Source organism: Luteimonas yindakuii (genome assembly GCF_004803715.2).
Taxonomy (GTDB): domain Bacteria; phylum Pseudomonadota; class Gammaproteobacteria; order Xanthomonadales; family Xanthomonadaceae; genus Luteimonas; species Luteimonas yindakuii.
Map to the genome: position 1 here is coordinate 1,818,408 of NZ_CP039383.2, position 57,260 is coordinate 1,875,667.

General features: G+C 68.3%; 50 protein-coding genes and 2 pseudogenes (2 of these 52 cut by a window edge). 22 read left to right on the plus strand and 30 right to left on the minus strand.

Features of this window, described 5'->3' with window-relative positions:
- A protein-coding gene (locus E5843_RS08305) for a vWA domain-containing protein (protein ID WP_136412379.1) crosses the window boundary here: on the plus strand, window positions 1-328 show its final stretch. 1,385 nt of this gene lie to the left of the window's left edge; 328 of the gene's 1,713 nt are visible here — the last part of the coding sequence; its start codon lies off the left edge, out of view; the stop codon is at window positions 326-328.
- Here E5843_RS08305 and E5843_RS08310 read toward each other — a convergent pair.
- Entirely contained in the window at window positions 295-3,090 is a 2,796-nt protein-coding gene (locus E5843_RS08310) for a bifunctional diguanylate cyclase/phosphodiesterase (RefSeq protein WP_141066149.1), read from the minus strand. The genes E5843_RS08305 and E5843_RS08310 overlap by 34 nt on opposite strands.
- Before the next feature lie 258 nt (window positions 3,091-3,348).
- Here E5843_RS08310 and E5843_RS08315 point away from each other — a divergent pair, with 258 nt between their 5' ends.
- From E5843_RS08315 to E5843_RS08330, 4 genes are all read left to right on the plus strand, one after another.
- Window positions 3,349-3,942, plus strand: a complete 594-nt coding sequence (locus E5843_RS08315; RefSeq protein WP_136413073.1) for an RNA polymerase sigma factor — start codon at window positions 3,349-3,351, stop codon at window positions 3,940-3,942.
- The gene (locus E5843_RS08320) at window positions 3,939-4,886 is read left to right on the plus strand and encodes a hypothetical protein (RefSeq protein ID WP_136412380.1); all 948 of its coding nucleotides are present in this window, start codon (window positions 3,939-3,941) and stop codon (window positions 4,884-4,886) included. The genes E5843_RS08315 and E5843_RS08320 overlap by 4 nt, the downstream gene beginning before the upstream one ends.
- Window positions 4,883-5,473, plus strand: coding sequence for an IMPACT family protein (locus E5843_RS08325; RefSeq protein ID WP_208542745.1), 591 nt, complete (start codon window positions 4,883-4,885; stop codon window positions 5,471-5,473). Before E5843_RS08320 ends, E5843_RS08325 begins: the two co-directional genes overlap by 4 nt.
- Before the next feature lie 97 nt (window positions 5,474-5,570).
- Window positions 5,571-7,346, plus strand: a complete 1,776-nt coding sequence (locus E5843_RS08330) for an ABC transporter transmembrane domain-containing protein (RefSeq protein WP_141065894.1) — start codon at window positions 5,571-5,573, stop codon at window positions 7,344-7,346.
- Window positions 7,347-7,514: 168 nt separating this feature from the next.
- On the opposite strand, the gene E5843_RS08335 is transcribed toward E5843_RS08330, so the two are convergent.
- The 4 genes from E5843_RS08335 to E5843_RS08350 form a co-directional block, all read right to left on the minus strand.
- Window positions 7,515-8,336, minus strand: a complete 822-nt coding sequence (locus E5843_RS08335) for a hypothetical protein (RefSeq protein WP_136412381.1) — start codon at window positions 8,334-8,336, stop codon at window positions 7,515-7,517.
- 175 nt (window positions 8,337-8,511) lie between these two features.
- Window positions 8,512-9,063 carry a hypothetical protein gene (locus E5843_RS08340; RefSeq protein ID WP_136412382.1) on the minus strand — a complete coding sequence of 184 codons (552 nt, stop codon included), beginning with the start codon at window positions 9,061-9,063 and terminating at the stop codon, window positions 8,512-8,514.
- A 255-nt stretch (window positions 9,064-9,318) separates the two neighbouring features.
- The gene (locus tag E5843_RS08345; RefSeq protein WP_141066151.1) at window positions 9,319-10,851 is read right to left on the minus strand and encodes a fumarate hydratase; all 1,533 of its coding nucleotides are present in this window, start codon (window positions 10,849-10,851) and stop codon (window positions 9,319-9,321) included.
- A 195-nt stretch (window positions 10,852-11,046) separates the two neighbouring features.
- The gene (locus E5843_RS08350) at window positions 11,047-12,126 is read right to left on the minus strand and encodes an ABC transporter ATP-binding protein (protein WP_141065895.1); all 1,080 of its coding nucleotides are present in this window, start codon (window positions 12,124-12,126) and stop codon (window positions 11,047-11,049) included.
- A gap of 308 nt (window positions 12,127-12,434) precedes the next feature.
- On the opposite strand from E5843_RS08350, the gene zwf reads away from it, so the two are divergent.
- The 5 genes from zwf (at window position 12,435) to eda (ending at window position 18,272) form a co-directional block, all read left to right on the plus strand.
- Window positions 12,435-13,859 (plus strand): glucose-6-phosphate dehydrogenase, encoded by a 1,425-nt coding sequence (gene zwf, locus E5843_RS08355; protein WP_141065896.1) that lies wholly within the window; start codon window positions 12,435-12,437, stop codon window positions 13,857-13,859.
- The gene (gene glk, locus E5843_RS08360) at window positions 13,856-14,857 is read left to right on the plus strand and encodes a glucokinase (RefSeq protein WP_141065897.1); all 1,002 of its coding nucleotides are present in this window, start codon (window positions 13,856-13,858) and stop codon (window positions 14,855-14,857) included. The genes zwf and glk overlap by 4 nt, the downstream gene beginning before the upstream one ends.
- A gap of 5 nt (window positions 14,858-14,862) precedes the next feature.
- Window positions 14,863-15,594 carry a 6-phosphogluconolactonase gene (pgl, locus tag E5843_RS08365; RefSeq protein WP_141066152.1) on the plus strand — a complete coding sequence of 244 codons (732 nt, stop codon included), beginning with the start codon at window positions 14,863-14,865 and terminating at the stop codon, window positions 15,592-15,594.
- A gap of 73 nt (window positions 15,595-15,667) precedes the next feature.
- On the plus strand, window positions 15,668-17,584 hold the full coding sequence (gene edd, locus E5843_RS08370; RefSeq protein ID WP_141065898.1) for a phosphogluconate dehydratase: 1,917 nt from the start codon (window positions 15,668-15,670) through the stop codon (window positions 17,582-17,584).
- A 28-nt stretch (window positions 17,585-17,612) separates the two neighbouring features.
- Window positions 17,613-18,272 (plus strand): bifunctional 4-hydroxy-2-oxoglutarate aldolase/2-dehydro-3-deoxy-phosphogluconate aldolase, encoded by a 660-nt coding sequence (gene eda, locus E5843_RS08375; RefSeq protein WP_141065899.1) that lies wholly within the window; start codon window positions 17,613-17,615, stop codon window positions 18,270-18,272.
- Window positions 18,273-18,291: 19 nt separating this feature from the next.
- Here eda and E5843_RS08380 read toward each other — a convergent pair whose 3' ends face one another.
- The 9 genes and pseudogenes from E5843_RS08380 to E5843_RS08420 all read right to left on the minus strand — a co-directional run bounded on the left by E5843_RS08380 (window position 18,292) and on the right by E5843_RS08420 (window position 31,767).
- Entirely contained in the window at window positions 18,292-18,960 is a 669-nt protein-coding gene (locus E5843_RS08380; RefSeq protein WP_141065900.1) for a hypothetical protein, read from the minus strand.
- 84 nt (window positions 18,961-19,044) lie between these two features.
- Entirely contained in the window at window positions 19,045-22,170 is a 3,126-nt protein-coding gene (locus E5843_RS08385; RefSeq protein ID WP_141066153.1) for a discoidin domain-containing protein, read from the minus strand.
- A 184-nt stretch (window positions 22,171-22,354) separates the two neighbouring features.
- The gene (locus E5843_RS08390) at window positions 22,355-23,200 is read right to left on the minus strand and encodes a carbohydrate ABC transporter permease (protein WP_136412384.1); all 846 of its coding nucleotides are present in this window, start codon (window positions 23,198-23,200) and stop codon (window positions 22,355-22,357) included.
- On the minus strand, window positions 23,197-24,123 hold the full coding sequence (locus tag E5843_RS08395; RefSeq protein WP_141065901.1) for a carbohydrate ABC transporter permease: 927 nt from the start codon (window positions 24,121-24,123) through the stop codon (window positions 23,197-23,199). Before E5843_RS08395 ends, E5843_RS08390 begins: the two co-directional genes overlap by 4 nt.
- Before the next feature lie 83 nt (window positions 24,124-24,206).
- Entirely contained in the window at window positions 24,207-25,472 is a 1,266-nt protein-coding gene (locus E5843_RS08400; RefSeq protein WP_141065902.1) for a sugar ABC transporter substrate-binding protein, read from the minus strand.
- An 81-nt stretch (window positions 25,473-25,553) separates the two neighbouring features.
- Entirely contained in the window at window positions 25,554-27,122 is a 1,569-nt protein-coding gene (locus E5843_RS08405) for a glucoamylase family protein (RefSeq protein ID WP_425480743.1), read from the minus strand.
- Between the two features lie 135 nt (window positions 27,123-27,257).
- Window positions 27,258-30,233 (minus strand): TonB-dependent receptor, encoded by a 2,976-nt coding sequence (locus E5843_RS08410; protein WP_141065903.1) that lies wholly within the window; start codon window positions 30,231-30,233, stop codon window positions 27,258-27,260.
- A gap of 92 nt (window positions 30,234-30,325) precedes the next feature.
- Window positions 30,326-31,371, minus strand: a pseudogene (locus tag E5843_RS08415) (LacI family DNA-binding transcriptional regulator).
- A 96-nt stretch (window positions 31,372-31,467) separates the two neighbouring features.
- Window positions 31,468-31,767 (minus strand): YciI family protein, encoded by a 300-nt coding sequence (locus E5843_RS08420; protein ID WP_134674651.1) that lies wholly within the window; start codon window positions 31,765-31,767, stop codon window positions 31,468-31,470.
- Between the two features lie 408 nt (window positions 31,768-32,175).
- Between E5843_RS08420 and E5843_RS08425 the strand changes: the two genes are divergently transcribed.
- The 3 genes and pseudogenes from E5843_RS08425 to E5843_RS08435 all read left to right on the plus strand — a co-directional run bounded on the left by E5843_RS08425 (window position 32,176) and on the right by E5843_RS08435 (window position 35,691).
- Window positions 32,176-33,096, plus strand: coding sequence for a segregation and condensation protein A (locus E5843_RS08425; RefSeq protein WP_136412386.1), 921 nt, complete (start codon window positions 32,176-32,178; stop codon window positions 33,094-33,096).
- A gap of 75 nt (window positions 33,097-33,171) precedes the next feature.
- A pseudogene (scpB, locus tag E5843_RS08430) lies at window positions 33,172-33,759 on the plus strand (SMC-Scp complex subunit ScpB); the annotation flags it as partial.
- Between the two features lie 249 nt (window positions 33,760-34,008).
- Window positions 34,009-35,691: a pseudouridine synthase gene (locus tag E5843_RS08435; protein ID WP_136412388.1), complete on the plus strand. Its 1,683-nt coding sequence runs from the start codon at window positions 34,009-34,011 to the stop codon at window positions 35,689-35,691.
- Window positions 35,692-35,728: 37 nt separating this feature from the next.
- Here E5843_RS08435 and E5843_RS08440 read toward each other — a convergent pair whose 3' ends face one another.
- From E5843_RS08440 to E5843_RS08450, 3 genes are all read right to left on the minus strand, one after another.
- Window positions 35,729-36,043 (minus strand): DUF3247 family protein, encoded by a 315-nt coding sequence (locus E5843_RS08440; protein ID WP_136412389.1) that lies wholly within the window; start codon window positions 36,041-36,043, stop codon window positions 35,729-35,731.
- Between the two features lie 67 nt (window positions 36,044-36,110).
- On the minus strand, window positions 36,111-36,938 hold the full coding sequence (locus E5843_RS08445) for an amidohydrolase (protein WP_136412390.1): 828 nt from the start codon (window positions 36,936-36,938) through the stop codon (window positions 36,111-36,113).
- A 105-nt stretch (window positions 36,939-37,043) separates the two neighbouring features.
- On the minus strand, window positions 37,044-38,195 hold the full coding sequence (locus E5843_RS08450; RefSeq protein WP_136413074.1) for a pyridoxal phosphate-dependent aminotransferase: 1,152 nt from the start codon (window positions 38,193-38,195) through the stop codon (window positions 37,044-37,046).
- A 123-nt stretch (window positions 38,196-38,318) separates the two neighbouring features.
- On the opposite strand from E5843_RS08450, the gene ccmA reads away from it, so the two are divergent.
- Genes ccmA through E5843_RS08495 form a run of 9 tightly spaced genes read left to right on the plus strand, consistent with a single transcriptional unit; the run spans window position 38,319 to window position 45,176 of the window.
- The gene (gene ccmA / locus E5843_RS08455) at window positions 38,319-38,987 is read left to right on the plus strand and encodes a heme ABC exporter ATP-binding protein CcmA (protein WP_136412391.1); all 669 of its coding nucleotides are present in this window, start codon (window positions 38,319-38,321) and stop codon (window positions 38,985-38,987) included.
- Window positions 38,984-39,667, plus strand: a complete 684-nt coding sequence (gene ccmB, locus E5843_RS08460; protein ID WP_141065904.1) for a heme exporter protein CcmB — start codon at window positions 38,984-38,986, stop codon at window positions 39,665-39,667. The genes ccmA and ccmB overlap by 4 nt, the downstream gene beginning before the upstream one ends.
- A gap of 31 nt (window positions 39,668-39,698) precedes the next feature.
- Entirely contained in the window at window positions 39,699-40,466 is a 768-nt protein-coding gene (gene ccmC, locus E5843_RS08465) for a heme ABC transporter permease CcmC (protein WP_136412393.1), read from the plus strand.
- 43 nt (window positions 40,467-40,509) lie between these two features.
- Window positions 40,510-40,683 (plus strand): heme exporter protein CcmD, encoded by a 174-nt coding sequence (gene ccmD, locus E5843_RS08470; protein WP_244240752.1) that lies wholly within the window; start codon window positions 40,510-40,512, stop codon window positions 40,681-40,683.
- Window positions 40,680-41,171 carry a cytochrome c maturation protein CcmE gene (ccmE, locus tag E5843_RS08475; protein ID WP_141065905.1) on the plus strand — a complete coding sequence of 164 codons (492 nt, stop codon included), beginning with the start codon at window positions 40,680-40,682 and terminating at the stop codon, window positions 41,169-41,171. The genes ccmD and ccmE overlap by 4 nt, the downstream gene beginning before the upstream one ends.
- A 45-nt stretch (window positions 41,172-41,216) precedes the next feature.
- The gene (locus tag E5843_RS08480) at window positions 41,217-43,172 is read left to right on the plus strand and encodes a heme lyase CcmF/NrfE family subunit (RefSeq protein WP_141065906.1); all 1,956 of its coding nucleotides are present in this window, start codon (window positions 41,217-41,219) and stop codon (window positions 43,170-43,172) included.
- A complete protein-coding gene (locus tag E5843_RS08485) occupies window positions 43,169-43,708 on the plus strand; it encodes a DsbE family thiol:disulfide interchange protein (RefSeq protein ID WP_136412396.1) in 540 nt (179 codons plus the stop codon). Before E5843_RS08480 ends, E5843_RS08485 begins: the two co-directional genes overlap by 4 nt.
- The gene (locus E5843_RS08490; RefSeq protein ID WP_134673576.1) at window positions 43,705-44,157 is read left to right on the plus strand and encodes a cytochrome c-type biogenesis protein; all 453 of its coding nucleotides are present in this window, start codon (window positions 43,705-43,707) and stop codon (window positions 44,155-44,157) included. The genes E5843_RS08485 and E5843_RS08490 overlap by 4 nt, the downstream gene beginning before the upstream one ends.
- Window positions 44,157-45,176, plus strand: a complete 1,020-nt coding sequence (locus tag E5843_RS08495) for a tetratricopeptide repeat protein (protein ID WP_244240753.1) — start codon at window positions 44,157-44,159, stop codon at window positions 45,174-45,176. The genes E5843_RS08490 and E5843_RS08495 overlap by 1 nt, the downstream gene beginning before the upstream one ends.
- A 135-nt stretch (window positions 45,177-45,311) precedes the next feature.
- Here E5843_RS08495 and E5843_RS08500 read toward each other — a convergent pair whose 3' ends face one another.
- From E5843_RS08500 to E5843_RS08560, 13 genes are all read right to left on the minus strand, one after another.
- The gene (locus E5843_RS08500; protein ID WP_166815950.1) at window positions 45,312-45,773 is read right to left on the minus strand and encodes a DMT family transporter; all 462 of its coding nucleotides are present in this window, start codon (window positions 45,771-45,773) and stop codon (window positions 45,312-45,314) included.
- A gap of 118 nt (window positions 45,774-45,891) precedes the next feature.
- Complete coding sequence (locus E5843_RS08505) at window positions 45,892-46,881, minus strand: glutathione S-transferase family protein (RefSeq protein ID WP_141065907.1); 990 nt, start codon at window positions 46,879-46,881, stop codon at window positions 45,892-45,894.
- A 204-nt stretch (window positions 46,882-47,085) separates the two neighbouring features.
- A complete protein-coding gene (locus tag E5843_RS08510) occupies window positions 47,086-47,496 on the minus strand; it encodes a hypothetical protein (RefSeq protein WP_134673580.1) in 411 nt (136 codons plus the stop codon).
- Between the two features lie 123 nt (window positions 47,497-47,619).
- A complete protein-coding gene (locus E5843_RS08515; RefSeq protein ID WP_141065908.1) occupies window positions 47,620-48,663 on the minus strand; it encodes a DUF6708 domain-containing protein in 1,044 nt (347 codons plus the stop codon).
- 1 nt (window position 48,664) lies between these two features.
- On the minus strand, window positions 48,665-48,904 hold the full coding sequence (locus tag E5843_RS08520) for a hypothetical protein (RefSeq protein WP_136412400.1): 240 nt from the start codon (window positions 48,902-48,904) through the stop codon (window positions 48,665-48,667).
- Window positions 48,905-48,934: 30 nt separating this feature from the next.
- Window positions 48,935-50,650: a T6SS phospholipase effector Tle1-like catalytic domain-containing protein gene (locus E5843_RS08525; protein WP_208542747.1), complete on the minus strand. Its 1,716-nt coding sequence runs from the start codon at window positions 50,648-50,650 to the stop codon at window positions 48,935-48,937.
- 116 nt (window positions 50,651-50,766) lie between these two features.
- A complete protein-coding gene (locus tag E5843_RS08530; RefSeq protein ID WP_141065909.1) occupies window positions 50,767-51,543 on the minus strand; it encodes a DUF3304 domain-containing protein in 777 nt (258 codons plus the stop codon).
- Window positions 51,540-52,316 (minus strand): DUF3304 domain-containing protein, encoded by a 777-nt coding sequence (locus E5843_RS08535; RefSeq protein WP_141065910.1) that lies wholly within the window; start codon window positions 52,314-52,316, stop codon window positions 51,540-51,542. The genes E5843_RS08530 and E5843_RS08535 overlap by 4 nt, the downstream gene beginning before the upstream one ends.
- The gene (locus E5843_RS08540; RefSeq protein ID WP_166815952.1) at window positions 52,313-52,741 is read right to left on the minus strand and encodes a DUF3304 domain-containing protein; all 429 of its coding nucleotides are present in this window, start codon (window positions 52,739-52,741) and stop codon (window positions 52,313-52,315) included. The genes E5843_RS08535 and E5843_RS08540 overlap by 4 nt, the downstream gene beginning before the upstream one ends.
- Window positions 52,742-53,181: 440 nt before the next feature.
- On the minus strand, window positions 53,182-53,526 hold the full coding sequence (locus tag E5843_RS14585; protein ID WP_136412405.1) for a DUF3304 domain-containing protein: 345 nt from the start codon (window positions 53,524-53,526) through the stop codon (window positions 53,182-53,184).
- Entirely contained in the window at window positions 53,447-54,244 is a 798-nt protein-coding gene (locus E5843_RS08550) for a DUF4123 domain-containing protein (protein WP_136412406.1), read from the minus strand. Before E5843_RS08550 ends, E5843_RS14585 begins: the two co-directional genes overlap by 80 nt.
- On the minus strand, window positions 54,241-57,108 hold the full coding sequence (locus E5843_RS08555) for a type VI secretion system Vgr family protein (protein WP_141065911.1): 2,868 nt from the start codon (window positions 57,106-57,108) through the stop codon (window positions 54,241-54,243). The genes E5843_RS08550 and E5843_RS08555 overlap by 4 nt, the downstream gene beginning before the upstream one ends.
- A 53-nt stretch (window positions 57,109-57,161) precedes the next feature.
- Window positions 57,162-57,260, minus strand: partial view of a hypothetical protein gene (locus tag E5843_RS08560; protein WP_136412407.1) — the 3' end only. 249 nt of this gene lie beyond the right edge of the window; the window shows 99 of its 348 coding nt (coding positions 250-348); the start codon falls outside the window, past its right edge; its stop codon occupies window positions 57,162-57,164.

A 57,260-nucleotide genomic window follows, 5' to 3' on the forward strand; every position in this document is an offset into this window, starting at 1 on the left:
CCTTCGCTACAAACTGCCGGGCGAGACGCGCAGCAGGCTGGTGGAGACCACGGTGCGCAGCGCTGATCTGCGCATGCAACCCGGCGAATCACTGCGCTTCGCAGCGGCTGTCGCAGCCTACGCCGACGCGCTGCGCGGCGGCACCCGGCTGGGCGACTGGGGCTGGGACGACATCCGGCGCGAGGTTGCCGCCGCGCGCGGCGGTGATCCGTGGGGTCTGCGCGGCGAACTGCTGGGCCTGGTCGACCTCGCTCGCGCCCACGCCGACGCGCCCGCCGCGACCACCGTGCCTGGTCAGCCCTCCGGCGCCGGCCGGCCGAACAGGTAGCCCTGGCCGAAATCGCAGCCGAGCTGCGCCAGCAGCTCGCGCTGCTCGAGGCTCTCGATGCCCTCGCCGATGGTCTCGATGCCCAGCGTGCCGGCCAGTGCGAGGATCGCGCGCACCAGCGCCAGGCTCTCCGCATGCGAGGCACCCACCAGCCCGGCGACGAAGCTCTGGTCGATCTTGATCGACTGGATCGGGAACCGGTGCAGGTAGGACAGCGCCGAGAAACCGGTGCCGAAGTCGTCGAGCAGGGCCACCACGCCGCGGTCGCGCAACGCATTGAGCGTGCGCAGCGCGCGGGGTGAATCGTCGAGCAGCGCCACTTCGGTGATCTCGATGCGCAGCCGCCGCGGGTCGGCGCCGGCATCGTCGAGCAGCAGCAGCAGGCGCTCGGCGAAGTCATCGGAAACGAAGTGCCGCGGCGACACGTTGATCGACACATAGCCGTGCTGCTGCCGGCTCAGCCAGCGCACCACGTGGCGGTACATCAGCCAGTCGACCTGTGCGATCAGCCCGGTGTCCTCGCCCACGCCGATGAACTGCGGCGGCGCCAGCAGTCCGCGCTGCTCGTGGTGCCAGCGCAGCAGCGCCTCGTGGCCGACCACCTTGCCGTCGGACAGGCGCACGATCGGCTGGAAGTACGGTTCGAAATCATCCGAGAGGATGGCGCGTCGCAGGTCCGCCTCGAGGTCGAGCAGGCGCATCGCCTCGGCGCGCATCTCCTCGTCGAACAGTTCGCTGCGGTCGCGCCCGCGGGCCTTGGCGCGGTACATGGCCGCATCCGCGTCGCGCAGCATCTCCTCGCCATGGCGGTAGCGCGGCTGCCAGAACGCGATGCCGATGCTCGCCGACGGGAACAGCTCGCGGCCGGCCACCCACATCGGCCGGCCGAGTTCGGCCAGCAACCGCGATGCCACCCGTTGCGCCGTCTCCGCGGCAGGCACATCCTGCAGCAGCACCGCGAACTCGTCGCCACCGAGGCGGGCGACGGTGTCGGCGCTCGACAGCGCGCGGCGCACGCGGCGGCCGACTTCGACCAGCAGGTCGTCCCCGGCCGCGTGCCCGATGCTGTCGTTGACCAGCTTGAAGCGGTCGAGGTCGAAGAACAGCACCGCGAACGACCGCGCGTTGCCGGCCTGCACCGCGGCGATCGCGGCGTCCAGGCGTTCCAGCAGGTGTTCGCGGTTGGGCAGTCCGGTGAGCTGGTCATGCCGCGCCTGGTGGATCAGGCGCTGTTCGGCGCGGGTACGCTCACCGACCAGCGCCTGCAGTTCGCGGTTGGCGTCCTGCAGTTCGCGGGTGCGCGCCTGCACCCGCGATTCGAGCTCTGCATGCGCCGCCCTCAGCGATTCCTGCGCGCGCTTGCGCGACAGCGCACTGCCGATGTGGCGGGCAACGAAGGTCAGCAGTTCCTGGTCGCGCTCGTCGAACAGGATGTGCGGCGAGTAGCTCTGCACCGCGATCGCGCCGATCACCGTCTCGTCGCGCGACAACGGCACGCCCAGCCAGCAGTGCGCGCGCGTGCCCTGGCTGTGCACGTCGCCACTGGCCTGCAGGCGATCGATGGTGGCGCGGTCGGCGAGCATCGGCTGTCCGGCGCGGATCACGAACTCGGTCAGGCCATTGGAGAGCCGGCGCGGCGGGCGGACCGGGTCGCGTTCGTCCACCGAGTACGGGAACTCGATGCGCTCGCCATCACCCACCAGCATCGCGATGTAGAAGTTCTCCGCGTACACGAGGCCATTGACCACCTCGTGGACGTCGGCATAGAAGCGCAGCAGGCTGCCGGCGCTGACCGACATCTCGCTGATCCGGAACAGCGCCCGCTGCAACCGTTCGGCACGCTGGCGCTCGACGATCTCGTCCTGCAGCACGGTATTGGCCCGCTGCAGCTCGACGGTGCGCTGGCGCACGCGGCGCTCCAGTTCCCGCTGCGCGTGCTTGCGATCGAGCGCGGTCAGGATGTGCTGGGCGACATATTCCAGCAGCGCGCGGTCCTCGTGGCTGTAGCTGTCGGGCCGGTTGTAGCTCTGCACGACGATGGCGCCCGCCACGCGCGCGTCGCGCCGTACCGGCACGCCCAGCCAGTCGGCGCTCTCCGGCCCCTGGTTGCCGTCGCGCAACACGCCGAGCTGGGCGCGGACGGTCTCGGAGGGGCCCATCACCGGCTGGCCGTGGCGCAGCAGCGCGGCGGTGTAGCTGTTGGGCATGTCGGCCAGCGGGATGTCGTCGTCCGGATCCGGGTGCCAGGGATCGTTCTGGTCGGCGAAGTACAGGAAGCGCATCGTCGCGTGCACATCGTCGTAGAGCGCGATGTAGAAGTTCTCGGCCGACATCAGCGATGCCACCAGCACGTGGATGCGACTGAGCATGTCGCGCATTTCCAGCGTGGAACTGGCGAGGTCGGCGATCTCGTACAGCGCCTGCTGCAGGCGTTCGGACTTGCGCAGGCTGCGGATCTGCACGCTGGCGAGTTCCGCGCGCGTCACCAGCGCAAGCGCCGCGCGCGCCGGCGCGACCCACCGCTGCAGGGCCCCGGGCTCGACACGCCGCGGCGGATCCACCGTCACCGCCACCCGCGTCCCGGCGTCTTCCCAGAGAATGTCGAACGGATGGCGATCCGGGTCGGGGTGCACGCCCGCCAGCGCCACGGAGGCTCGCAGGTGCAGATGGTCGGCGGCGGACGGGGTCGCCACCTGCCCGCTTTCCAGGCGCGGATCGCACCAGTGCACGGCCAGGTCGGCGCCGGGCGGCAACAGGGCCATCAACAGCTCACGCAACAGCGCCGGACCACGGGCCGCGGGTGCGGTGGCGGCGACCGTGTGGAAGTTCTCGATGTCCTGCACGCGTGCACGTCCCCCTGATCGCCGACAGCATACCGGCCCGAGCCCACCGCAGACACGGCGACAAGGGCACGTGACCCCATCGGCCGCGGCCGCGCGTTCTGTAGCCACATGCTCATGCTCCACGCACCCACGGCGGCGGCATCGGCCGATGGCAGCGGCTTCACCTGCGACGCGCGAATGCTTAACCTGCGCGCGGTGAGCGATGCCGTGGCCCAGCCTGCCGGAACCACCGAACCCAGCGACGAAGCGCTGATGCTGGCCTATGGCACCGGCGAGGCCGCTGCGTTCGAGCGGCTCTACGCGCGCCACCGGCAACGGCTGTACCGCTTCCTGCTGCGCGAACTGCGCGACACGGCGCTTGCCGACGAGATCTACCAGGACATCTGGCAGCGGGTCATCGCCGCGCGCAGTGGCTGGCGCCCGGACGCGACATTCGCGACCTGGCTGTACCGGATCGCGCGCAACCGCCTTGCCGACCACTGGCGTGCCGCGCGCCACCGCCCGCCGGCACCGCTCGACGCCGATGCTCGGCTGGCACGTGTACCCGACGACGACACCCCCGAGCGTAGGCTTGCCGCCGAACAGCGCAACACGGGCCTGCAGCTGGCACTCGAGGCACTGCCCCCGGAACAGCGCGAAGTCGTGCTGCTGCGGCTGGAACAGGAACTCACGCTGGAGGAGATCGGTGCGATCACCGGTGCCGGCCGCGAGACGGTGAAATCCCGGTTGCGCTATGCGATGGACAAGCTGCGGGCTGCGATGACCCCATGAACACCCGCGACCCTTCCCCGCTCGACGCCGACGAGCGCGCGCTTGCCGCGCAGCTGGCTCGCCACGCGCCCGCAGGAGGGCCTGCGCCGGACCTGGATGCGCGAGTGCTGGCTGCCGCACGCGCGGCTACGGGCACCCACCCGGCATCGCCGCCAGCACGGCACGCGCACCACGCCACGCGTCCGCGTCGCCGGCGCTGGCCGGCGCTCACCGGGCTGGCGGCGTCGGTCGCGCTCGCGGCAGGCATCGCCTGGCAGCTGCGTCCGCAACCTGCACCGGCGCCGGTGCAGGACGAAGCCGCCGCATTGCCTGCCGCCGCATTCCGCGCACCGCCGGAAGCGCGTGCGCTGCCCGCCCCTGCAGCGGAAACCGCAGCCGCCGCTGCGGGCGTGGCGGCCGAGCGGGAGATTGCGGACGCGCCCGCGACGCCGGCTGTTGAGGCACCCGTCATGCAGCCGGTGGATGCCACGATCGATGCAACACCGCCGGGAGAGGCGGCCGTCGACGGCGCGTCCGAGCCCACCCCGGCGGCAGTGCTGCCACCGTCGGCACCCGCACCTGCACCGTTCGCCACCGCAGCCCCCGCACAGGATGAGGCGGCCACATTGTCCAGGCCCATGGCGAAGACGCCCAGTCCGACCGCGGTGGGTCGACAGGCGATGCGCGGCACTCCGGTGCCACTGCGCACCGCGGTCGCGGCTGCCGACGCGGACAGCGGGATGCACACCGAAATGCAGGGCTTCGGCGACGAGGAACTCGACGACTCGCCGCCGGCGACCGTGGATTCGCCCGAGGTGCACCGCGCCTGGCTTGCGCGCATCCGCGAGCTGCGCGACAGCGGACGCACCGATGACGCGCGCGAAAGCCTGGCGGAACTGCGACGGCGGTTCCCCGGGCTTCCCGTCCCCGACGACCTGGCCGCGCTTGCCGAACCTGCGCAGTGAGCCTGGACACTCTCGCCGGGGCCGTCGAGCACGCCCTCGAGGTCAAGTACAGCCGCTTCATCGCCCGCGCCGCCCCGGTCGATTCCGCGGAGGCTGCACAGGCGTGGATCCGCACGGTGTCGGTGGCCGATGCCACCCACAACTGCTGGGCATGGCGGGTCGGCGACGACTACCGCTCCAGCGATGACGGCGAACCGGCGGGCACGGCCGGGCGGCCGATCCTCGCCGCCATCGACGGCCAGGGCTACGACCGCATCGCGGTGGTGGTCACGCGCTGGTATGGCGGCGTCAAGCTGGGGGCCGGTGGCCTCGTACGTGCCTACGGCGGCGCCGCCGCGGAATGCCTGCGGGTGGCGCCGCGCGAGCCGCTGGTGGAGTACGCGGACGTGATCGTGCGCGCGGGTTTCGAGGATCTCGGTTGCGTGCACCAGGCGATCGAGACATTCGGCGCGGACAAGCAGGAAGAAACCTACGCCGCGGACGGTGTGCGCTTCATGCTGCGGTTGCCGGCGTCCGCGGTCCAGGCATTGCGTCGCCTGCTACGGGATGCCAGCCGCGACCGCGTGCAGGTCGAATCCTGCGATTAAGCCCGTACCGGCGGCCTGCCATGCGGGCCTCGCCGAGGCGGCTCGACGCGGGGCAGCGCTTACACTTGCCGGCCCGCAACGCGGACACCCCGCTTCGATGGCCGATCTTCCTTCCGATACCGCCACCGCCCCGAAGGGCCGCGCACCGCTCGGCATCCTGCGCACGCTGTGGCCGTTCCTTGCCCGCCAGCGCGGCCTGCTGGTGGCGTGGCTGCTGGCGCTGGCGGCATCGTCGGCCGCCACGCTGAGCCTGCCGCTGGCGGTGCGCTACATGATCGACCACGGCTTCGGCAGTGGCAGTGATATCGACGCCGCGTTCTCGCTGCTGTTCGCGGTGGCATTGGCGCTGGCCATCGCCACCGCGGCGCGCTTCTACCTGGTGTCGCTGTTGGGCGAGCGCGTCATCGCCGACTTGCGTACGCGCCTGTACTCGCACCTGATGGGGCTCGACCAGGCATTCTTCGAACGCAGCCGCAGCGGCGAACTGGTGTCCCGCCTGTCGGCCGACACCGAACTGCTGCGCGGCGTGGTGGGCTCCGGCATGTCGGTGGCGCTGCGCAGCGTGGTGATGGTCATCGGCAGCCTCACCATGCTGGTGGTCACCAGCCCGCGACTGGCGGCATGGACGCTGGTCGGCATCCCGCTGTTCGTGCTGCCGATCGTGCTGGGCGGTCGCCGGCTGCAGAAGATCTCGCGCCAGGCGCAGGACCGTGTGGCCGACGCCAACATGCTCGCGGCGGAAACGCTCGGTGCGATCCGCACCGTGCAGGCGCACGCGCGCGAGACCTTCGAACGCGGCCGCTTCAGCGAAGCGGTGGCGCTGTCGGTGGCCACCGCGCGCCGGCGCATCGGCACCCAGGCGGTGGTGACCGCGGTGGCGATCACCGCGATCTTCGGCGCCATCACCGTGGTGTTGTGGTCGGGCGCGCACGATGTTGCGGCCGGGCGTTTGAGTCCGGGCACGCTCGGCCAGTTCGTGCTGTACGCGCTGATGGGCGGTGGTTCCGTCGGTGCGCTCGCCGAAGTGTGGAACGAGCTGCAGCGCGCGGCCGGCGGCATGGGCCGCATCAACGACCTGCTGGTGGAGCAGCCGCTGCTGCGCGCACCGGCCGCGCCGCAGCCGCTGCCCGCGCAGGTGCAGGGCGACCTGCGGATCGACGACGTGACCTTCCACTACCCCGGCCGCGACGACCTGCCCGCGCTGCAGCACTTCAGCCTGCACGTGCGACCCGGCGAGACGGTGGCGCTGGTGGGCCCCTCCGGTGCCGGCAAGAGCACCGTGTTCGCGCTGCTGCTGCGCTTCCATGATCCACAGGCCGGCACCGTCCGCCTCGACGGGCACGACCTGCGCAGCCTCGATCCGGTCGACCTGCGCGAGCGCATGGCGCTGGTGCCGCAGCAGCCGACCATCTTCGCCACCTCCGCGCGCGACAACATCCGCTACGGGCGGCTGGAAGCCAGCGATGCGGACGTGGACGCGGCGGCGCGTTCGGCCGAGGCCGACGAGTTCATCCGCGCCCTGCCCGACGGCTACGACGAACAGCTCGGCGAACGCGGCGCGCGCCTGTCCGGCGGACAGCAGCAGCGCGTGGTCATCGCCCGTGCGCTGCTGCGTGACGCACCGGTGCTGCTGCTCGACGAGGCGACCTCCGCGCTCGACGCACAGAGCGAACGCGCGGTGCAGCAGGCGCTCGAGCACCTGATGGAGGGCCGCACCACGCTGGTGATCGCGCATCGCCTCGCCACCGTGCTCAAGGCCGACCGCATCGTGGTGATGGACCAGGGCCGCATCGTCGCCGAAGGCACCCATGCCGAACTGCTCGCGCAGAACGGCCTGTATGCGGAACTGGCACGCTTGCAGTTCCTGCATTGATTGATGGCGTCAGCGGATGCGCGTGGCTAGGGATCGCCCTGCCCACGTGCGCAACAACCGCCCTGCTGCAGCGAGAGGAGTCGACCTCCGTCCCAGGTACACACGGCGGATCGACCGACCGCAGCGGGCATGGCCACATCTGGCCCCCACTGCCGTGAACGTCATGCGCTAACGTCGAGGCTCGTCACTTTCACGCATTACGCGGACCGCGTCCACGAACTCGGGCACCCTGGATGCTGCAGGCCAACCTGAGATGGTCCGGAACGGTGTCCCATCTTTAATGAACACGATTGTGGGCAAGGTCCAGATGGCGATCTCTGGCCAGTCCGCTTGATTCATCACGACCGCGAATTCCGGCACGCCGTCTGTAGGATCCCGGCCTTGCAGGATGGTGTTTTTCGGTGCAAGAAAGACGGTATTGGTTTCGAGGACGGCAGCGGCCTCGGCATGCGCACCCAAATCGGATAGGGCATTACGTGTCCACCGGCAGAACGGATGCCCTACAAAATAGATTCCGTCTACGAGCGCATCCTCAACTCTCAAGTCGAACGAACGCCGGTCCTCGTTGATGGCGTGCACCACGCGACGCTGATCAGCGAGCGCGAAGGTGCGGGTCCGAACAGTGATTCGCGGAACCGTCACGTAATCCTCCACTTCGCGTGCTGCATCGAATTTCGCTGCGTAGATCATCGAAGTGTAGTACGCATTGACGTTTACCGTCCGCATGTTTCCGCGAGAAACCAGTTCCCGATAGCTACGAACAGCGTGCTCTTCGGCTTCGGGAAAGAAACTCAAGGCAAGGAGACTTTCCGCTGCAAGTTGCAGAAAATACAGGTCCCGGTCAGACAGACGCTTCAGTCCTCCAGAGGCGTAAAACCCAGGGAAAGTCGCCGCGTAATGCGTGGATGCCAGCCTGAACCGCTCGGAATGCCCCAACGTTGCCGACGAGTCCAGAATGGTAATAAAGTCATCATATACGTTCTCCACCACGGCGTCCGACTCCGTGTCGGACGCTGATGGGGACGGCTGAACTTCATCGTGGGCGTGAGTTGGCTGCCCACCCCAGCCCAGCGCTACGACAAGGACCATAGAAAAACAGCCTCTCGGCACACACATGTCCTAAACCTCGCTCAAAGAGCCCTGCCAAGCAGGGCTCTGAGAGCTGTCAACAGTTCGATGTGCACGCATTGCGCTTCGACTCTGCGCAATTGCCTGGATCCGAACAGCGATAGCCATCGAGGAAGCTGTCACACATTATGGCCTCCATCGTCCCTTGCGGTATCTCGCATGCTGACCTGATCGTTCCCGCCATAATCTCGCTATCCAGACCGCTCTCAACCCGAAGACCGCGTATTCTATGAGTGAATTGCTGCTGCCCAATCAACGACAACAACTCATACGCCTGAGTGGCGGTGAGCTCCCTCTCGATATCCTCGTAGCTGAAACCCGACACGCCGTTCTCCCCGAAACTCAGACTGGAAACGAAGCGTCGCAACCCAGCCTGCGAGAGGTAACGTAAAGGTGAAGCGTGCAAGCCGACCTGTAAGTGGGATCTCAGATCTTCAGGCGATGAGATCGGAGCAGTAAGCTGGTCAAGTTCATATTGAGCCGCGGCTCGATGCACAATGTCTTGATCAGTGGTCGCGTCATGGGCGGAGGCTGGGATGGAAACCAGCATCACAGACGCAATGCCGAGGACGACTTTCCAAACGTTCATATGATTTCACTCCTTGAAATCCAGGCCACAACGGCCAATCGCAACATGAACACCGCCCTGAAAAAGGGGCGTCTAGGTTCCCTAGAATTTTCGTTAAGCCACGTCGCCCCGCGGAGCCCTAGCGTCGCACGTGCTGGGAGAGATAACCAAGCGTCCGCTGGTACACGGGGCAACTCCGGAATGGCGACATGGTGCTCGCCGCCGCGAAGGATCCGTGTCGCCGCGCTCGACAGGCAATTCCCGCAGAAGCCGACCTCAGGCGATCTCCACCACCGGGATGCCGGCGATCCTGGCCTTCCACCTGCGCGGGCCGGTTTCGTGCACGGATTCGCCGGTGGAATCGACCGCCACCGTGACCGGCATGTCGCGCACCTCGAATTCGTAGATCGCCTCCATGCCGAGGTCCTCGAACGCGACCACGCGCGAGGCCTTGATCGCCTTCGACACCAGGTAGGCCGAGCCTCCGACGGCCATCAGGTACACCGCCCGGTTGTCGCGGATCGCCTCGATCGCGGCCGGGCCGCGCTCGGCCTTGCCGACCATGCCGACGAGGCCGGTCTGCTCGAGCATCTGCCGGGTGAACTTGTCCATACGGGTGGCGGTGGTCGGGCCGGCCGGGCCCACCGCCTCGTCGCGCACCGCATCGACCGGGCCGACGTAGTAGATGAAGCGGTTGGTGAAGTCGACCGGCAGCGTCTCGCCGCGGTTCAACATGTCGACCATGCGCTTGTGCGCGGCGTCGCGACCGGTGAGCAGGCGGCCGTTGAGCAGCAGCACCTCGCCGGGCCTGAACGTGGCGACCTCGTCGCGGGTGATGGTGTCCAGATCCACCCGGCGCGCGTTGGCCGGGTTGTAGGTCAGCTTCGGCCAGTCCTCCAGCGACGGCGGATCGAGCGCCACCGGGCCACTGCCATCCAAGGTGAAATGCGCATGGCGGGTGGCCGCGCAGTTCGGGATCATCGCCACCGGCAGGTTGGCGGCGTGGGTCGGGTAATCCCTGATCTTGATGTCGAGCACCGTGGTCAGCCCGCCCAGGCCCTGTGCACCGATGCCCAGCGCGTTGACCTTCTCGTACAGCTCCAGGCGCATTTCCTCCAGCCGGTTGGCCGGCCCGCGCGCCTTGAGGTCGACGATGTCGATCGGCTCCATCAGCGATTCCTTGGCCAGCAGCATCGCCTTCTCGGCAGTGCCGCCGATGCCGATGCCGAGCATGCCCGGCGGGCACCAGCCGGCGCCCATCGTCGGCACCGTCTTCAGCACCCAGTCGACCACCGAATCCGACGGGTTGAGCATCGCGAACTTGGTCTTCGCCTCCGAGCCGCCGCCCTTGGCGGCCACGATCACGTCCACCTTGTTGCCGGGGACGATCTTCACGTTGACCACGGCCGGCGTGTTGTCGCGGGTGTTGATGCGCTTGCCGGCCGGATCGGCCAGCACCGACGCACGCAGCTTGTTGTCCGGATGCGCGTAGGCGCGCCGCACGCCCTCGTTGACCATGTCCTCCACGCCCATGGTGGCGTCGTCCCAGCGCACCTGCATGCCGATCTCGAGAAACACGGTGACGATGCCGGTGTCCTGGCAGATCGGACGGTGGCCTTCGGCGCACATGCGCGAGTTGATCAGGATCTGCGCCATGGCGTCCTTGGCCGCGGGCGATTCCTCGCGCTCGTAGGCCGCCGCGAGGTTCCGGATGTAGTCGACCGGGTGGTAGTAGCTGATGTACTGCAGGGCGTCGGCGACGGACTGGATCAGGTCGTCCTGGCGGATCGAAACGGGCTGCGTGGAAATCGCGGTGTGTGTGATCACTGGGGCGTCGGCGGCTGGCGGAAAACCCGCCCATTCTACCGGCCGCGCGCCTGCCCTTTGCCGGTACGCAGCGTTCCGGCCTGTCCGGGGCACGGCCTCCGGGCGCTGCGCGGCGCGTATCCGCGCCTCCGGTACGGGAGCCGGCCCCGCAAACGCGGCCCGTCGCGAACCCGCCGATCAGGCCTCGATGCGCGCGCCGGATTCCGCATCGAACAGGTGCGCGTGACGGGCCTCGACACGCAGTGGCAGCGTGCTGCCGGGTGTCGGCAACTCGCCGGGCGGCAACCGCGCGATCAGCGGCAACGCGCCATGACGCAGGTTGACGAACACGTCGCTGCCGACCGGCTCCACCACCTCGACCACCGGCGCGAAGCCACTGCCCTCGGCGCGCTGCAGATGTTCGGGGCGGATACCAAGCGCGACCTCACGGCCATCCAGCCCGGCATCCAGCGCCGCCTCGCCGAGCGCCACGCGGCCGCCATCGTCGAGCAGCAGCGACCAGCCGTCCGCACGCAGCAGCCGTCCGCGCAGCACGTTCATTGCCGGACTGCCGAGAAACGTCGCCACGAACAGGTTGACCGGGCGCTCGTACAGCGCCATCGGCGTGTCGATCTGCTGGATCTCGCCGCGGTCGAGCACCACGATGCGCTGGCCCAGCGTCATCGCCTCGATCTGGTCGTGGGTGACGTAGACCATCGTCGCGCCGAGCTGGCGGTGCAGCCGCGCGATCTCGACGCGCATCGACATGCGCAGCTTGGCGTCGAGGTTGGAGAGCGGCTCGTCGAGCAGGAACACCTGCGGGTTGCGCACCAGCGCGCGCCCGAGCGCCACCCGCTGGCGCTGTCCGCCGGAGAGCTGGCCGGGCTTGCGATCGAGCAGCGCGTCGAGTTCCAGGGTCTTCGCCGCCTCGCGCACGCGGGCGTCCACGCTGGCGCGGTCATGGCCGCGCAGCTTCAGCCCGAAACCGAGGTTGTCGGCCACGCTCATGTGCGGATACAGCGCGTAGGACTGGAACACCATCGCGATATCGCGGTCGCGCGGTGCGACGTCGTTGACCACGCGGTCGCCGATGCGCAGCGTGCCGGCGGAGATCGTCTCCAGCCCGGCGATCATCCGCAGCAGGGTGGACTTGCCGCAGCCCGACGGTCCCACCAGCACCAGCAGTTCGCCGTCGGCGACCTCGAACGTGGCCCCGGCCACGCCGACATGGCCGTTCGGATAGACCTTGCGCACCCCGTCCAGCTCGACCCTGGCCATCCACGCTCCCGTATGTCTGCATGCGTTTCGCATGCGGCGATGTGCGGCGATTGTGGCGCATCCACGGCGGCGCCACGCGCTGGACATTCTGCCATGTAACCGCTTACATACGGCGCGTGGATCGTGGCAACGTGAGCAGCGGGATGGCCGTCACCGCGCGACACGCGACCCGCGCAGGTCGCGCGGCCATCGCGGCGGACGCATGGCCATCCACGGCCACCTGTTATGGTCGAACCCGATGCACGCCGCATGGAACAGTCACGTGCTGGCACCTGCGTCGGCCGGCCGGAGTCCCCTGCGGAGTAGCGATGCACGACACCCTGTTGCTGTTCGGTGCCACTGGCGACCTCGCCTCCCGCTACCTGTTCCCGTCGCTCGTCCACCTGCTGCGCGACCGGCTGCTACCGGAGGGTTTCCGCGTCGTCGCCGTGGGGCGCACGCCGCATGACGACGACGGTTTCCGCGGCTGGCTGCGCGAGCGCCTCAACGACGAGGACGGCCGCAACCACGACGCGCTGGAGGACCTGCTGTCCCGCGTCCGCTACCACGCGCTCGACCTGCAGGACGCCGACGCCATCGCCGCGGAGCTGGCGCGGTACGGCGACCGTCCGACGGTGAGTTATCTGTCCACGCCACCGAACCTGTTCGCGCCGGCGTGCCGCGGCCTGAAGGCGGCCGGCCTGCTGGAGGATCCGTCGCGGCTGGTGCTGGAGAAGCCGCTCGGCCACGACCTCGCCTCGGCACGCGAGATCAACGCCACCCTGCGCGGGAGCCTCGACGAATCGCGGATCTTCCGCATCGACCATTACCTCGGCAAGGCGCCGGTGCAGAACCTGCTGGCGCTGCGTTTCGGCAACACGCTGCTGGAAGCGGTGTGGGAGCGGCGCTGGATCGAGTCGGTCGACATCGTGGTCGCCGAGACCGCCGGGGTCGACGGCCGCGAGGGCTACTACGCCGACTACGGCGCGCTGCGCGACATGGTGCAGAACCACATGCTGCAGCTGCTGGCGCTGATCGCGATGGAGCCGCCGGCCTCGCTGGACGCCGACAGCGTGCGCGACGAGAAGCGCAAGGTGCGGCGCGCGCTGCGGCCGATGACCGCCGCCGACGCCGTGCGCGACAGCGTGCGCGGCCGTTATGGCGACGGCGTGGTCGACGGTCATGCCGTCAGGGGCTTCCGCCACGAGCGCGAGGTCGAGACTTTTGTCGCGCTGCGCGCCTACATCGACAACTGGCGCTGGGCCGGGGTGCCGTTCCGGCTGGTCACCGGCAAGCGCATGCCGGCGCGCGCCACCGAGATCGTGGTGTCGTTCCGTCCGGTGTCGCACTGGCTGTACGAGCGCCCGTCGCGCGAGCGCGCCCAGCCCAACCGCCTGCACGTGTGCCTGCAGCCCGAAGAGGCGATCGACCTCACCCTGATGGGCAGCCTGGCCGCCCCGGAATGGGGCGCCACCGAACTGCAGCCGCTGACGCTGGACCTGGAGATGTCGCCGGCGCCGAAACGCCGCATCGCCTACGAGCGCCTGCTGATCGATGCGCTCAAGGGCGACCAGACGCTGTTCGTGCGCGACGACGAGGTCGAGGCGGCGTGGCAGTGGATAGACAGCGTGAGTGCCGCGTGGCAGGCGGCCGGCACGCCGGTCGAGGAGTACCCGGCAGGCTCCTGGGGTCCGGCGTCCGCCGCGCCGTTCCTGCCCACCGTAACCGGCGCCAACGGGAAGCGACGCTCATGACCGATACCCGTCCCGTCCTGCTGGCGGACATCGGCGGCACCAATGCGCGCTTCGCGCTGGCGCAGCCCGACGCACCGATGCCGCTGCTGGCCGACACCGTCGAACGGTACCCGGTGGTCGAGTTCCCTTCGCTCGCCGATGCGGCGCTGCATTACCTCACGCAGGCCGGCGTCTCGGTGTCCAACGGCGTGTTCGCGGTGGCCGGCCGTGTCGATGGCGACCATGCGCGCATCACCAACCATCCGTGGGTGATCTCGCGTCCGCGCCTGTGCAGCCACCTCGGGCTCGACGACGCCATGCTCGCGAACGACTTCGCCGCACAGTCGATGGCGATCCCCCTGCTCGGCCCCGACGACGTCGCGACCGTGGGCGGCACCACCTGGCAACCCGATCCACCCGGCCTGCGCCGCGACCGCACCTACGCGGTGATCGGCCCCGGCACCGGGCTCGGCGTCGGCGGGCTGCTGGTGCGCGACGGGCACTGCCATCCGCTGGAAACCGAAGGCGGCCATGTCAGCTTCCCGCCCGGCACGCCGGAGGAACTGCGGATCCTGGACGTGCTGTCGCGACAGTTCGGCCGCGTGTCCAACGAGCGGCTGGTGTGCGGGCCGGGGCTGGTCAACATCCACCATGCGCTGGCGGAGATCGCCGGCGAGGATCCGGGCCCGGTGCAGCCGCGCGACGTCACCGCGCGCGCCGCCGAAGGCGACCGCCGCGCCACCCGTGCGGTGGACATCTTCTGCGCGGTGTTCGGCGCCATCGCCGGCGACGTGGTGCTCACGCTTGGTGCATGGGACGGCGTGTTCCTCACCGGCGGGCTGGTGCCGCACATGCTCGACGCGCTGCGCCACTCCGGGTTCCGCCAGCGTTTCGAACACAAGGGGCGGTTCTCCTCGAACATGGCGCAGGTGCCGTCGATGGCGGTGCTGCATCCGAATGCCGGGCTGCTCGGCGCCGCCGCGCTTGCGCGGCAACGTTACGGCGGGTCGACGCCATGATGGTGATGCCACCCGCCGCACCACTCACCGACGGCGATTCTCCGGTGCGCCTGTACACCTACGACTCGGTCACGCAGTGGGTCTGGGGCGCTGCGGTGACGCTGTCGGTCGCACTCACCCGCACGCTGGAAGAAAAGCCACGGGCGCGCCTGCTGCTGTCGGGCGGCAGCACGCCCGAGCCGGTGTACACGGCGCTGGCCAAGGCGCCGCTGGACTGGTCGCTGGTCGATGTCGCCCTGGTCGACGAACGCTGGCTGATGCCCGACGACCCCGACAGCAACGCGCGCCTGGTGCGGCAGACCCTGTTGCAGCGCAATGCCGCGGGTGCGCGTTTCGAGGCAATCACGCGCGCCGGCCGCCCGCTGGCCGAGGCAGTCGCCACCGCCAACATGCACGCGCGAAGTCCCGCCGACGTGGTGGTGCTGGGCATGGGCGAGGACGGCCATACCGCGTCGCTGTTTCCCGGCATGCGCGATCTCGGTGCCGCGCTGGCATCGCCGCATCCGTACGTGGCGGTCGACGCCAGCGGCTGCCCGGGCGCCGGCCCGTGGCCGACGCGGATCAGCCTGACGCCGGCCGGCCTCGCGACCGCACACACCCGCATACTGCTGATCCGCGGCCAGCGCAAGCGCGAGTTACTGGACCGCGTGATGGCCGGAGACGACCCGTTCGAGTACCCGGCGCGGATCGCATTCACCACGCCAGGTGCGCCGCTGCATGTGCACTGGTGTCCATGAGGCGCGCGCATCGGCGATGCATGCCCGCGATCGCGCCATGGTGCGATCGCGCCACGATCGATGGTGACCCGCAATGAGCCTGCACCCCGTACTCCACGACGTGACCGAACGCATCCGCGAGCGCAGCCGCGCCTCGCGCGCGGCCTACCTGGCCGGCATCGATGCGATGGGCGACGCCGGACCACTGCGTGGCCGCCTGAGCTGCGCCAACCTCGCCCACGGCTTCGCCGCCTGCGGCCCGGTCGACAAGGCGCGCCTGCGCGAAGGGCCCACGCCCAACCTCGGCATCGTCACCGCCTACAACGACATGCTGTCGGCGCACCATCCGTACGAGCACTACCCCGAGCGCATCCGCGAGGTCGCGCGGCGGCTGGGCGCCACTGCGCAGGTGGCCGGCGGCGTGCCGGCCATGTGCGACGGCGTCACCCAGGGCCGCGCCGGCATGGACCTGTCGCTGTTCTCGCGCGACGTCATCGCCCAGGCGACCGCCATCGCGCTGTCGCACGACATGTTCGACAGCACCGTGTACCTGGGCATCTGCGACAAGATCGTGCCGGGCCTGCTGATCGGCGCGCTCGCGTTCGGCCACCTGCCCGCGGTGTTCGTGCCCGGTGGACCGATGCCCAGCGGCATTCCCAACCGGCAGAAGGCCGAAGTGCGCGAGCGCTACGCCGCCGGCGAGGCGACGCGCGAAGAACTGCTCGAGGCCGAAGCCGCGTCCTACCACTCGCCCGGCACCTGCACGTTCTACGGCACCGCCAATTCCAACCAGGTCATGTTGGAAGCGATGGGCGTGCAACTGCCGGCGTCGTCGTTCGTCAATCCGGACACGCCGCTGCGCGGTGCACTCACCGACGCAGCGGTGGAGCGTGCGCTCGCGACCACCGCGCTCGGTAACGACTACCGCCCGCTCGGCCGGCTGATCGACGAGCGCGCCATCGTCAATGCGGTGGTGGCGCTGATGGCCACCGGCGGCTCGACCAACCACACCATCCACTGGATCGCGGTGGCGCGTGCCGCCGGCATCGTGCTGACCTGGGACGACTTCGATGTGATGTCGTCGATCGTGCCGCTGCTGGCGCGCGTGTATCCGAACGGCGAAGCCGACGTGAACCGCTTCCAGGCCGCCGGTGGCACCGCGTTCGTGTTCCGCGAGCTGCTCGATGCCGGCCTGATGCATGCCGATCCGCCGACCCTGCTCGACCGCGGCATGCGTGCCTGGTGCGAGGAGCCGCGTCTGGACGGCGGTGCGTTGCGCTGGTTCCCGACCGTGGCGGCCAGTGGCGACGACGGCGTGCTGCGTGAGGCCGCGCGGCCCTTCGAAGCCCAGGGCGGCCTGCGCCTGCTGCGCGGCAACCTCGGCCGTGCGCTGATCAAGACCTCGGCGGTCAAGCCCGAGTACCGGCGCATCGACGCACCCGCCGTGGTCATCGACACCCCGCAGGCACTCAACCGCCTGCACCGCTCCGGCGCGCTGCCACATGATTTCGTCGCCGTGGTGCGCTACCAGGGCCCGCGTGCCAACGGCATGCCGGAACTGCACTCGCTGGCGCCGCTGCTGGGCATGCTGCAGAACCAGGGCCGCCGCGTGGCGCTGGTCACCGATGGGCGGCTGTCGGGTGCATCGGGGAAATTCCCCGCCGCGATCCACGTCACCCCGGAAGCGGCGCGCGGAGGTCCGCTGGCCCGACTGCGCGACGGCGACCGCATCGTGCTCGACGGCGAAGCCGGCACGCTCGAGGCGATGGTCGACGCTGCCGAATGGGCCGCGCGCGCGGCCGCCGGCGACACCGCACCGGCGGGTGCCGACCTCGGCCGCAACCTGTTCGCCTTCAACCGCAGGATGGTGGGGCCGGCCGACCAGGGTGGGCTGTCGATCTCGTGCGGCCCACCGACCACCGACGGCAACCCCTGGAACTACGACGCCGAATACGACTTCGGCCTCGATCCGGCGGCGATCACCTCGCCGCATGCCTCCAAGGACGCCTGACGTCCGTCCCGCACAGGGCCATGAGCCGATGTCGATCGCCCAACACCAGGACACCGCCGAACGCCTCCTCTGCGAGGCCGGCCTGTTACCCGTCATCACCGTCGACAGCATCGACCAGGCGCTCCGCATCGCCGACGCGCTGCTGGAAGGCGGCCTGCGCACGCTGGAACTCACCCTGCGCACGCCGTGCGCACTCGATGCGCTGGCTGCGCTGAAGCGCGAGCTGCCGGATATCGTCATCGGTGCCGGCACCGTCACCTCGCCGGCGCATATCCGCCAGGCCATCGATGCGGGTGCCGATTTCCTGGTCACGCCCGGCACGCCCCCTGCCCTCGCCGCAGCGCTGGCAGCGGCACCGGTACCGGTGGTTCCCGGGGGGGCCACGCCGACCGAATTCATGGCGCTGATGGCGCATGGCTTCCGCGTCTGCAAGCTGTTCCCGGCGAACGCCGTCGGCGGGCTGGCCATGCTGAAAGGGCTGGCCGGCCCACTGGCCGACCTGCGCCTGTGCCCGACCGGGGGCATCACCGAGGCGAATGCCGCCGACTACCTCGCCCAGCCGAACGTGGTCTGCATCGGCGGCTCGTGGATGGTGGCCAGGGCATGGATCGACATCGGCGACTGGCATCGCGTACGCAACGCCGCGGCGCACGCCGCGGCCCTGGTCAGGAACGCACGTCGGCCCTGAGCATGCGCGGGCACCGCCGCTACACGGCGCGCAGGCGGTAACCCACGCGTCGCCAAAGTGATGCATGGGCAAGGAACCATGCGACGAGGCCGAGGCCCAGCCACCATTCCAGCGCGTTCTCGAACCGGTCCTGGAAGGCGCTGCCGCCGACCACTGCAAGCGCGATGACGTGCACCACCCCCAGCAGCAGCATCAGCGCGCAGATGCCCTGCAGCGCGCGGCGCGTGCGTGGTGTCGCATGCAGCCTGCCGTCGCACGCACGCAGGAACGCGACCTGGGCAAGGAAGCTCGCACCGAAGAACACCACCACGCCGTAGCGGCGCAGGAAGCGGTAGACCTCGCCGTCGCTGCCGAGGAAGGTCACGTACACCGCCAGCGCCACTGCCGCGACCACGCCGGCGCCAAGCACCGTGCGGCCACCTGCGCCGATGCCGGCCAGCCAGCGCGCCGCGAGCCACCAGTGCAGGCCGATCGCCAGCGCATTGGGCAGCATCAGCAACCGGAACACATGGTTGCCGTCACCCTCGCGCGCAGCGCGGCTGATCGACGTACAGCCTTCCAGGTAAGGCACGCAGCCCGGCACGATGCCGGCATGCACCGACAGTGCCCATGCCGCGTGGGTGCCGAGCAGGAACACCAGCGCGATCGCGAGCGGCAGCGGCCACAGCGGAATGTCTTGTCGGTCCATGCCGGCCTCGCTGCAGGCATTGGTGTCGTGCACGGATCCTGCGCCGCCGGCCGTGTAGGCATTGCGGCGCAATGTCGGATGACGTCAGTCCGGCGGGCGACCAACATCCGGAACCGCCACCCTCACCTTCGCGCCGGCGTGCGGCACGCGCAGCTCGTTGCCGTCCCATTGCGCCGGCGCACCGTCGATGGTCGTCCTGCCCGGCACGCTCGGGTACGGCCATTGCAGCACCAGGCCGCCCGCCGGCAGGCCGGCATCGGCGGCGACATCGAGCCGCAGCGTGTCGCCATCGCGTTGCAGGCGGTAGCCGAGCCGGCCGTGCGGCGTGCGCATGCCACGCAGGGCGACGCCCTCCTCCAGCCACTCCGCGGGCACGCCCGCCGCCAGCACGATGCTGTCGTCGATCTCGCGCACGTAGGCGAACATGTCCAGCGCCGAGCGCACGAAATCCGAGCCGACCCAGGCATGCGGCAGGTCGCCGAGGAAGAACGGCGTGCGCGGCGTCGGCGTGACCACCTCACCCCACTGGTTCCAGGCCTGCGGCACGCGATGGCCGAAGAACCACTCGCGCACCTCGTTCGCGCGCTCGCGCCAGCCCAGCCGCACGAACGCGGCGACGTTGCGCCATTCGTACGGGGTGTAGTCCTTCCACGGCTCGCGACCGTCGCGACGGTCGACGAACTTCTGCCAGTAGCGCTCGAAGGTGTTGGTCAGCAGCGGCTCGGGCAGCCGACCCTGCTCACCGCCCGGCGCCAGTGCGATGGTGGTGGAGGTGGCGTCGAAATCGCCCAGCTCCGCTGCGCCCGGCAGGTAGTCGATGCCGTGGATACGCGCGGCGGCGCGCAGCGAGGCGTCGAGATCTGCGCGGAACTCGTCGCGCGCGGCCGCCATGCGCTTCGCGTCGTCGGCCCTGCCCAACGCTTCGGCCACTTCGACCGCATCCTTGTAGCCGCGCAGCGCCCAGAAGTTGTCCCAGTACGAATGCATGGGCTTGGCCGAATAGCCCTCGTGGCTGATCGACGCCGGCATCATCCCGTAGAAGGCTTCGTTGACTTCGCGGTTCGCCGCGGTGCGTTCGCTGGCGCGCAACACCTCCATGTACCCGAAGGCGCCCTGCACATGCGGCCACATCGCCTCGAGGAAGGCGCGGTCGCCGGTGTAGCGCCAGTACTCGGCGATGTTGAAGATCAGCTCGCCATGGCTGTCGTTTTCCGGCACCGGGTCGCTGCCACGGTCGTCCACGCAGCACGGCACCATGCCGTTGTCGAACTGGTACGGGGCGTACCACTCGACATATTCCTTCACCACTTCCGGCCGGCCCATCCGCAGCAGGCCTTCGGAGATCATCGCGCCATCGCGGATCCAGCTGCGTGCGTACGAGCGCGTGCCGGGCTGCAGGCGCGGGCCGATGCGCGAGATCAGCATGTGTGCAAGCGAGGTGCGCAGCGTGTCGGCCAACGCCTTGCCGGCGGCGGGCACATCGAAACCCACCTCATCCAACTTGCTTCGCCATTCGCCTGCCACCGCATCACGCCAGGCCTGCGGTTCCCACGCGTCCGGACGCGACATGTCGCCATCCATCGGGACCAGCAGGTCCACCTCGCGCGACTCGCCCGGTGCAAGACGCATGCGCCAGACCAGCGCACCGGATGCGAGCGCCTGCGGGTCGTCGACCGCGGTGGTTCGCGGCAACGCGCCGGCGGCGATGTGTTCGATGGCCATCCCGGCATCGAAGGTGCTGGCGAACGCGGCATCCGCCGGCTGGCGTGCGTGTACGCGCGGCCTGCCATCCACGCTGACGCTGTCGGGCGACACCGCAAGCGCACGCAGCGGGCTCACGCCACCGGTGATGTTGAGGAACTGGGTCGGCGGGTTGACCTGCAGCGGGCGTACCGCCAGCGCAAGGGTGTAATCGCGTGTGCGATCGCCGGGATTGCGCAGCCGGTAACGGGCGACCAGCTGCGACTGCTTCGGCGTGCCGCGCGCGAACGCTTCCACGCGCAGCGATGCCTCGTCGTGCGTCCAGTCGACCGCCGGCATCGGCAGATAGTCATCCTGCAGTGACTGGCGGGTCTCCACGTCGGCCCAGGTCAGCAGCGCATCGTCGACACGCACGAACGGCTCGATCGAGAAGCCGCCCGCCGCCACCTCGATCGCGCCGTCCTCGCCGATCAGCCCCTGCTGGTAGCCGCCGTCGAGGCCGAGGATGGTCCAGTACGCCTGTTCGCCGCTGAAGCCGCGCGGGAACCAGCCGCGCGGGTGGTCGGCCGCGACCGCCTCGACGAAGTCGTTGGGGTGATTGCCGATGTCGACCGGTTGCAGCGTGGCCTCGGCGAGCGCGAACCCCTCGCCCGGGCCCTCCAGCAACCCGATCGCGACATGGCGCGCTTCGGATTCCGGCAGCCACAGCCAGTCGATGCCGCCGTTGCCGACGTCGACCGTGCGTGCCTCGCGCCAGGTCCGGCCGTCGTCGGAAATCGACACGGTGTAGCGCTTCGCATGCCGGCCAGGCAGCCAGTGCAGCCGCAGTGCACCGAACTCACGCGGCTTGCCAGGGTCCAGCAGCAGCCGCTGCGAGGAAGGCGCTGTCTCCCACGCGGTGACGTCTTCGCCGTCGACGGCATGGGCCGCGCCCTGCGGCGTCGTCGGCGAGCTGGCGGTGGCGACCAGCGGCGACGGATCATCGGCAGGCAGCGCTTCCAGCGTCAGTGAGTCGAAACAGACCGTGCCCTTGCCGCCGGCGTTGTTGTAGATGGTGAATTCGACGCGCGCGCTCGTGCGCAGCGTGCGCTCCGGATCCGGCCCCCAGGCCTTGTCGATATGCCGCTTGCGATAACGCACCGGCGTCCAGTCGGTTGGGAAGTCGTACTTCGGCCGGTTCACCCACCAGACGTTGTCGCCGCTGGCATCGATCAGCTTGAACTGCAGGTCGTTGGACGGCGAGTCGCCACGCAGCTGGAAGCCGAAGCGGTAGTTGTCGGGATACTCGAGCGGCAGGTCGCGCTGGATACCGACATAGCCCGATACGCCGTTGAAGTCGTAGTCCAGGCACAGCGCGCGACCATCAGCGCCGTCGACCGTCCGCAGCGCGCCGCTGACCTGGTTGGAGGTGACCACGCGCCAGGCCGAAGCATCCTCGAAATCGTCGAGGACGCGTGGCTGGGCGTGCAGCTGGGGGACGACGAAGACGCTGAGCACGCAGCAGGCCATGCAGTGGGCAAACCGCACGGACGCGCGCGTGCGCGCCGGCGCGGGCCGCCGGGCCGGGACACGCCGTGAACCCATCCATGGGGGCTCGATGGCGCCATCCATGGCGCCAACGGTCCCGGCCCGGCAGCCCGCACCGTCGCTGTGACGGTTCACTGCAGTCCGGAAGAGAAAGCTGTACATGCACTCACCCCTTGACGCTTCCAAGCAGCAACCCCTGGATGTAGTAACGCTGCAGCAGCAGGAACAGCAGCAGTACCGGCAGCACGGTGACCACCGCCCCGGCCATCATCATCTCCACTTCCTGCACGTGTTCGCGCGACAGCGCGGCGATCGCCACCGGCAGCGTGTAGTTGTCCTGGTCGGTCAGCACGATCAACGGCCACATGAAGTCGTTCCACGCCGCCATGAAGGTGAAGATGGCCAGCGTCACCAGCACGGGTTTCAGCATCGGCAGCACGATCTGGAAGAAGATCCGCAGCTCGCCCGCACCATCGATGCGCGCGGCTTCCAGCAGTTCCTCGGGGATCGAGCGCGCGTACTGGCGCACCAGGAAGATGCCGAACACCGTTGCCAGTGCCGGGATGATCACCGCGCCGAAGGTATTGACCAGCCCCAGCCCCTTCATCATCAGGAACAGCGGCAGCATCGCCACCTGCGCCGGGATCACCAGCGCCGCCAGCAGCACCTGGAACAGCCGGTCGCGGCCGCGGAAGCGCAGCTTGGCGAAGGCGTAGCCGGCCATGGTGTTGACCAGCAGCGCGCCGAAGGTGATCGCGATCGACACGATCAGGCTGTTGACGAAGTAGCGGCCCATGCCGGCGCGGGCGAACAGTTCGCGGTAGGCGTCCAGGCTCGGGGCCGCAGGCAGCAATGGTGGCGGGAAGGCGCTGGCCTCGCCCTTCTGCATGAACGACACCGCCACCATCCACAGCAGCGGCGCGAGCGCAATCAGTGCCAGCACCAGCAGGCCGGCATTCACCAGCACCGCGTGCAGGCGGCTGTCGCCGACATCGGACGCTGTGCGGCTCACAGCACGCCCTTGCGGCGGCCGATGCGCAGCAGCACCGTGGTCACCGCGAGGATGATCAGGAACAGCAGGAACGCCACCGCCGACGCGCGGCCGAGGTTCCACCACATGAAGCCTTCCTCGTACATGAAGTACAGCACGCTGACCGTGCTCTGCAGAGGGTCGCCACGGGTCATCACATAGGGCTCGGCGAACAGCTGGAAGTAGCCGGATACGGTGATCACCCCGACCACCAGCAGCACCGGGCCGAGCATCGGCAGGGTGATGTGCAGGAACTGCTGCCAGCGCGAGGCACCGTCGATGCGCGCGGCCTCGTAGAGGTCCTGAGGGATCGCCTGCAGGCCCGCCAGCAGGATCACCATGTTGTAGCCGAAGTTCTTCCACACCGCGAACAGGATGATCGTCGGCATCGCCCAGCGCGGGTCACCCAGCCAGTCCACCGGCGCGATGCCCACGTGCGCGAGCGCCCAGTTCACCAGGCCGTAGCTGGCGTGGAACAGGTAACGCCAGATCACCGCCACCGCCACCAGCGTGGTCACCACCGGCGCGAACAGCGCGGTGCGGAACAGCGGCTTGAAGCGCGCGACCTTGGCGTCCAGCAGCATCGCCGCGCCCAGCGACACCAGGATCGACAGTGGCACGCCGACGACGACGAAGTACGTGGTGTTGCCCAGCGCCTTCCAGAACAGTGGCGTGCGCAGCAACTCGAGGTAGTTGTCGAATGCGACGAAGCGCAGGTTGTCGGGATCGGCCAGCGCGTAGAGGTCGAAGTCGGTCAGGCTCAGCAGCAGCGCGGAGGCCACCGGCAGCACGAAGAACAGGCCGATCACCAGCAGCGCCGGTCCTGCGAACAGCCAGCCGGCAAGCCCGGGCAACCGCAGTCCCCTGCCCTTACGCCCGCCATTCCCGCGCAGGCGGGGATCCATGGACCCTGCTTCTTCCGCGGCAATGCGTCCATGGACTCCCGCCTTCCCGGGAGTGACGGCATCGGTTGCGGGGCGCCCGCGATTCATTCCGCCACTTCCCTGGCTTCCGCAGGTTCGCGCTCGCGCACCCAGCGCCGCTTGGCGAGGAGGTCGTCCACGCGCGCATCGAGCTGCACGACCGCGGCGTCCTGCGCCAGCCCGCCGCGCACCACGCGCTCGCTCATCAGTCGCATTTCCTGGGCGATGCGTTCCCACTCCAGCACCTGCGGCGTGGGCTTCACCCGTTCGAGCTGGTCGCGGAAGGCCTGCGCATGCGGGTCCGCCTGCAGTTGCGGCAGTTCCCAGGTGCTGCGCCGCGGCGGCAGGTTGCCGATCATCGCGTGGAAGCGCTGCTGGATGTCCGGTCGCGACAGGAATTCGACCAGCTTCCAGCTCGCGTCCTGCACCCCGGAGCCGCGGAACAGCACCAGGCTGGTGCCGCCCGCGATGCCGGCGCCAGGGCCGTCGGGCCCGGGTAGCGGCGCGGTCCCCCAGCTCTCCTGCAGGTCTGCGGGCAGACGGTTGCGGAACTCGCGGATGTTCCACGGACCCGAGATGTAGAAGCTGAAGAAACCGCGCCCGAACTCGTCCCAGACGTTGGAAATCTGCGACTCCGACATCGGCGGCGCCCAGCCGTTGTCGAACAGGCCTGTGTAGAACGCCAGCGCGCGACGGAAGCCGGGACTGGAGAAGTTGCCACGGGTGCCGCCGTCGCGCAGCAGCGGATCATCCTGCTGCAGCGCGAATGACAGCAGCTGCTCGAACTCGTTGAGCGGCACCATGATCGCGTAGCGATCGGGACCGACATGGGCCTTGATGTCCGCCATCGCCCGCGCCCAGTCGCGCCAGTTGTCCGGCGGTGCATCCCAGCCGGCCGCGGCGAGGATGTCGCGGCGGTAGAACAGCAGCCGCGTGTCCACGTACCACGGCACGCCCAGCAGCTGTCCGTCGATGACATTGGTTGCCCAGATGCCGGGGAAGTAGTCGTCGGCATCGATGACATCCGACCCCGCGACGCGTGCATCCAGCGACTCGAGCGCACCGAGGGTGGCGAATTCCGGCACCCAGGTGTTGCCCAGCTGGCAGAGGTCCGGAAGCGCGTCGGCGGCATACGCGGTCAGCAGCTTCTCGTGCGCCGAGGTCCAGGGGATCTGCTGGATGCGCACGCGGATGCCGGGATTGTCACGCTCGAATTCGCGCACCAGTTCGCCGACCACCTCCGCTTCGCGGCCCATCGCCCAGAAGCGGATGACGGTGTCATCGCCGCGCGGCTGGCAGCCGGCCAGCAGAACGAACAGACCCAGCAGCATCGCGGTACAGCCGGCGCGCGCGCGCCCGGACCGTGCCGGTCCCCACGCATGCACCAGGACCATGTGCCGCCGCATGCGGTGTTACTGCGCCGGCGCGGTACGCACGGGCGTGGCCGCAGCGGTCGTCCCGCCCTGGGCGGCAGGAACCTCCACCGCCTCCGCAGCGTCGTCCCCGATGGCGCCTTCCTGCCCCGCGAACTCGTCCAGCCAGCCCCCGGTAAAGCCGGCGCGTTTCAGGCCCTCCTGGATATACGGGCTCTTCCTCATCAGATTCCACACGAAGCCGTTGCGGTAGTTGGCGATCATCGCAAGGATCGGCCCCTGGTCGATGCCGATGTAGTCGCTGGCCACCCAGCCCAGCCCGGGCACGATGCGGCCGGTCTTGAGCGGTACGTCGTACTGGAAGCTCGCATTGAAGGAATCCAGAAAGCCGTAGCTGGAGTACAGGTGCTCGCCGAAGCGGCGGTGCAGTTCCTCGGTGGCGGGAATCACGATCTCCGGCGCGAACGCGATCGAAGCCACCGCCGCGGTCGGCGCGATGGTGCCGTCGTCGAACGCCACCGCAAGGCCCGCACCGCGTGCGCTGTAATGGCGGAACTCGCGCACCTGGCCCTGGTATTCCTGGTCGGTGCGCTGCGCGCCATCGCTCGCGGTCAGGCCCCACACGTTCTCGCCGTACTCGCGCCAGCCCATCGGGTTCTCGATCGCGTACTGGCGTTGCGCATAGGTGGCGCGACGGCTGTTCTCGAAGTAGTCGATCCCGCGGCCGCGCATGTACTCGTCGCGGATGCCGCGGAAATCCACCCAGGTGTGGGTGTACTGGTGGCCGAAATGTGGGGCGAAGCTCAGGTACTCCTGGCCCATGAAGGTGCCCCAGACCTCGGTGTCGTAGGTGCTGGTCCACGCCTGCCAGGCCTCGGGCCCGACCGGGTGGGTCGGCGAGCCCAGCGCGAGGATGTAGACCAGCATCGCCTCGTCGTAGCCGGTCCAGTCGTGCTCGATGAAACCGGTCTCCGGGTACCAGCCCATCGAGATCAACGGCGGGCGCACCTGCAGCCAGGTCCACTCGACGTTGCGATAGAGCTCGTCGGCGATGTCGCGGATCTCCTGCTCGCGCGGCTCGTCGCGGTCGTAGTACTGCTGCGCGAACAGCACCCCCATCATCAGCAGGCCGGTATCCACGCTCGACAGCTCGACCCACGGCTCGTAGCGGTGGCCGTTCTGCATGTCGATGAAGTGGTAGTAGAACCCCTTGTGGCCGATCGTCCCGGTTTCTTGCGGGCCCTGTTTCGCATCGCGGAAGAAACGCAGCGTGGTGAGCGTGCGGTCCACCGCCTGGGTGCGGCTGACCCAGCCATTCTCGATGCCGATCGGATACGCCGTCAGCGCGAAGCCCACCGAGGCGATGCTGGAGAACGGCCGTGACGGGTAGCGGTCCGGGGTGAGCCCGTTGACCTCGTTGGTGGTGTCCCAGAAGAACTGGAAGGTGCGCTTCTCGATGTCGCGGAACAGCGGCGGCAGCTCGGGCGGACCGGCCGGCTTGACGGGTTCGGGCTCTTCCACCACAGCCTCCGGGATGGGTCCGGGCCGAGGCGGCTCGACCTCCGGCCCTTCCCGCTTGCAGCCGGCAAGCAGGGCCGCCAGCAGCAACATGGGCAGCAGGAGCGTCGGCAGCAGGGATGGGGCACGGAACCGGCCTGTTCGCATCTCGGATGTCGCCTCTGTAACCGTTTACAGACCCAAGTATAAGAGAGGCCGCCCGCGGAACGGGCGGCCTCCCGGCTGTTACCAGTCGACGCCGAACGAAAGCTTGAAATAGCGCGTCGGCCCGCGGATCGCCAGGCCCGTCTGCTCGCCGGCGAAACTGTAGTCCTGCCAGTTGTCCCAGTTGAACACGTTGAACACGTCGCCGCGGATGCGGAAGCTCAGGTCGGTGCCGGTGTTCCAGACTTTCTGCAGCGCCAGGTCGAGCTGCTTGTACTCGATCGTGCGCTCGCCGTAGTAGCTGTCGAAATAGCCGCTGAGCGGGCCGGTGAACACGGTCACGTCGCGCGCGACCGGGCTCTCCAGCGTGAGCTTGCTCGACAGCGTCATCCCGCCCCAGAGATCCGCAACACCGGTGGCAACGATGCGATGGCGGGGAATGCCGACCGAGTCGATGAACGGCGCACCATTGAGATTGGGCAGGTCGAACAGGTAGTGCTCGTCGGCCTGCGCCGCGTTGCCGCGGTTCTCCTCGGCGTCGCTGTAGGTATAGGCGAACGTCATGCCCCAGCCGGATTCCTCGGTGTAGGACTTGTCCACCGACAGCAGCACGGAATTGAGCCGCGTCTCGATGCCGTTGTCGGCGATGATCAGCGTGCCGTAGCCGGGGATGCGGAAATCCCAGGGGGCGTTGCCGAAGTCGGCGCCCGGCGGGAAGAAGCTGCCGTCGGGGCGGCGGTTGCCGAGGGTGAACAGGATCCCGTCGTAGCTGCGCACATGCGACAGCGTCACCGAGGTCATCCATTCCTGTCCGCCCAGCGTCAACGCGTTGCGCATGCCCAGGCTGAACTGGTCGGAGTACGGCACCTCGAGGTCGTTGTTCATCAGGTTGACCTCGGCACCCAGGTTCGGGTTCGCCGCGACCAGCGCATAGAGGTTGTTGATGTCGCGGTAGGCTGGATCCCACGGGATGCAGGTGGCGCTGGGCGTGCAGTTGGCCCCGGGCACGCCGAAGAAGTCGAAGGAGTAGGTCGGGAACGTGCTCTTCGACTGCTCGAGCGCGATGTAGTCGAACAGGTTGCGGTCGTAGGCACGGCCTGCACCGCCGAAGATCACATGGCGTTCGTCGGCATTGAGGTCGTAGGAGAAGCCCAGTCGCGGCTGCCATGCACCCTTGAACGCGCTGCGGTTGTTGCCGCTGCTGATGTAGTCCTCGATGTCGTAGTCGGCGTTGTCGAGGTTGCTCCAGGTCCGCAGCGCATTGGCCAGCCCGGCCGGAGTGACGTAGTTCTCGTAGCCTTCGGTCTTCTCGTAGTCCCAGCGCAGGCCCAGGTTGAGGGTGAGGCGCTCGTTGACCTCCCAGTCGTCCTGGATGTAGATGCCGAACTGCTTGTTGGGCGAGTTGATGGTGCGATCGCCGATGCCCGGCAGTGGCGCGCCGAAGTTCACGCGGTTGGGGACGAACGCGGCCAGGGTGGTGTTGCCGGCGCCGAGGTTGGCCAGGTAGTCGATGTCGAACTGCTGGTTGTACGGCTGCTGCTCGAGGGAGTCGAGTTCGACGTCCTTGTACTTGATGCCCATCTTCAGGGTGTGGCCTTCCCAACCGAAGAAGGTCAGGTCGTTCTGGAACGACCACCCCTCCTGCCCCTTGTTCTGGAAGTCCGGACCGCCGCCGTAGTTCAGCAGCGTGCCGCGGCCGATGGCCTCGGGCAGGTGCAGGCGGTAGCCCGGTCCGATAGTGATGGCGCGCGGGTTCCAGTACGCGTCCTCGTAGGTGACGTGCGCATCGTTGAGCCAGTTCTCGGTACTGAACTGGTGGCGCAGGTCCACGCGCGTTTCCTCGTTGTTCTTCGCGCTGCCGAACGACGGCGTGTTGGGGCCGTCGCCGATGCCGGTGATCTCGGTCTCGTCACGACGCTTGGCGGTGAGTTCCAGCAGCTGCTGGTCGTTGACCTGCCAGCTCAGCTTGCCGAAGTACAGGTCGCTGTCGAACGGACGGTTGGTGGTGCCCAGCAGGTTCTGCACCTCCGGCACCAGCGGCACCGGGACGTTGGTGATCGTGCCCAGGCGGACTTCGCGCGGATCGACGATCTCCTTCGCCTCGTAGGTCAGGAAGAAGTGCAGGCGATCACGCAGGATGGGGCCACCAAGTGCCACGCCGTACTGCTCCGAGCGCGACGGAATCTTCTCACCGCGTTCCAGCTCGGACGGCGTGGACGCGCGCCATGCGTCACTGGTGCGGTCCCAGAAGAAGTTGCCTTCGAACTCGTTGGTGCCCGAGCGGGTCACCGCGGTCACCGCCGCGCTGCTGATCTGGTCGTACTCGGCCTTGTAGTTCGAAGTGATGACCTTGTACTCGCCGATGGCGAGCTGCGGGAACGGGTTGCCGCGGGTCGAATCCTGGCTGCTCACGCCCCCCTTGGTGACGTAGTTCTTCTGGCCGACGCCATCGATGTAGACGTTGACGCCGTTCGCCGACTGCGCGCCGCTGCGCAGCTGGGTCGAGCCGTCGGCGCGCTCGACGAAGGTCATGCCGGGAACGGTGTCGGCGAAGGCGAGGAAGTTGCGCGACCCCTGCGGCAGCATCTCGATCTGGCGTGGAGTGACATAGGTCGCGACCTCCGACGTGCGCGTCTCGGCCATCCGGGTGCCGGTGACCACCACGGTGTCCATGTCGGTGGCCTGCTGCGGCCCGGTTTCGGCGACGCCGCCGACGCCGAGGTTCAAGGTCGCGGTCTGGCCGACCTGCAGGGTCACCGTCTGCGACGTGGTCTGGCCGTTGGCGGTGACGTCCACGCGGTACACGCCGGGCGGCAGGCCGGCGAGGTTGTAGTTGCCGCCGGCGCCCGCCTGCACGCTGCGGGTCAGGCCCGTCGCGGTGTTGGTGGCGGTGACGCGGGCCTGCGCAGCGGGTGCGGAATCGACCGACACCTGGCCACGCAGGGTAGCCCCGGTGGATTGGGCCAGGACGGCCGGGGCCGCGATCATCAGAACGCCGCCAAGGGCGCAGCTGAGCAGGGTGCGTTGCAGGCGGGGCGAAGCGTGGCGCTTCTTCATGGGGGATTCCTCGTGACCATCAGTCGGATTGCTAAGGCACCGTGAAACGTTCAGCTCGGTGAAAGAGAACACCGGCGATGTGCAAGGCGCGTCTAGACGGGCGCAACGCCGCAGGACTGCCGCACGACCAGAGCGACTTCGAGCCGTTCGGCCGCGACCGGGGTGTCCGGATCGGCGAGCTGCGCCATCAGCGTGCGCAGTGCGCGCGCGCCGAGTGCGGCGATATCGACCCGCATCGTCGTCAGCCCGGGATGCACGTAGCGCGCCAGCGGGATGTCGTCGAAACCTGCGAGGGCGATCTCGTGCGGGACCCGCACGCCGGCCTGGTTGAACGCGAACAGGCAGCCCAGCGCCATCATGTCGTTGGCGGCAAACACCGCATCGGGGCGTTCGCCCGACTCCAGCAACTTGCGCCCGGCGGCGTGCCCGGACGCCTCGTCGAAATCGCCCGGCAGGACCCACGGCGCGCTGCCACTGTCGGCGAGCCCGTCGCGATAGCCGCGCAGGCGCTCGTGGGCATCGAAGTTGTCGGTGGGACCGGCAATGAAGGCGATGCGCGAGTGTCCCGCCGACAGCAGGTGCCGGGTCATTGTGCGGGCACCGTGGTAGCTGTCGACATTGAGCGCCGGCAGCCCGGCGCGCGCGCCGCTGTTGAGCAGCACCGCCGGCATGCCCAGCGCCTGCCCCGCAAGCGGATCGGCATCGGCCACGAACGGCGACATCAGCAGCAGTCCGTCGACGCGGCCACGCATCGCGCGCAGGGCCGCGCCCTGCTCGTCCGGATTGCCGTGGTAGCTCGACACCAGCAGGTGGCGGCCGGCCTCGCGGGCAACCGCGTCGATGCCGCGCATCAGTTCGGAGAAGAACTCGCCATACAGGTCCGGCAGCACCACCCCGATGGTCTGCGTGCGCCGGCTGCTGAGGCTGCGCGCGGCGTGGTGCGGGCTGTACTGCAACCGATCGGCGACTTCCAGCACGCGCTGGCGCACGTCCGGCGCCACGTTCTCGTGGCCGTTGAGCGCGCGCGACACGGTCGCCACCGATACGTTGGCCTCGCGCGCGACATCTTTGATGGTGATGCTCACCCGCCCTCCGAAGCTGGGTGCACTGGGCGCGGACTGTAAGCGCTTGCAGACATCACTGCAAAATTCCTGCAACACCGCCGTGCGACATGCGCGGCGTGCGCGTGCCGGCGGTGGTGCGCGCCGTCATCCGGCCCGCGAATGCGGTGACCTCAGGGCAGCACGCGCCGGAACGGCCGCACCTCGACACGGACATAGACGCCCGCGGCGACGTAGGGATCGGCATCCGCCCAGGCACGGGCGGCTTCGAGCGAATCGAACTCGGCCACCACCAGGCTGCCACTGAAACCGGCCGGACCCGGATCCTCGGCGTCGATCTTCGGGCAGGGCCCTGCCAGCAGCAGGCGGCCGGCGTCGCGCAGTGCGACCAGCCGTTCCACATGCGCCGGACGCGCTTCGAGCCGTTGCGCGAGCACGTCGTCACCGTCGTAACCTTCGATCGCGTACCACATGGCGCGGGGATCCTGGCTGTCGGGGCGCGGTAGTGTACGGATGCCGGTGGCAATCGCCATGGGGCGATGCGCGATCACGACCTCGGCGCCCTGCCCGCGCGCGGATAAACCCGCCGCGGCGACATGCTGGACAGCCGCGCAGGGAGCCCGTAGGCTAGCCGGGAGCTTCGAGACCTGACCGCAGCGGCCGTCGCAACTGGACGTCCGATCCGCTGCCCGTCGCGGTCCCGCCCGACGCCCTTTCCGCCATCGCACCGCCCACCCACCGGGCGATGTCACCAGCGGCGTCCGGCCGCCAAGTCCACGTCGTCGCCGGTCGCCTGCCACGCAGCGGCCAGCCGGCCGGGCGCGCAGGTTGGCAGCCGCACATTCGGACACCAGGCCGGCCCGGAGGGGGCCGCATCGCGAATGACACAACCCGGCTTTCCCGCCGCCGCTGCCGCGGAATCCATCCCGAATGCGCCTCCGCAACAGCAGGAGATGCCGCTTGCGGTGGTGCATGGACAGCCGGTGCTGCAGATTCCGCAGGACCTGTACATCCCGCCGGACGCACTCGAGGTCATCCTCGACGCGTTCGAAGGGCCACTGGACCTGCTGCTGTACCTGATCCGCCGGCAGAACCTGGATATCCTCGATATTCCGGTCGCCGAGATCACCCGGCAGTACGTCGCCTACATCAACGTCATGCAGGACCTGCGGTTCGAGCTGGCCGCCGAATACCTGGTGATGGCCGCCATCCTCGCCGAGATCAAGTCGCGCATGCTGTTGCCGCGGCCGCCCAGCGAGGAAGGCGAGGAAGACGACCCGCGCGCGGAGCTGGTACGGCGCCTGCAGGAGTACGAGCGTTTCAAGCAGGCAGCCGAGGACATCGACCGCCTGCCGCGCATGGAGCGCGACACCGCGCCGGTGTCGGCCGATATCCCGGACCGCGCCTCGGTGCGGTTGCCGCCGCCGGTGGAATTGCGCGAGCTGCTGCTGGCCCTGCACGACGTGCTCAAGCGCGCCGAGCTGTTCACCGGCCATGCCATCCGGCGCGATGCGCTGAGCGTCCGCCAGCGCATGGCCGACGTACTGAGCCGGCTGGAGGATGGCGCGTTCCACCGCTTCGAATCGTTGTTCGACGCGCACGAAGGCAAGCTGGGCGTGGTCGTCACCCTGCTCTCGCTGCTCGAGCTGACCAAGGAGCGCCTGCTCGACATCGTGCAGGACGCGCCGCTGGCGCCGATCTACGTGAAGTCGCTGGCGACGCGCGATGGCAGCCCGATCCACACGCGGCTGGTCAGCGAGTTCGACGAGGACATCGAGGACGAACCCGGTTCCGGCGCGTGACGTGTCCGGCCCCGATGGCGCCGGACCATTGCGCGACACCACCACGCGGCACGTTGCCGCATCACGATCGATGACATGGACCAGACACTGATCAACCGCATCGTCGAGGCCGCCCTGCTGGCCGCGAACCAGCCGTTGGGCGTGGCCCAGCTGCGGAGCCTGTTCACCGTCGACGAGCCGGCACCCGAAGGCGCCGTCGAGCAGGCGCTGCACGAACTGCAGGCCGCGTGCGCCGACCGCGGCGTGGCGCTGGTGGAAGTCGCCTCGGGCTGGCGTTACCAGGTCAAGGCGGACGTGCATGCCTGGGTCGCGCGGCTGTGGACCGAACGCCAGACCCGCTACACCCGCGCCACCCTGGAGACGCTGGCACTGATCGCCTATCGCCAGCCGATCACCCGCGGCGAGATCGAGCAGGTCCGCGGCGTGGCCACCAGCAGCAACATGATCAAGGCACTGGAGGAGCGCGAGTGGATCCGCGTGGTGGGCCACCGCGACATCCCGGGCCGCCCCGAACTGCTCGGCACCACCCGGGCCTTCCTCGACTATTTCGGCCTCAAGCGCCTCGACGACCTGCCGCCATTGTCCGAACTCAAGGATTTCGGCGAACTCGAACCGCAACTCGATCTCGGCGACCGCAGTCCGCCGCTCGATGGCGCGATGCCGCTCGGCGATACCCCGCTGGGCGACGCCGCGAACGATACCGACGAACGCGATACCGACGACGACGTCAACGACACCACCCCGAAAGACGCGGACGCGTTGCCTGACGACACCACCGGCGCAACGTCCCCGACGCCTGCCGCCACTCCCGATCCCCGTGGAGGGAGCGCCGATACCGGCGCGTCCGACCCGGATACCACCGAAACGAATACCGCCCTCGCCGAAGACGGCGACAGCACCCGGAGTCAATAGATGAACGACAACACCCCCGCCCAGGACAAGGGCACCCGCAAGCTTTCCCTCAAGCGTGATACCGATACCGCGCCTGCGGTACGGCTGGAGGAGCGCCTGCACAAGGTGCTCGCACAGGCCGGACTCGGCTCGCGTCGTGCGCTCGAGCAGCGCATCGCCGAAGGCATGGTCAAGGTCAACGGCGAGCCCGCACAGACCGGCATGAGCGTCGGCAGTGGCGACCGCATCGAAATCGACGGCCGCAGCTTCGTCGCCAGCGCGCTGACCGAGCCCGCACGCGTGCTGATCTACAACAAGCCCGAAGGCGAGGTCACCACCCGCGAGGATCCTGAAGGGCGTCCCACGATCTTCGACGCGCTGCCGGTGCTGAAGGGCGCGCGCTGGATCGCCATTGGCCGCCTCGACATCAACACCACCGGCCTGCTGTTGCTCACCACCGACGGCGAGCTGGCCAACGCGATGATGCATCCCTCCTACGAGGTCGAACGCGAATACGTGTGTCGCGTGCGCGCGCCGGAAGGCGAGGACGTGGTGTCGGACAAGATCGTCGATCGCCTGAAGCGCGGCGTGGCACTGGACGACGGCCCCGCCAAGTTCGACGAGGTCGAGCGCATCGGGGGCACCGACTCGCACGACTGGTTCCGCGTGGTCGTCAAGGAAGGCCGCAACCGCGAAGTGCGCCGGCTGTGGGAATCGCAGGGCTGCCAGGTCAGCCGCCTCAAGCGCACCCGCTACGGGCGCATCGCCCTGCCGCAGCCGCTGCTGCGTGGGCAGTCGCAGGAAGTCGCGGCGGCCCAGGTCGAGGAGCTGCGTCGCGAACTGAAGCTCGAGGAAGGCCCGCCGCCCGCGCTGACCCTGCAGCAGGTGATCGGCCAGCGCCGCGCCAGCAAGGCCACGGTGCACGTGCCGCGCGAAGCGCGCGGCACCGGCAATGCCTATGTCAACGGCCACACCACCGCCGACGAAGGACGTGAGCTGCGCCGCTTTGACAACGTGCGCGAGGACCGTGGCCGCGGCGGCCATCGCAAGCCGCATGGCGGCCTCACGGTCAGCGGCGAAGCCGCCGCCAAGCAGTCGCAGAAGCCGTTCAAGCAGCGCGCCGACAAGCACAACCGCGCGCTGCCGGACGGCAACCCGGCCGCCTTCCGCACCTGGTACGTGCCGGACGGTGTGGACACCGGCCCTTCCGGTCACCGCAACGCCGATGGCCGCGGTCCGAAGAAGCCCTACGGCAACAAGAAGCGTCCTGGCGGCGGCGGTGGTGGCGGCGGCTACGGTGCGGCGCAGGGCGCCGGCCAGAAGCGCGCGCCGCGTGCACCGCGTCCGTACGGTCACCCGGACAGTGCGCCGGTATTTCCCTCGGACCATGGCAACCCCGGCGGACACGCCGGTGACCGCGCCCGCAGCCCGTATCCGCGCGCCGGTGCAGGCCCCGGCCGCGGCCCGGCAGGCGGCAACCGTGGTCCGGGCGGCGGTGGCAGGGGCCCGGCCGGCAAGGCCGCGCCGGGTGGCGGCAACCGCGGACCGGCGTCGGCCAACCGCGGGCCGGGTGGCAACCGTGGCCCGTCAGCTGGCGCCCGTGGTCCGGGTGGTGGCGGTCGCGGTCCCGCAGGCGGCGGTCGTGGCCCGGGCGGCGGTGCGCCGCGTGGCGCTCCACGCGGACCGCGCGGCGGCAGCCGCTAAGGCACCGTCGGCACCGCGGGCATGGTCCTGCGGTGCCTCAGTCCTCGCGGCGGAGGATGGTGTGCTGGTCGGGTTCCAGCCGGCGCACCCGGCGGATACTCGCCAGCGCGATGAAATGCGGCTTCTCAGGCTCCAGGGCATCGTCAAGGCGCAGCACGGCGTTGGTGCCCTCGTTGCCCTGCGGATCGATGAACATCTGCAGGGTGGGCTTGATCGCGACCGCGCCGGTCAGGACACGCCCGTCGTCCAGCTCGACTTCCACCCGCGCTTCCTCGTCGAGCACGAGGATCATCGCCTTGAGCCGTTCGATCTCCGCCTGATCGGTCACCACATGCTCGGCGAACTGGGCCATGACGGTCTCCTCCCGGAAAAGGACGCCACTACACCCCGCCCGCCGTCAATGCAGCGGCAACGTCGCCCTACTCCGCCCGCGAAGGCAGCCCGTCCATCTCGAAGCGGTCGGCGTCGAGCATCGCCGGGAAGTGCTCGCGATAGGCCCGCAGCGTCCCGGACTGCAGCGTGGTCGTGCTGACCACCTCGAAATCGGTGGCCTCGGCCAGCGGCGTTCCGGCGAAGTCCAGCACCGTGCTGTCACCGGCGTAGGCCAGGCCATTGCCGTCCTCGCCCACGCGGTTCACGCCGACCACGAAGCACAGGTTCTCGATCGCGCGGGCGCGCAGCAGCGTGCGCCATGCGTAGGCGCGCGTCGCCGGCCAGTTGGCGACGAAGATCTGCAGGTCGAAGTCGAGCTGGCCGGGGCGTTCGACGTCGTAGCGGTTGCGGCAGAACACCGGGAAGCGCAGGTCGTAGCAGACCTGCGGATTGATCCGCCAGCCGCGCCAATCCACGGTCAGGCGTTCGCGACCGGCCGCGTAGCGCTGGTGCTCACCGGCGTAGCGGAACAGATGGCGCTTGTCGTAGTGCGCGAGGGCACCGTCCGGCGTGGCCCACAGCATGCGGTTGAACACACCGCTGTCGGTACGCAGCTGCACGCTGCCGGTCACCGCCGCATCCAGCATCTGCGCCTGCTCGCGCAGCCAGGCGACCGTCGGGCCGTCCATGTCCTCGGCGCGGTCCATCGCGTCGTTGCTGAAGCCGCTGGTGAAGGTTTCGGGCAGCACCACCACGTCGGTGATGCCGCGCAGCGAGCGCATGAAGTCGCCGTAGTACTCGCGGTTGGCGGCCGGGTCATGCCAGCGGGTCTCGCCCTGGACGATGGAAACGCGCAGATCGTTGTTCGGACTCACGGGATTTCACCTGTGCATGATGGGGACACGCCGCGGGGGCGCGGCGACATGGATCGGACCGCACCGCCGTGTCCGCGTCATCCGCGGAACTCGTGGCGACAGCCGCTACAGCGTGCGCAGCCGCTCGATGGCCGCGTCGAGCGTGGCGTCGTTCTTGGCGAAGCACAGCCGCGCCAGCCGCTGGCCTGGGGGTGGCTGTGCATAGAACGGCGACAGCGGGATCGCCGCCACACCGTGCTCGGCCGTGAGCCAGCGGCAGAACGCCGCATCGTCGAGATCGCTCACCGCGGAGTAGTCGACCAGCTGGAAATAGCCGCCGGCCACCGGCAACGGCTGCAGTCGGGTGCCCGAGAGCTGCTCGCGGAAGCGGTCGCGCTTGGCCTCGTAGAACGCGCCCAGCTGCTCGTAGTGCTCCGGCTCGGCGTCGAGCATTGCCGCGAACGCATGCTGCGCCGGCGCGAAGGTGCAGAACACGTTGTACTGGTGGACCTTGCGGAACTCCGCCGACAGCGCCGGCGGTGCGATGCAGTAGCCGAGCTTCCAGCCGGTGCAGTGGTAGGTCTTGCCGAAACTCGACACCACGAACGCGCGTTCGCGCAACGCCGGATGCCGCAGCGCCGATTCATGCCGCGCGCCGTCGAACACGATGTGCTCGTAGACCTCGTCCGACAGCAGCCGGATCCCGGGGTGGTCGTCGAGCAGCGCCTGCAGCGCGTCGATGTCGCCGGCGGAGAACATCGCGCCTGACGGGTTATGCGGCGTGTTGACGATCAGCATGCGCGTGCGCGGCGTCACCGCGGCGCGCACCGCGGCCCAGTCGACCGCGAAGCTGCGCGGGTCGAGCGCGACATGCACCGCGCGCGCGCCCGCCAGCTCGATCGCGGGGTCGTAGCTGTCATAGGCGGGGTCGAGCACGATCACCTCGTCGCCGGCACGCACCACCGCGTGGATGGCGTTGAACAGCGCCTCGGTCGCGCCACTGGTGACGGTCACTTCACTGTCCGCATCCGGCCGGTGGCCGTAGACGCGCTCGGTCTTGTTGGCGATCGCCGTGCGCAGTGCCGGGATGCCGGTCATCGGCGCGTACTGGTTGTGGCCGGCGCGCATGGCACGCTCGAGCTCGTCGACCAGCCGCGCGGGCACCTCGAAATCGGGGAAGCCCTGGCCGAGGTTCACCGCACCGTACTCGGCCGCGAGCTGCGACATCGTGCTGAAGATGGTGGTGCCGACCTTCGGCAGCTTGCTGTCGGTTGCGATCGCCACGGTGCGCCTGTCGAAACAACGGGGGCACCGGAGTGTACCCGCCACCGCATGGGATGTCCGCGCGGCGCCGAGGCCCTAGAATGGCCGGTCACTCCCGACCTCTGCCGCGCGGCGCCGATGCCCGACTCCGCACCGCCCCTGCCGCTGCTCGCCGCGCAGGGCCTGACCTTCAGCCGCAACGATCGCCCGGTCTTCGGCCCGCTCGACTTCTCCGTCGACGCCGGCGAAGCCCTGCTCGTGCGCGGTGGCAATGGCGCCGGCAAGACGACGCTGCTGCGGGTGCTCGCCGGGCTGCTGCGTGCCGACGCCGGCCGGGTGGAGATCGATGGCCGACCGGCGCGGACCGCGCTGCGCGCGCAGGCGATCGCCTACCTCGGCCACCTGCCGGGCCTCAAGGCCGACCTCACCGCGCTGGAGAACCTGCGTTTCCTGGTCGGCCTGCACGGGCTGCGCCGCGGGCAACTGGTGGAACAGGCACTCGGCATCGTCGGCCTCGCCGGCTATGAGGACGCCGCGTTGCGCGAACTGTCGGCCGGGCAGAAGAAGCGGCTGTCGCTGGCACGCCTGTGGCTGTCGCCGGCAGCGCTCTGGCTGCTCGACGAGCCCTACGCGAACCTTGATCTCGATGGCATCGAGCTGGTCAACCGCATGGTGCAGGCGCAACTGCGTTCCGGCGGCGCAGCCCTGGTCACCACCCATGGCGCCTACGCCGCACCTCCGGTGCGAACGCGCGAGCTGGTGCTCGCCGGCGGCAACGGCGACGACGTGGCGGAGGCGACCGCATGAGGCAGCCGACGTTGCGCGGCGCCGCGTCCGCCCTGGTTGCCCGTGACCTGCGCCTGCTGTGGCGCCGCCGCGGCGATGCCCTGCAGCCGGCGCTGTTCGCGCTGATGGTGGTGGTGCTGTTCGGCCTTGCCCTGGGTGGCGACGCCGCGACCCTCGCCGGCGTGGCCGCTGGCGTGCTGTGGGTGGCGGTGCTGCTGGCCGGGCTGCTGGCGCTCGACACCCTGTTCCGTGGCGATGCCGAGGACGGATCGTTGGAGCAGTGGATGCTTTCGCCGCTGCCCCTGGCCTGGCTGGTGCTGGTGCGCACCGCGCTGCACTGGGCCACCACCGCCCTGCCGCTGCTGGCCGCGGCACCGTTGCTGGCCGAACTGATGCAACTGCCGCGCGCCCAGCTGCCGGTGCTGCTGGCCGGCCTCGCGCTGGGTACGCCGCTGCTCAGCCTGATCGGTGCAGTGGTCGCTGCGCTGACGGTCGGGATGCGTCGCTCAGGTATCCTGTTGTCGCTGCTGGCGTTGCCGTTGTACGTCCCGGTGCTGGTGTTCGGGGTGGGCTGCGTCACCCAGGCGGGCCAGGGACAGGATCCCACCGGCGGCCTGCTGTTGCTGGCGGCGGGCCTCGTGCTGGCCCTGGTGCTGGCACCGGTCGCCGCGGCAGCTGCCATCCGCATCGCCCTCAACTGACCATCGCCACTGCGGTGGCCGCTGGAAACGAATGAACCCCGTCGTCCGCTGGTTCCATCAACTCGGTTCGCCCCCCACCTTCAACCGCTTCGCCGCGCGCTGGGCGCCGTGGTGCTATGGCCTCGCCGTGCTGCTGATGGGCTACGGCATCTACGGCGCGCTGTTCCAGGTGCCGGCCGACTACCAGCAGGGCGACAGCTTCCGCATCCTCTACATCCACGTGCCCAGCGCGTGGATGAGCCTGGCGGTGTACGGCCTGATGGCGATCTACGCGGCCATCGCGCTGGTCTGGCGGATCAAGCTGTGCGAGATCCTGGCAATGGCCTGCGCGCCCATCGGTGCCGCGTTCACCGTGATCACCCTGGCCACCGGCAGCATCTGGGGCCGGCCGATGTGGGGCACGTGGTGGGACTGGGACCCGCGCCTCACCAGCGAACTGATCCTGCTGTTCATGTACCTGGGCGTGATCGGCCTGTACCACGCCATCGACGACCGCCGCGCCGCCGCGCGCGCCGCCTCGCTACTGGCGATCGTCGGCGTCGCCCTGCTGCCGGTGATCCGCTACTCGGTGGTGTGGTGGAACTCGCTGCACCAGGGGCAGACGATCCGCGTGTTCGGCGAATCGTCGATGGATCCCAGCATGCTGCCGCCGCTGGTCTGGCTGGTGGTCGGCACCAAGTTCTGGTTCGCCGGCTCGCTGCTGGCGCGCGCGCGCGCCGACAACCTCTACCGCGAAGGCGGCAAGGACTGGGTGCGCCGGCTGGCCGAACGCACCCCATCGCGGGCGAACCCGACATGATCCGGATCAAGTCGGTGCGCGGCGCCTGCTGCCAGACTGGGACATGGCTGAAATGACCTACGCCGGTTACGTACTCGCCGCCTACATGGTGTTCGTCGCGGTGCTGCTGTGGGACTTCGTGGTCCCGCATATCCGTATCCGCCGGCTGCTGCGTGGCGTCCGGCTGCTGGCCGCGCGTCGCGCCGCCAACCCCCGACGGGGAGACCTCGATCGATGAATCCGACCCGACGCCGCCGCCTCTGGTTCGTACTCGCGCTTGTGGTGGCGGCTGGCGTGGCGACTTCGCTGGTCGCCATGGCGCTCCAGCGCAACATCGCCTACCTGTACACGCCCGCCGAGATCCTCGACGGGCGCGCCGGCGCGCCCGTCGCCTCCGGCGACACCCGGTTCCGTCTCGGCGGAATGGTGGCCGAAGGCTCGTTCGAGCGGCCGCCGGGCTCGCTCGAATCGCGCTTCCTGGTCTCCGACGGCGACGCCGTGCTGCCGGTGCTCTACACCGGCCTGCTGCCCGACCTGTTCCGCGAGAACCAGGCGGTGGTGGCGACCGGGCGCATGCGCGATGGCGTGTTCATGGCCGAGGAGGTGCTGGCCAAGCACGACGAGACCTACATGCCGAAGGAGCTCGCCGACAAGATGGGCACCGCCCACCAGAAGCACGGTGTCGACGATGCCGCCGAGGTCACTGGCCAGGACATGGCGCGTTGATGCACCCGAGCCGCACACCGCGTTGGACCGCCACCGGATCGCACGATGCTGCCTGAACTCGGCCAGGTCGCCCTGCTGCTGGCACTGATCGCATCGCTGATGCAGGCGACGCTGCCGCTGCTCGGTGCGCAGCGCGGCATTCCGTCGTGGATGCGGACCGCACGTCCCGCCGCCCATGTGCAGCTGGCGCTGGTCTTCATCGCCTATCTGATCCTGACCTGGGCGTTCGTGGCGCAGGACTTCTCGGTGCGATACGTCGCCGAGAACTCCAACACGCTGTTGCCGCTGGTCTACCGGATCACCGCGGTGTGGGGCAACCACGAAGGTTCGCTGCTGTTCTGGGTGCTGATCATCGCGCTGTGGAACGGCGCGGTCGCGCTGTGGTCGCGCAACCTGCCGCCGGTGGTGATCGCACGGGTGCTGGCGGTGATGGGCGCGGTGTCGTTCGGCTTCATCGCCTTCCTGGTGTTCACCAGCAATCCGTTCGAGCGGCTGTTGCCGGCGGCGATGGAAGGCCGCGACCTCAACCCGCTGCTGCAGGACCCGGGGATGATCGTGCATCCGCCGCTGCTGTACGTGGGCTATGCCGGCTTCGTGGTGCCGTTCGCATTCGCCATCGCCGCGCTGCTGGATGGCCGGGTGGATGCGCGCTGGCTGCGCTGGACGCGACCGTGGACCAACGTGGCCTGGGCCTTCCTCACCGTCGGCATCGCGCTCGGCAGCTGGTGGGCGTACTACGAACTCGGCTGGGGTGGCTGGTGGTTCTGGGATCCGGTCGAGAACGCCAGCTTCATGCCGTGGCTGGCCGGTGCCGCGTTGATCCATTCGCAGGCCGCGACGGAGAAGCGCGGCAGCTTCCGCGGCTGGACGCTGCTGCTGGCGATCGCCACGTTCTCGCTGTCGCTGCTGGGCGCGTTCCTGGTGCGTTCGGGCGTGCTGACCAGCGTGCACAGCTTCGCCGCCGACCCGGCGCGCGGTCTGTTCATCCTGGTCTTCCTCGGCATCGTGGTCGGCGGCTCGCTGCTGCTGTACGCCCTGCGCGCGCCGGATGTCGAAAACGGCAAACCGTTCACGGGCACCTCGCGCGAGACGCTGCTGCTGCTCAACAACCTGCTGCTGGTCGCCGCCTGCGCGATGGTGCTGCTGGGCACGCTATACCCGCTGCTGGCCGACGCGCTCGACCTCGGCAAGATCTCGGTCGGCCCGCCCTACTTCGGCCTGCTGTTCCTGCTGCTGATGGCACCGCTGGTGCTGCTGCTGCCCTTCGGCCCGCTCACCCGCTGGCAACGCGACGAGGCCCCGCGCCTGCTGCGCATCGCGCGGCCGTGGCTGGTGCTGGCGCTGGTGGCCGGCGCGTTCGGCTATTTCATGGCGCCGCAGGGTGCGTGGAAGGTCGCCCTGGGCGTGGCGGGTGCGCTGTGGGTCGGCGTCGGCACGGTGTATTTCACCTGGACGCGGATCCGTGGCAGGGGGCGTTTCACCCCGGAGCTGGTCGGCATGCTGCTGGCCCACGCCGGCATCGCGGTGTTCGTGGTCGGCGCCCTGCTGGTGGAGGCGATGAACATGCAGCGCGAAGTGGCGCTGCGTCCCGGGCAGACGCTGGAAATGGGTCGCGACGCATTCCGCTTCGAAGGCGTCGAGCGCGTGCCCGGCCCCAACTACATGGCCGACCGCGGCCGCGTGGTGATGTCGCGCGACGATCGTGAGATCGCGGTGATGCATCCGGAGAAGCGCCACTACGCCAGCGGCGGCCAGGTCATGACCGAGGCAGCGATTCGCCCGGGTGTCCTTGGCGATGTCTACGTGGCGCTGGGTGAACCGTTGGGCGACGAGGCCTGGGCGGTGCGCGTGCACGTCAAACCGTTCGTGCGCTGGATCTGGACCGGCGCGGCGTTGATGGCACTGGGCGGGCTGGTCACCGCCTTCGACCGTCGCTTCCGCGTCGCCCCGCGCCGTCCCGCGACTACCGGCGCTGCCACGCCGGAACGGGGCACGCCATGAAGCTGCAGCGCTGGTTGCCACTCGCGGTGTTCGGCCTGGTAGCCGCCCTGCTCGCCGCCGGCGTGTGGCTGAGCCGCAATCCCGATCGCGACGCCCTGCCCTCGCCACTGATCGGCAAACCGGCGCCCGCGTTCCGCCTGCCGGTCCTGCATGAGGCCGGACGGCTGGTCACCGACGCCGACCTGCGCGGTTCGCCCTACCTGCTCAATGTGTGGGGCAGCTGGTGCCCCGGCTGCCGCGAGGAGCACGGCGTGCTGACCCGCTTCGCCGAAACGCGCCGCGTGCGCGTGGTGGGCTACAACTGGAAGGACGAACGTGCCGACGCACTGCGCTGGCTGGAGCAGTTCGGCAACCCGTACTGGGTGGTGCTGGTGGATTACGAAGGCCATAGCGCCATCGAGTGGGGCATCTACGGCGCGCCCGAGACCTTCCTGGTCGATGCCGACGGCATCGTGCGCTGGAAGCACGTGGGCCCGATGACCGACGACACCGTGCGCGAGCAACTGCTGCCGGCGCTGGACGCGGTCGGCGGATGAGGACGTTCGTGCTCGCGCTGCTGTGGACCGTGCTGTTTGCGGCGATCCCGCTGCCCTCCGCGCATGCGCAGGCGGCACAGGATCCGACGCCGCTGGAATTCGTCGATCCGGTCGAGGAAAAGCGCTTCCGCGGCCTGATCGCCGAGCTGCGTTGCGTGATGTGCCAGAACCAGTCGCTGGCCGATTCCAATGCGCAGATCGCCCATGACCTCCGCCGCGAAGTGCTCGTGCTGATGCGTCGCGGGCTCGGCGATGCCGAGATCCGCCAGCACCTGGTCGACCGCTATGGCGAGTTCGTGCTGTACCGGCCGCGGGTGGGTGCCGCCACCTTCGTGCTGTGGTTCGGCCCCGCGCTGCTGCTGCTGGGTGGTGGCGTGGTGGTCTGGCGCATCGTGCGCAGCCGCAGCCGCGACGGCGTGGTTCCGCACGACGACACGCAGGAGTGGTGATGGGTCCGTATCTCGTGCTCGCCACCCTGCTGGCGCTGGTTGCCACGGTGGTGCTGGCGTGGCCGCTGCGCGGCTCGCGGGCGCTGTTTGCGGGCCTCGTCGTCGCCATCCCGGTGATGGCGCTGAGCCTGTACCAGCTGGTCGGCACGCCGGCAGGGCTGGACCCGGCACAGCGCCGCGCCCCGGAAACGCTCGAGGAGGCGATCACCCAGTTGCAGGCCGATCTCGAGCGTGATCCGCGCCAGGTCGAGGGCTGGCGCCTGCTCGGCCGCGCGTTGCAGCAGCAGGAACGCATGGTCGAGGCACGCGATGCCTTTGCGCGCGCGGCACGCCTGGATCCGGAGGACCTCGGCCTGCAGACCGAATATGCCGAATCGCGTTCCCGCGCGGATGCACAGCGGCGTTTCGACGATGAGGCGGTCGAGGTCCTGGAGCACGTCCTCGGGCTCGACCCGACACAGCAACGCGCCCGCCTGTTCCTCGGCATCGCCTATCGCCAGGCCGGCCGCAACGCCGAGGCCGCGTCCACCTGGGAGCCGCTGCTCGCCACGCTCGGTGGCGACGCCGCGGCCGGGCTGAGGGCGCAGGTCGATGACGCGCGTGCCAGCGCCGGCCTCGACCCGTTGCCGCCCATGGCGCAGCGCGAAGATCCAACGGCCGCTGATGATGGTCTGCACGTTCGCGTCGCACTGGACCCCGAATTCGCGGCCCGCGTACGCCTTGACCCCGCTGCCGTGGTGTTCGTCATCGCCCGCTCACCGGGCGTGCCGATGCCGGTTGCCGCACAACGCCATACGGTCGCCGACCTGCCACTCGACATCGTGCTCGGCGACGCCGACAGCCCGATGCCGACCCAGCCGCTGTCGGCGCTGCCGGAGGTGGAGGTACTCGCACGGATCTCGTCGAGTGGTTCGGCCACGCCGCAGGAGGCTGACCTGTCGAGTGCACCGGTACGCGTGCGGCTGCCCGCGACGGATGCCGTGGAACTCGTGCTCGGTGCAGCGCCCCGGGGCCGCTAGCGCGAGGGAGCGGCGAGCTGTAGCCCGGATAAGCGCAGCGCATCCGAAGTGGAGCCGGAACAAGCCACGGATGCACCTCCCTGCAGCGCTCACGCGTAGCCCGGAACGGAGCCCGTAGCTGGGCGCCAAGCGGACCTACGCCGCCGCCCAGGGCCGGACGACAAGCACGGCTCCCACGGCCACCAGCACCGCGCCGACCACCCGCATCGTATCGATCGGCCGCACGTCGGACAGCACGCCGTAATGGTCCATCAGCAGCGATCCGACCAGCTGGCCGAGGACGATCAGGCAGATCAGCGACGCCGCTCCGATCCGCGGCACGAGGACGGTCGCGCTCAGCACGTAGATCGCACCAATCAGCCCGCCCATCCAGATCCAGCCCGGCATGTCGGACATCACCGACATGGTCGGCCAGCGCACCCGGGCCGCGACCAGGGCGACGGCCAGCATGATCGTGCCAACCAGGAACGACACGAACGACGCGAACAGCGCGCCGCTGGTCTCCTGCCCGAGCCGCGCGTTGACCAGCGCCTGCAGCGGCAACACCGCGCCGATCAGCACCGCGAGCGCAGCGCCGCCGAGCACCCAGGGGTTCATGCGGGACTCCGCTCGATGGCCATGGGTACCCTGCGCGCGTCCTGCTCGATTCGCGAACAGCTGGCCGCCATGGGCGAGCCGGCCGGCACCGCCTTCCCGGATGCACGCTGCTCCGGGATCACGCCCATGAGGCGGCATGCGCACGGCTGGGCGGTGAGTCGAAGTCGGCATCGGGTCCGGCCGGCACCACACCGGTCGGATTGATGTGCCGATGGCTCTGGTAGTAGTGCCGCTTGATGTGCGCGATATCCACCGTCGGCGCCACCGCCGGATGCGCATGCAACTCACGCGTGTAGGACCACAGTGCCGGGTAATCCACCAGCCGCCGCAGGTTGCATTTGAAATGGCCGTGGTAGACGAGGTCGAAGCGCAGCAGCGTGGTGAACAGGCGCCAGTCCGCCTCGGTCAGCCGGTCGCCACACAGGAATGTCTGCCGCGACAACAGCTCCTCCAGCCAGTCGAGGGTGTCGAAGACTTCGGCGACCGCGCTGTCGTACGCCTCCTGGCTGCGCGCGAACCCTGCGCGGTAGACCCCATTGTTCAGACCGGCATAGATCCGGTCGTTGATGCCGTCGATCTCCTCCAGCAACGCCGCGGGCGCGTAGTCACCATCGGTGGCACGCACGCCATCGAATGCACTGTTGAACATGCGGATGATGTCGGCGGATTCGTTGGAGACGATCCGCGACGTGTGCCTGTCCCACAGCACCGGCACCGTGACGCGACCGGTGTAGCCGGGCTCGGAAAGTGCGTAGAGCTGCCAGACCGTAGCGACCCCGTTGACGGAATCCGCCACCACGCCCGGCGCGGGGGTGAACGTCCAGCCGTCGTCGGCCATCAGCCAATGGGTAACCGACAGCCCGATGTGTTCCTGCAGGCCCTTCAGCTCACGGAAGATGGTCGTGCGGTGCGCCCACGGACAGGCCCGCGCCACGTACAGGTGGTAGCGGCCCGACTCCGCCTTGAAGCCGCCCTCACCGGTGGGGCCCGCGCTGCCATCCGGCGTAACCCAGTTGCGGAGGACGGACGAGGGCCGCTGAAGCGCGCCCGATGCGTCGACCAGTCTGTCGACATCGGACTTCCAGTTTCCTTCGACCAGCATGCCCATGGCGATGGCGAGCTCCAGCGGAATCAGCGCGCATCATCGCCGCCGGGGCGTCAAGGCAGTGTCCGTCGGTGCTGGCCCAGCATGCGTCATGCACCGGAACTGCATCGTCCGGGACGCCACGTGCCAACGAACCACTAAACACGGGACCCGCACCGGGTTGGCAGTACGGGTCCCGGGCGTGGGCGGTGCAGCACCGCCCGGCCGTCAGGGCTGGTAACACTCGCCCGAAGGATCGACGTCGATCTGGATCAGGTCGCCGCCGGCGCCGCCCCACACGTTGCCGCCGGTGAAGATCAGGCAGCCCTCGCCGCGGAACAGCACCTGCATGCGCGTCGCGTCGTTGCCGAAGTAGAACGGAATCCAGCGCTTGCCGGATTCGTAGGTATGGAACCGGTCGGGCGTGCCGTCCATGACTTCCTGGACGTCCTGCATGCTCATGCCGATCTGCAGCCGCGCGAACTTGCTGCCCTCCGCGGGCGTTCCGACGATCTCGCCCGTATACGAGCCGTCCTGCGACTCGACCTCGCGCACTTCCCGGTCCTGTGCCGACACCACCCCTGTCATCACCAGCGCACACCCCAGCGCAGCACCGCGCATCCAAAGCTTCTTCTGCATAACCTTTCCTTGTTGCTCCCCAGCCGCCGGGATGGCGGCGAGTGATTCTATCGCTCCCCGCTGCGCTCCCATCCCGTCGGTACGCCTTGCGCCCCCAAGTTGGAAGGTCGGCTGCGAATTGCCTCAACTGGTGAGAAGAATCGATGCAATCACGCCAGCGAACGTGCCCACGCCCAGCGCCGTGCAGATCAGTGGCCAGTACAGCTCCCACCAACCAAGCGGAGCGTTGTCGCGCCAGGTCAGCACATAAGGGTCGCTCCTCTCGACTTTGCTGGTCATCTCGACATCATCCGGCCACCTGGGCACCTTGCTCGTCCACATCGCAACCATGCGGCCGACAGCATTCAAGCCCAGAAATGGCGACCCCAGAAACTGCAGCCACGGCCAAGGCGCCGCAAGCATGAAACTGCGCGCAATGCTCCAGCGCCAACCTTCCTTGCGGCCATCGACCGGAACCAGATAACCGCCTTCCTTGAGGTGGCGGTACGTTCGCTCCACGCCGCCCGGGGCTTCCATGTACGGCTGCAGGAAAGCCCAGAACTTGTCGATGGACTCGGCATTCCCAAGCGGCGATGGATAGCCAAGAGTGAATGACTCGCGCACCGTTGCACCGTCGGTATCAAGCACATGTGCGCGCAGATCGTAGGTGGTGCCGCTCAACGGCGCCCTGGCGGTACCGAGCGTGATGAACAGGTCGTCCCACGGCACTGTCAGCACCGTTCCGTCCTGACGGAATACGTGCACCTGCCGGGTTTGGCGGTTCAGGCGCATTGGGTAGTGGGTCCAGCGACCGCATTCGGTGCGGATCAACCACCCGCTCCCCCAGACCATCCCGAGGCAGATCGGAAGCAAGACGATCACCATGAACCACAGTGCCTCGCTCTGACCAGCCGCAGGCGCCAAGAAGAAGGCCAGGATCATGAGGCCGCATAGAAACAAGGATGTCCCCGCAAGAGTTGCCCCGAGCCAAGTATTGAATCCCTTGATCGGATACCAGCGATCCACCAACTCGATATAGCGACTAGTTATCCTGGTGACCGACAGGAACTCCATCGGCGGAGCTTCGCTTATCGAACTTTGTCGATAGCGATGCATGCGCTCCTTATCGGTCAACTGTCGGTCAACCGGAAACCGGATGTTGCGGTAATCAAGGCCTGCATAGTCCATATCAGCCGGCCACCGCCAACCTGAGCTCACTCATCTCCTGCTGTGCACCTTGATAGCGCTTTCCAGATTCAAAAACGCCGAAGTAGCAGCGCTCCAGCCAGTCCTGCATCGTGTTGTCTTTGAACACTTCGATCAGAACTGCGATGACGACAACAAGCACCCCCAACACGACGCCTACACCAGTGGCGGCGGCGCCAAACAACCAAACTCCCAGCATACTGAATGCAAATGCAGCACTCACCAAAGCAACTCCACTTCCACCCGAACACCGCTACGCCAGCTGAGGACGCTGCTCCTCTGGATCTAGAACATGCTGGGTGAGCGCCTTGTTGTCTCCTCGATACCAGCGTCGGTACCGCAGATAGCCGGGCGTCTCCCAGCCACCGCCACGCGAGAGGCCGAAGTACGGGAAATCGAACGGGCGGAAACCTGCGTAGGAGTCGTGGACATAGTTGGCAAACAGATCCTCCAGCGCCGCAGACGTTGCAGGTTGCGCACGGATGCGCCTCAGAAGCTCACGGGCCTCGGGCTCGAGCAGCGCCAGCCTGCGATTCGGGCTGAAGGGACGGGTGACTGGAATTGCGTCCATTGTGAAATTGCGCCCCTGCTCAAGCAGACCGTCGCTTGCATCCAGAGCCGCGACATCGCCATGCAACAGCCGATTCGCACCGTCCAGGTCCTCCAGGTCCTTGGTGCCGCCCGCCGGCAGACGCTTGCGCCAGGCCAGATCCGCATAGCGATCGCGCACCTGGTAGCGCCATGCCAGGTAGGGCAGCAGCCATTCCCGGATCGGGCGGCCGCCGGCCGGCTGTTCGGCAAGAAAGGCGGTATATGCGGCGCGCAGGGCAGGATGGACTTCGAAAGGATCTGTTGCACCCACTGCCGCCGCGGCCTTGTCCAACGGGACGCCGGCGGCCTCGGCCGCGTTGTACATGTAGTCCAGAGGCATCTGCGACAGCTTCTGGCTGTCCAGGCCATCCGGCCCGCGGCCCTGGTCCTGCGGCGTATAGCCGCCACCCACGTCCGAGTGCATCCCGGGCAGCGCGTGCTCGGTGAAATGAGCGGGCAACGGATGAACCAGGAAATCCAGTGGAAACGACGCGCGGTTCTCATGCATCGCCACGTAGTGCACGCAGTTGCGCACTTGCGGCGAAACACGCAGGAACTCGGGACGGGCCCAATCCAGATGCCCGTCGCTCAGCCCACCGATCAGGGGCGCGGAATGCGGCGCGCCTACTGAAGCAACCGTGTCGAAGACGCCGAGGAATCGGATCTGAGCCGGTACGCCGCACAGCTTGCCATCCGGCATCAGCTCCAACAGCCAGGAGCAGAACACCCGCGCCTCGGCTGCGCCACGGGAAAAGCCGAAGACATCAATGAAAATCTCGGTGACCTGCGGCTTGGCCTTCGGCGACAGAACGCGCTCGGCGATCCTGTCCGCCCACAGCCGCAGGAACTCCGTTCGCTGGCGATCACCCTGCCCGCTTTGCCCACTCCGCAAAAGCCCGCCCTTGGCGTCCATGCCCACCTTGCGGAGGACTGCCTCGTCGCCGGGCGGCAGTGGGTCACGCTCGAGCCGAGTCGACGGCGACATGACGGACCCACCGGCGGGGCGCATGTTCCTGACCCCATTGCGGCAGAGGGCCATTACCGTGTTCGCATCAAACACAGGCGCATTGGAAGCCACGAACGCATGCACAGAATTCAACACATGCAACAACCCGTAGTTGATGCGCCCATCACCACCCGCACCGAAAGCAGCGCCAGAGGTGGTCGACTCTCGCTCTCCGATCTCCGGAAACGGCGTCCCGACGCCCGGGACGTACATTGGAAAGTAGCCACCATAAGGATCTTCCGGGTAGGCAGTGAACAGGCGATAGACGTTGCTGTCCTTCTGGCGCTGTTTCTGGCTGCCAGCGGAGCCCTTCTCTACCCAGTCCGCGTTATTGCCTGTACCGTCGAAGAACAGACTGATGTGCAACGGCATCTCGCAGCGTTCCGGCCTGCAGGCGGCAGCGACAACCCGAACAACGTCCAAAGTCGGGAAACCACTTTCCACCGGCGGAGAGCCGGACACCCCATAACCGTTGCCTTCCCGATTACTCATGGCTCATCGACCTCTATCCATTGTCGTTTGCAATGTGAATCTGCGGGCCAATCGTGCCACGGGAACTTCCGGGGGATTGGATCATCCGGCCCGAGATATTCGGGGTTCCCCGGCCCAACGTTTGAAACCACGAGTTGCATCGAGTCATCTGCCAGGAAGTGTACCCACAGTCGCCCTGCCTCTTCGTAGGGGGCTACGGTCACTTCGCGTTGCCGTCGCCGATAGCTGCAGTCGCGCCAGTTCTGTTCAACCCATTCCACCAACACGCGCATATCCGGCCGCCACTGGGCCGGCACCATCGCGCAACAAACCGACCGCCCCCCCTTCCCGGCCTGTGCCGCGTTGTAACCATCCACCGAAAACTCCTGCACGCTCAGATGGTCGGCCAAATGGTCGATTCCGGTGATGGCAACGCCGATCATCGGCTCCTTCGGCGGAGTGGCAGGCTGCGCTTGGCAGCCACCCGCTCCCAAGAAAGCCAGTAACAACGCGATCATAACTACCGAACGCATCACAGGCTTGACCACTGTCTCAAGTGTCATAGCGCCTTCCGTACGCGTATACCGCTGCGTCTGGCTGTCCGTTGAACCTCTCCCTAACCAGTCCGCCGTGTTGCCGGTCCGGTCGAAGAACAAACCGATATGCAACGGCATCTCGCGACGTTCCGGCCGGCATGCCATGGCCGTGACCTGCACGATATCCAGTGTGGAGATGCCACTCTCGATAGACGGCGACCACGCCGCACTGTAAGCGCCACCCTCAAGCGTGCTCATGGCGTGGTGTCCTCAGTCCATTGAAGGTTGCAGTGCGTATCTGCGGGATAGTCGTGCCATGGAGCCTTGTATGCGATGGGTTCGCGAGGACCGGGATAGCCGGAGTGTCGCGGTCCGACATTGGCAACTACCACCCGGACTTTGTCATCAGCCAGGAAATGCACCCGCAATCGCCCTGGTTCTTTGTACAGGTCTACCGGGACTTCCCGCTGCCTCCGACGATAACTGCAGTCGCGCCAGTTCTGGTCCACCCACTCCACCAGCACACGCATATCCGGTCGCCACTCGACCGGAAGCATCGCGCAACACACCGCCCCTCCACCGCCTCCCGCACTACCGGCTCCATAGCCTGCTGCCGAAAAGTCCTGAACGCTCAGGTGATCGGCCAGATGGTCGATGCCGGTGATCGCCACACCAATCATGGATTCCTTCGGTGGGGCGGGCGGCTGTGCTTGACAGCCACCGACTACCGAGACAACCAAAAGCAACGCGATCGTGACCATCGAACGCATTACAGGCGTGATCGCCGTTTTAAGTGTCATAGCGCCTTTCCTACGCGTATGCCGCCGCGTTTGGCTATCCGTTGGGCCTTCCCCTGACCAGTCCGCGACGTTCCGGCCCGATCGAAGAACAGGCCGATATGCAACGGCATCTCGCAACGTTCCGTCCGGTATGTCGCAGCGTGTGACCTGCACCACCTCCAGTGTGGGAATGCCGCTCTCATCAGGCGCCGACCGCGCCGCACTGTGATCGCCACCCTCAAGCGTACTCATGGCGTCGTGTCCTCAGTCCATTGACGCTTGCAGTGCGTATCGGCCGGATACTCGTGCCACGGATGCTTGTATGGAATGGAGTCACGCGGGCCAGAATAGCTTTCACTTCGAGGTCCATGTCGCCCTGACGCAACGACTCTGATTGAATCGTCTACGAGTAAATGAACCCAGATCTGTCCGGCTTCGTCATACCGATCAACCGCCACTTCACGCTGCCGATTCCGGTAGCTGCAGTCGCGCCAGTTTTGCTCAACCCATTCCACGCGCACAATCAGGTCGGGTCGCCACTGGGCCGGCAACATCGCGCAACAAACGGTGCTTCCGCCTTCCCCTGCCCGCGCCGCGTTGTAACCATCCACCGAAAACTGCTGCACGCTCAGATGGTCGGCCAGATGGTCGATGCCGGTTATGGCGGCACCGATCATCGACTCCTTCGGCGTAGCGGGTGACTGCGCTTGGCAGCCACCCGCTCCCAAGAGAGCCAGTAGCAACGAGATCATGACTACGCAATGCATTACAGGCTTGACCGCTTTCAATTGTCATAGCGCCTTTTCGTACGCGTAGGCCGCTTCGTTCCGGCTGTCTTTTAAGCCTCCCCCCAACCAGTCCGCGGTGTTGCCATGCAGGCCGAAGAGCCACCCGATACGCAGCGGCATCGCGCGTGCGTACCAGCAATGCAGACCGCCGCAACCTGTACAACTTCAAAGTCGGGCTACCGCTTCTAATCTGCGGTGACCCTGACGCGCCGTAACCGCGGCCTTCCGGATTACTCATGGCTCATCGACCTCTGTCCATTGTCGTTTGCAGTGTGAATCTGCTGGCCAATCGTGCCATGGGAACTTCCGGGGGATTGGATCATCCGGGCCTATGTATTCCGGGTTCCAACGTTTAAGACCACGAGTTGCATCGAGTCATCTGCCAGGAAGTGCACCCACAATCGCCCGGGCTCTTCGTAGGGCGCTACCGCCACCTCGCGCTGCCGCAGCCGATAGCTGCAGTCGCGCCAATTCTGTTCTACCCACTCCACGCGCACGCGCAGTGTCTCCTGCCACTCCGCCGGCAGAACGACGCAACAGACGGTGCCTCCGCCACCTCCAGCACGTCCTGCACCATTCCCGGCACCCACTCGACTAGGCATACGAACCCCAAGACCGCAGTGCTTCGTAATCCGATGGTGTTGAGCTGCGACGTACGGCCTGGGAGAACGCATCGCCTTCCTCGAATACCCGGCCTCCGCTGCGCAGCGCAGCAATGCCCGCCGCGCGCATCACTTCGGGCCCCAGAGGGCCCAGTTGCTGCAGCCACTCGCCTGTCCGGCGGGCCAAAGCCAGGAGGTCAGCTCCGGAATAGCTGCTTGCGAGGGCGGCCTGTCGGCTCAGCCATTCGATGCAGCGGTGTGTATCGCGCTGCGCGCGAAGCAAGTTGGTCCATTGGACCCGGGTCAGGCGTAGTGGAAGCGACGCTGCGGCGTCCACACCGGACGGAGACCGGAAAGCGCACCGCTCGATTGCATGGCTATCCCATTCCTTGACTGGCCCCAGCACTGCCTGCCGCTGATCGGGGCCCAGCACCGACCAGGTGTCCGCCCATGCGCGCCCATCGGCGTATCGCAGGTAATAGCGCTTTCCGTTCGCGTGTATCTGCCCCAGGTTGCGCAGGTGCCGCGCCATCGTGTCGAACGCCACGTCCGTGCCCAGCCAGGTCGCACCGGCCGCGTATCGCGGGTTGCCGCGCATCGTGTCCATCAGCGCGCGTGTCTGCGCGGCATCCGCCAACAGCCACGGCGAGACCCGTGACGCCTCCTCTCCCGACGCCGCATACAAACAGCAGTCGGAAACACCATCGTTGACGACCGCCAGGATGTCGTTCAGCGGCACGATTGCCGCATCGAACAGCGCGAATCCGGCGTGTGCGAACTGGCTGCTCATGCCGGCACGAGTGCGCCGCCCCACCGCGCCGCCGCGAAGAAGCACGGTACGCAGAATTCGCTTTGCGACAGCGGCGGCAGTTCGGAAGTGAAGCTTTTCGGCCCCGTCAGTTCCCGAATGCTTGCCTTGAACTCGACCACCCCCGGCGCACCCAGCTCGATGTTGTCACCCTCGATCTTTAAGTAGGCGCCCTGCGCGGTCAGTAGCACATGTCTTGCTGGAGCTGCGATCTCGACGTCAGCCTGGGTGCTGGCGACGGTGATCTTTGTCTTCGCGGCGACCTTGGCCACGTTGCGGTGCGCGCGGACACTCACCGTGCCCTGGGCGGCATGCAGGGCGATGCCGGTCTCGCGATTGGGTTTGCCGTTCGGCGGATCGCCGCCCTGGGCGAACAGTGCGATGCCGCCGGCGACGGCGGTGACGTGGCTGGCCTGGCTCATCCAGTCCAGGTCGGTGCCAGCAACCATAGCGGTCTGTGTACCGGAGACCCACGCCTGGCCCGCCGGTGTGAGGGCCATGACGCCGTCCGCACCGGCGGCGAGCATGTGCGGGGCGCTCCATCCCGGAGCCTGGCCCTCGCCGCCGCCAATTCGCACATCTCCACCTGTGGAGGCGTCATTGCCGTGCTGGGCCGCCATCAGGTTGCCCTGCAGCGTTTCCTGCCTTCGCTGCACGGCGAGCGGTGCGGGTTCGTCGGGAAGACCGGCCTGCTGGTTGGTCGAGGTTTCGGCCAGCGCGGTCGTGAGTTCCGCGCTGGCAGCCAGCTGGCCGAGCGCCTGGCGCGCCGCAAGCTGCTGCTGGCCGGGTTCGGCGGTGAGCAGCAGGCCGCTGCCGGCGCGGATGGCACCATTGGCCTGCGTGGAGAGCTCGGCGCCAAAACCCCGTTCGATCTCGCGCACGTTGTCCTCGCCGCCCTTCAGGTGGCCAAGCGTCAACGTGGTCGCATGCTGCGTGGTTGCAGCTTGGGCGCGACCTTGCCCTGGCGTGTCGTCGAAGCGCAGCAGCTGGTATCCACCCGTGCCCTGCTGGCTGCTCGCCAGGGCCTGCGATTTGAAACCGGTGTAGACCGCGGCGTGATCGTTGCCATCGAACCAGGCCGCAGCATTGCCGGTGGCACCCGCGCCTCCACCACTCACGCTGTTGCGCGGCGCGTCGGGCTGGCCACGGCCGTTGTAGACGCTGCCGACGACCACGGGCCGATCGATATCCCCTTCGAGAAAGGCCACCAGCACTTCCTGCCCTTTTCGCGGCACAACCACACCACCCCAGTTGTCACCGGCCCACGGCGTGGCGACGCGCACCCATGTCCACGCACTGTCGTCGCCGGGCGCATTGTCTTCGCCACCGGGGTGTGCAAGGACAGCGCTGGCGTCGCCACCGCGCTGCCAGGGGAACTGCACCTTGATCCGGTGGTCGCGATCCGTCGTCAACGGCGCATCGTCACTGACGACGATCGCACTCTGGGTGCCGTGGACGGTCGGCCTGGGGTGGATGCGGCCTCCGTGATCCAGCGTGCACGGGCGATAGGTGATATCCGCGGGCAACATGATGAAGGTGTTGCGGTAGAAGTCGTCGGGAGCGGCATTGAAACCGGCCGAGGCTCCACCTCCTGGGCCATGCCCATCCGTACGCCTTCCCTCTTCCCGCACGCAAGGGTCGGACCTCTGCGGCGGGGCTGCCAGGTCTGCGGACGGCGCTCGCAGCGCCCGGAGCGGACCACCCAGATGTTCCGGGAGGTCGAGACCCGGCAGCGCCACCGGGCCCAGCGATTGCTCGAGCGCATCGAGCACGTCTGCACCGAGGTTGTTGCGCGCGGCATGGTCCACACCCAGACACAGCTGCAGGCCATCTCCGGCTTGCGGGTGCTGCGTCACCGAAAAGCGCATACCCGGTGCCATCCGGCGCCAGGTGCCCTTGCCCGAACCGGTGCGCGCTGCTGCCCGCGCGCCTTCAATCTGCCGACGCGCCAAGCGCTCGCCATGCGAGGCGTCGCACCACGCATAGGGTCCCGCGGTGTCCAGGTCCTCGGCGAACGCATCGCCGAAGGCCGCGTCGTCTTCGGCGGTGGCCGGACGCATGCCCAGGCTGCGGTAATCCCAGCTTGCACGCGCGATGCGGGCGGCATGCAGCCGTCGGGCCGGCGACCATGCCTGCACGCTGTCACCCCGCTCGGTCGCATCCGCACGGTGGTAACGCACCGAGCCGAGTCCGGTGCAGGCCTCGTTGTGGTCCGCGATCACCAGCGTGTGCCGGCCGAGCGTGTCACTGCCGGGCGCACCGGCATGCTCGAACCAGTAGAACAGCCCTTCATCGGCGAGCAATCGCTCGATGAAAGCGAAATCGCTTTCCTGGTACTGCGTCGTCAGGCTGCGCACCGGGTAGACGGCTGGATCCTGCAGATCCCAGCGCCACGCGGGTGCCAGGGCACCGGCGTCCACGTAGTCGGCAAAGACGTCTTCCACGATCTGGACAAGGGTCATCCCCTGGAACACGTAGCTGTCCACCCGTTGGCGGAGGAAGGCGAGCCACGGCTCCACACCGAGCCGGTAACGTGCCAGTCCGCCGTTGCTTCCGAGCTGTTCGAACGCGGTCACGTGGCCATGGAATGGCCGCAGCACCGAACGGGATTCCGCGGTCAGGAGTTCCAGCAGGACAGGCCTGCCGAGCAGCGCATCCAGGTCCAGGTGCGCGTCAACGGACAGTGCGGTGATCTCGAAGCGGAAGCCGCCATCGCCCACGCGTTCGCTGCCATGGAAGGCCTCCACGACCAGCACGTCGGGGCCCAGTGGGGTATGCAAGCGCAGCAGCCGGTCGTGCTGCCCAGGGGCGGCGAGTAACGCAGTGAGCGTGGCAGCGGCATCCATGTCGGTCTCCACCGGCACGGCATCCTGGCCGCGCCGTCCTTGCTTCGGAAAGATCAGGTGCTGATGCGCTCGAGCTTGAGCGACGGGGTCTCGGTGCAGTGCAGACGCCAGGTGCGGCTGGCTACGGACACCTCGATCTCGCGCACGTTGTT

What these genes read in the sequence shown, in the direction of transcription:
- E5843_RS08505 (WP_141065907.1), bottom strand. Translation starts at nt 46,881, where the DNA reads ATGGGCATGCTGGTCGAAGGAAACTGGAAGTCCGATGTCGACAGACTG.
- ccmE (WP_141065905.1), top strand. Translation starts at nt 40,680, where the DNA reads ATGAATCCGACCCGACGCCGCCGCCTCTGGTTCGTACTCGCGCTTGTG.
- E5843_RS08480 (WP_141065906.1), top strand. Translation starts at nt 41,217, where the DNA reads ATGCTGCCTGAACTCGGCCAGGTCGCCCTGCTGCTGGCACTGATCGCA.
- E5843_RS08535 (WP_141065910.1), bottom strand. Translation starts at nt 52,316, where the DNA reads ATGAGTACGCTTGAGGGTGGCGATCACAGTGCGGCGCGGTCGGCGCCT.
- E5843_RS08530 (WP_141065909.1), bottom strand. Translation starts at nt 51,543, where the DNA reads ATGAGCACGCTTGAGGGTGGCGCTTACAGTGCGGCGTGGTCGCCGTCT.
- E5843_RS08525 (WP_208542747.1), bottom strand. Translation starts at nt 50,650, where the DNA reads ATGCCGTTGCACATCAGTCTGTTCTTCGACGGTACAGGCAATAACGCG.
- E5843_RS08410 (WP_141065903.1), bottom strand. Translation starts at nt 30,233, where the DNA reads ATGAAGAAGCGCCACGCTTCGCCCCGCCTGCAACGCACCCTGCTCAGC.
- E5843_RS08400 (WP_141065902.1), bottom strand. Translation starts at nt 25,472, where the DNA reads ATGCTGCTGGGTCTGTTCGTTCTGCTGGCCGGCTGCCAGCCGCGCGGC.
- E5843_RS08500 (WP_166815950.1), bottom strand. Translation starts at nt 45,773, where the DNA reads ATGAACCCCTGGGTGCTCGGCGGCGCTGCGCTCGCGGTGCTGATCGGC.
- E5843_RS14585 (WP_136412405.1), bottom strand. Translation starts at nt 53,526, where the DNA reads ATGCGTTCTCCCAGGCCGTACGTCGCAGCTCAACACCATCGGATTACG.
- E5843_RS08490 (WP_134673576.1), top strand. Translation starts at nt 43,705, where the DNA reads ATGAGGACGTTCGTGCTCGCGCTGCTGTGGACCGTGCTGTTTGCGGCG.
- E5843_RS08425 (WP_136412386.1), top strand. Translation starts at nt 32,176, where the DNA reads ATGACACAACCCGGCTTTCCCGCCGCCGCTGCCGCGGAATCCATCCCG.
- E5843_RS08420 (WP_134674651.1), bottom strand. Translation starts at nt 31,767, where the DNA reads ATGTGGTACGCGATCGAAGGTTACGACGGTGACGACGTGCTCGCGCAA.
- E5843_RS08395 (WP_141065901.1), bottom strand. Translation starts at nt 24,123, where the DNA reads ATGGATCCCCGCCTGCGCGGGAATGGCGGGCGTAAGGGCAGGGGACTG.
- ccmA (WP_136412391.1), top strand. Translation starts at nt 38,319, where the DNA reads ATGCCCGACTCCGCACCGCCCCTGCCGCTGCTCGCCGCGCAGGGCCTG.
- E5843_RS08350 (WP_141065895.1), bottom strand. Translation starts at nt 12,126, where the DNA reads ATGGCCAGGGTCGAGCTGGACGGGGTGCGCAAGGTCTATCCGAACGGC.
- glk (WP_141065897.1), top strand. Translation starts at nt 13,856, where the DNA reads ATGACCGATACCCGTCCCGTCCTGCTGGCGGACATCGGCGGCACCAAT.
- E5843_RS08540 (WP_166815952.1), bottom strand. Translation starts at nt 52,741, where the DNA reads ATGATCGGTGCCGCCATAACCGGCATCGACCATCTGGCCGACCATCTG.
- E5843_RS08435 (WP_136412388.1), top strand. Translation starts at nt 34,009, where the DNA reads ATGAACGACAACACCCCCGCCCAGGACAAGGGCACCCGCAAGCTTTCC.
- E5843_RS08320 (WP_136412380.1), top strand. Translation starts at nt 3,939, where the DNA reads ATGAACACCCGCGACCCTTCCCCGCTCGACGCCGACGAGCGCGCGCTT.
- E5843_RS08485 (WP_136412396.1), top strand. Translation starts at nt 43,169, where the DNA reads ATGAAGCTGCAGCGCTGGTTGCCACTCGCGGTGTTCGGCCTGGTAGCC.
- zwf (WP_141065896.1), top strand. Translation starts at nt 12,435, where the DNA reads ATGCACGACACCCTGTTGCTGTTCGGTGCCACTGGCGACCTCGCCTCC.
- ccmD (WP_244240752.1), top strand. Translation starts at nt 40,510, where the DNA reads ATGGCTGAAATGACCTACGCCGGTTACGTACTCGCCGCCTACATGGTG.
- E5843_RS08380 (WP_141065900.1), bottom strand. Translation starts at nt 18,960, where the DNA reads ATGGACCGACAAGACATTCCGCTGTGGCCGCTGCCGCTCGCGATCGCG.
- E5843_RS08330 (WP_141065894.1), top strand. Translation starts at nt 5,571, where the DNA reads ATGGCCGATCTTCCTTCCGATACCGCCACCGCCCCGAAGGGCCGCGCA.
- E5843_RS08340 (WP_136412382.1), bottom strand. Translation starts at nt 9,063, where the DNA reads ATGAACGTTTGGAAAGTCGTCCTCGGCATTGCGTCTGTGATGCTGGTT.
- eda (WP_141065899.1), top strand. Translation starts at nt 17,613, where the DNA reads ATGTCGATCGCCCAACACCAGGACACCGCCGAACGCCTCCTCTGCGAG.
- E5843_RS08510 (WP_134673580.1), bottom strand. Translation starts at nt 47,496, where the DNA reads ATGCAGAAGAAGCTTTGGATGCGCGGTGCTGCGCTGGGGTGTGCGCTG.
- ccmC (WP_136412393.1), top strand. Translation starts at nt 39,699, where the DNA reads ATGAACCCCGTCGTCCGCTGGTTCCATCAACTCGGTTCGCCCCCCACC.
- E5843_RS08310 (WP_141066149.1), bottom strand. Translation starts at nt 3,090, where the DNA reads ATGGCCCTGTTGCCGCCCGGCGCCGACCTGGCCGTGCACTGGTGCGAT.
- E5843_RS08555 (WP_141065911.1), bottom strand. Translation starts at nt 57,108, where the DNA reads ATGGATGCCGCTGCCACGCTCACTGCGTTACTCGCCGCCCCTGGGCAG.
- E5843_RS08440 (WP_136412389.1), bottom strand. Translation starts at nt 36,043, where the DNA reads ATGGCCCAGTTCGCCGAGCATGTGGTGACCGATCAGGCGGAGATCGAA.
- pgl (WP_141066152.1), top strand. Translation starts at nt 14,863, where the DNA reads ATGCCACCCGCCGCACCACTCACCGACGGCGATTCTCCGGTGCGCCTG.
- E5843_RS08515 (WP_141065908.1), bottom strand. Translation starts at nt 48,663, where the DNA reads ATGGACTATGCAGGCCTTGATTACCGCAACATCCGGTTTCCGGTTGAC.
- E5843_RS08495 (WP_244240753.1), top strand. Translation starts at nt 44,157, where the DNA reads ATGGGTCCGTATCTCGTGCTCGCCACCCTGCTGGCGCTGGTTGCCACG.
- E5843_RS08315 (WP_136413073.1), top strand. Translation starts at nt 3,349, where the DNA reads ATGCTTAACCTGCGCGCGGTGAGCGATGCCGTGGCCCAGCCTGCCGGA.
- E5843_RS08550 (WP_136412406.1), bottom strand. Translation starts at nt 54,244, where the DNA reads ATGAGCAGCCAGTTCGCACACGCCGGATTCGCGCTGTTCGATGCGGCA.
- E5843_RS08385 (WP_141066153.1), bottom strand. Translation starts at nt 22,170, where the DNA reads ATGGCCTGCTGCGTGCTCAGCGTCTTCGTCGTCCCCCAGCTGCACGCC.
- edd (WP_141065898.1), top strand. Translation starts at nt 15,668, where the DNA reads ATGAGCCTGCACCCCGTACTCCACGACGTGACCGAACGCATCCGCGAG.
- ccmB (WP_141065904.1), top strand. Translation starts at nt 38,984, where the DNA reads ATGAGGCAGCCGACGTTGCGCGGCGCCGCGTCCGCCCTGGTTGCCCGT.